This is a genomic window from Pararhizobium polonicum (assembly GCF_001687365.1).
In the GTDB taxonomy this organism is placed as follows: domain Bacteria; phylum Pseudomonadota; class Alphaproteobacteria; order Rhizobiales; family Rhizobiaceae; genus Pararhizobium; species Pararhizobium polonicum.
The window spans coordinates 57672-114900 of record NZ_LGLV01000016.1 but is presented as its reverse complement, the minus strand read 5'-3'; the positions used below and the strand labels follow the sequence as shown (position 1 = coordinate 114900).

Annotated in this window: 50 protein-coding genes, 1 pseudogene and 1 riboswitch (2 of these 52 only partly in view); of the genes and pseudogenes, 26 read left to right on the top strand and 25 right to left on the bottom strand. The window is 61.8% G+C overall.

What is annotated here, in order from left to right; translation table 11 throughout:
• A protein-coding gene (gene bcoG, locus ADU59_RS23570) for a 3-dehydrocarnitine:acetyl-CoA trimethylamine transferase BcoG (RefSeq protein WP_068957162.1) crosses the window boundary here: on the bottom strand, positions 1-128 show its 5' end (the start). The gene continues 775 nt to the left of window position 1, outside the view; the window shows 128 of its 903 coding nt (coding positions 1-128); its start codon is at positions 126-128; its stop codon lies off the left edge, out of view.
• A 112-nt stretch (positions 129-240) separates the two neighbouring features.
• Here bcoG and ADU59_RS23565 point away from each other — a divergent pair, with 112 nt between their 5' ends.
• Entirely contained in the window at positions 241-1212 is a 972-nt protein-coding gene (locus tag ADU59_RS23565) for a GlxA family transcriptional regulator (RefSeq protein ID WP_068957160.1), read from the top strand.
• Between the two features lie 83 nt (positions 1213-1295).
• Here ADU59_RS23565 and ADU59_RS23560 read toward each other — a convergent pair whose 3' ends face one another.
• A complete protein-coding gene (locus tag ADU59_RS23560) occupies positions 1296-2495 on the bottom strand; it encodes a LysR family transcriptional regulator (protein ID WP_068957158.1) in 1200 nt (399 codons plus the stop codon).
• Positions 2496-2635: 140 nt separating this feature from the next.
• On the opposite strand from ADU59_RS23560, the gene ADU59_RS23555 reads away from it, so the two are divergent.
• The 7 genes and pseudogenes from ADU59_RS23555 to mgtE form a co-directional block, all read left to right on the top strand.
• The gene (locus tag ADU59_RS23555) at positions 2636-4174 is read left to right on the top strand and encodes an aromatic amino acid lyase (protein WP_068957322.1); all 1539 of its coding nucleotides are present in this window, start codon (positions 2636-2638) and stop codon (positions 4172-4174) included.
• An 11-nt stretch (positions 4175-4185) separates the two neighbouring features.
• Entirely contained in the window at positions 4186-5565 is a 1380-nt protein-coding gene (locus ADU59_RS23550; RefSeq protein WP_068957156.1) for a dihydroorotase, read from the top strand.
• Entirely contained in the window at positions 5565-6833 is a 1269-nt protein-coding gene (locus tag ADU59_RS23545; protein WP_068957154.1) for a Zn-dependent hydrolase, read from the top strand. Before ADU59_RS23550 ends, ADU59_RS23545 begins: the two co-directional genes overlap by 1 nt.
• Positions 6833-7930 carry a thiohydantoin desulfurase gene (locus ADU59_RS23540; RefSeq protein WP_068957152.1) on the top strand — a complete coding sequence of 366 codons (1098 nt, stop codon included), beginning with the start codon at positions 6833-6835 and terminating at the stop codon, positions 7928-7930. The genes ADU59_RS23545 and ADU59_RS23540 overlap by 1 nt, the downstream gene beginning before the upstream one ends.
• A 149-nt stretch (positions 7931-8079) precedes the next feature.
• Positions 8080-9738 carry a thiourocanate hydratase gene (locus tag ADU59_RS23535; RefSeq protein ID WP_068957150.1) on the top strand — a complete coding sequence of 553 codons (1659 nt, stop codon included), beginning with the start codon at positions 8080-8082 and terminating at the stop codon, positions 9736-9738.
• A gap of 32 nt (positions 9739-9770) precedes the next feature.
• A complete protein-coding gene (locus ADU59_RS23530) occupies positions 9771-10217 on the top strand; it encodes a GNAT family N-acetyltransferase (RefSeq protein ID WP_068957148.1) in 447 nt (148 codons plus the stop codon).
• Between the two features lie 302 nt (positions 10218-10519).
• Positions 10520-11821 (top strand): annotated as a pseudogene (gene mgtE / locus ADU59_RS23525) (magnesium transporter); the annotation flags it as partial.
• 95 nt (positions 11822-11916) lie between these two features.
• Here the strand turns inward: mgtE and ADU59_RS23520 are convergent.
• From ADU59_RS23520 to ADU59_RS23500, 5 genes are all read right to left on the bottom strand, one after another.
• Positions 11917-12678 carry an SDR family NAD(P)-dependent oxidoreductase gene (locus tag ADU59_RS23520; protein WP_068957144.1) on the bottom strand — a complete coding sequence of 254 codons (762 nt, stop codon included), beginning with the start codon at positions 12676-12678 and terminating at the stop codon, positions 11917-11919.
• A 3-nt stretch (positions 12679-12681) separates the two neighbouring features.
• Entirely contained in the window at positions 12682-13506 is an 825-nt protein-coding gene (locus ADU59_RS23515; RefSeq protein WP_068957142.1) for an ABC transporter permease, read from the bottom strand.
• Positions 13506-14372: an ABC transporter permease gene (locus ADU59_RS23510; RefSeq protein WP_068957140.1), complete on the bottom strand. Its 867-nt coding sequence runs from the start codon at positions 14370-14372 to the stop codon at positions 13506-13508. Before ADU59_RS23510 ends, ADU59_RS23515 begins: the two co-directional genes overlap by 1 nt.
• Before the next feature lie 195 nt (positions 14373-14567).
• On the bottom strand, positions 14568-15728 hold the full coding sequence (locus ADU59_RS23505; RefSeq protein WP_068957138.1) for a polyamine ABC transporter substrate-binding protein: 1161 nt from the start codon (positions 15726-15728) through the stop codon (positions 14568-14570).
• Positions 15729-15770: 42 nt separating this feature from the next.
• Entirely contained in the window at positions 15771-16856 is a 1086-nt protein-coding gene (locus ADU59_RS23500) for an ABC transporter ATP-binding protein (protein WP_068957136.1), read from the bottom strand.
• A gap of 201 nt (positions 16857-17057) precedes the next feature.
• Between ADU59_RS23500 and ADU59_RS23495 the strand changes: the two genes are divergently transcribed.
• On the top strand, positions 17058-17861 hold the full coding sequence (locus ADU59_RS23495) for a helix-turn-helix transcriptional regulator (protein ID WP_068957134.1): 804 nt from the start codon (positions 17058-17060) through the stop codon (positions 17859-17861).
• A gap of 44 nt (positions 17862-17905) precedes the next feature.
• Here ADU59_RS23495 and ADU59_RS23490 read toward each other — a convergent pair whose 3' ends face one another.
• From ADU59_RS23490 to ADU59_RS23465, 6 genes are all read right to left on the bottom strand, one after another.
• Positions 17906-18379 (bottom strand): 6,7-dimethyl-8-ribityllumazine synthase, encoded by a 474-nt coding sequence (locus ADU59_RS23490; protein ID WP_068957132.1) that lies wholly within the window; start codon positions 18377-18379, stop codon positions 17906-17908.
• A gap of 92 nt (positions 18380-18471) precedes the next feature.
• Positions 18472-18636: riboswitch (FMN riboswitch) on the bottom strand.
• A gap of 124 nt (positions 18637-18760) precedes the next feature.
• Positions 18761-19822 (bottom strand): ABC transporter ATP-binding protein, encoded by a 1062-nt coding sequence (locus ADU59_RS23485; protein ID WP_068957130.1) that lies wholly within the window; start codon positions 19820-19822, stop codon positions 18761-18763.
• Positions 19823-19836: 14 nt separating this feature from the next.
• Positions 19837-20625: an ABC transporter permease gene (locus tag ADU59_RS23480; protein WP_068957129.1), complete on the bottom strand. Its 789-nt coding sequence runs from the start codon at positions 20623-20625 to the stop codon at positions 19837-19839.
• Positions 20622-21494 carry an ABC transporter permease gene (locus ADU59_RS23475; protein ID WP_068957127.1) on the bottom strand — a complete coding sequence of 291 codons (873 nt, stop codon included), beginning with the start codon at positions 21492-21494 and terminating at the stop codon, positions 20622-20624. Before ADU59_RS23475 ends, ADU59_RS23480 begins: the two co-directional genes overlap by 4 nt.
• A 72-nt stretch (positions 21495-21566) precedes the next feature.
• Positions 21567-22670: an ABC transporter substrate-binding protein gene (locus ADU59_RS23470; protein ID WP_068957125.1), complete on the bottom strand. Its 1104-nt coding sequence runs from the start codon at positions 22668-22670 to the stop codon at positions 21567-21569.
• 242 nt (positions 22671-22912) lie between these two features.
• Positions 22913-23770 carry a MurR/RpiR family transcriptional regulator gene (locus tag ADU59_RS23465; RefSeq protein ID WP_068957123.1) on the bottom strand — a complete coding sequence of 286 codons (858 nt, stop codon included), beginning with the start codon at positions 23768-23770 and terminating at the stop codon, positions 22913-22915.
• Positions 23771-24063: 293 nt separating this feature from the next.
• On the opposite strand from ADU59_RS23465, the gene ADU59_RS23460 reads away from it, so the two are divergent.
• The 8 genes from ADU59_RS23460 (at position 24064) to ADU59_RS23425 (ending at position 32371) form a co-directional block, all read left to right on the top strand.
• Entirely contained in the window at positions 24064-24831 is a 768-nt protein-coding gene (locus ADU59_RS23460) for an N-formylglutamate amidohydrolase (RefSeq protein WP_068957121.1), read from the top strand.
• A gap of 152 nt (positions 24832-24983) precedes the next feature.
• Positions 24984-26495, top strand: a complete 1512-nt coding sequence (locus ADU59_RS23455; protein WP_068957119.1) for an amino acid permease — start codon at positions 24984-24986, stop codon at positions 26493-26495.
• Positions 26496-26575: 80 nt separating this feature from the next.
• On the top strand, positions 26576-27940 hold the full coding sequence (locus tag ADU59_RS23450; protein WP_068957116.1) for a glutamine synthetase family protein: 1365 nt from the start codon (positions 26576-26578) through the stop codon (positions 27938-27940).
• 82 nt (positions 27941-28022) lie between these two features.
• Complete coding sequence (locus ADU59_RS23445; protein ID WP_068957114.1) at positions 28023-28493, top strand: helix-turn-helix domain-containing protein; 471 nt, start codon at positions 28023-28025, stop codon at positions 28491-28493.
• Positions 28486-28902 carry a type II toxin-antitoxin system VapC family toxin gene (locus ADU59_RS23440; RefSeq protein WP_068957112.1) on the top strand — a complete coding sequence of 139 codons (417 nt, stop codon included), beginning with the start codon at positions 28486-28488 and terminating at the stop codon, positions 28900-28902. Before ADU59_RS23445 ends, ADU59_RS23440 begins: the two co-directional genes overlap by 8 nt.
• Positions 28903-28921: 19 nt before the next feature.
• Positions 28922-30301 (top strand): aldehyde dehydrogenase family protein, encoded by a 1380-nt coding sequence (locus ADU59_RS23435; protein ID WP_068957110.1) that lies wholly within the window; start codon positions 28922-28924, stop codon positions 30299-30301.
• Between the two features lie 2 nt (positions 30302-30303).
• Positions 30304-31449, top strand: coding sequence for an iron-containing alcohol dehydrogenase (locus ADU59_RS23430; RefSeq protein WP_068957108.1), 1146 nt, complete (start codon positions 30304-30306; stop codon positions 31447-31449).
• A gap of 229 nt (positions 31450-31678) precedes the next feature.
• Positions 31679-32371 carry a ParA family protein gene (locus ADU59_RS23425; RefSeq protein WP_068957106.1) on the top strand — a complete coding sequence of 231 codons (693 nt, stop codon included), beginning with the start codon at positions 31679-31681 and terminating at the stop codon, positions 32369-32371.
• A gap of 66 nt (positions 32372-32437) precedes the next feature.
• Here the strand turns inward: ADU59_RS23425 and ADU59_RS23420 are convergent, their stop codons facing one another.
• Both ADU59_RS23420 and ADU59_RS23415 read right to left on the bottom strand, forming a co-directional pair.
• Positions 32438-33727, bottom strand: coding sequence for an NAD(P)/FAD-dependent oxidoreductase (locus ADU59_RS23420; protein ID WP_068957104.1), 1290 nt, complete (start codon positions 33725-33727; stop codon positions 32438-32440).
• Between the two features lie 354 nt (positions 33728-34081).
• On the bottom strand, positions 34082-35473 hold the full coding sequence (locus ADU59_RS23415; RefSeq protein ID WP_068957102.1) for a L,D-transpeptidase family protein: 1392 nt from the start codon (positions 35471-35473) through the stop codon (positions 34082-34084).
• Positions 35474-35705: 232 nt separating this feature from the next.
• Here ADU59_RS23415 and ADU59_RS23410 point away from each other — a divergent pair, with 232 nt between their 5' ends.
• A complete protein-coding gene (locus ADU59_RS23410; protein WP_099050915.1) occupies positions 35706-36560 on the top strand; it encodes a DUF4432 family protein in 855 nt (284 codons plus the stop codon).
• Positions 36561-36634: 74 nt separating this feature from the next.
• Complete coding sequence (locus ADU59_RS23405) at positions 36635-36973, top strand: protein tyrosine phosphatase family protein (protein ID WP_037209235.1); 339 nt, start codon at positions 36635-36637, stop codon at positions 36971-36973.
• Positions 36974-37032: 59 nt separating this feature from the next.
• Here the strand turns inward: ADU59_RS23405 and ADU59_RS23400 are convergent, their stop codons facing one another.
• The 3 genes from ADU59_RS23400 to ADU59_RS23390 are packed head-to-tail and all read right to left on the bottom strand — an operon-like array spanning position 37033 to position 40616.
• A complete protein-coding gene (locus ADU59_RS23400) occupies positions 37033-38679 on the bottom strand; it encodes a thiamine pyrophosphate-binding protein (RefSeq protein ID WP_068957100.1) in 1647 nt (548 codons plus the stop codon).
• A 37-nt stretch (positions 38680-38716) separates the two neighbouring features.
• A complete protein-coding gene (locus ADU59_RS23395; RefSeq protein WP_068957098.1) occupies positions 38717-39667 on the bottom strand; it encodes a DMT family transporter in 951 nt (316 codons plus the stop codon).
• 7 nt (positions 39668-39674) lie between these two features.
• Positions 39675-40616, bottom strand: coding sequence for an alpha/beta fold hydrolase (locus tag ADU59_RS23390; RefSeq protein ID WP_068957097.1), 942 nt, complete (start codon positions 40614-40616; stop codon positions 39675-39677).
• A 193-nt stretch (positions 40617-40809) separates the two neighbouring features.
• Here ADU59_RS23390 and ADU59_RS23385 point away from each other — a divergent pair, with 193 nt between their 5' ends.
• From ADU59_RS23385 to metF, 4 genes are all read left to right on the top strand, one after another.
• Positions 40810-41577, top strand: coding sequence for a ribonuclease T2 family protein (locus tag ADU59_RS23385; RefSeq protein ID WP_068957095.1), 768 nt, complete (start codon positions 40810-40812; stop codon positions 41575-41577).
• A 92-nt stretch (positions 41578-41669) separates the two neighbouring features.
• Complete coding sequence (gene ettA / locus ADU59_RS23380; RefSeq protein ID WP_068957093.1) at positions 41670-43319, top strand: energy-dependent translational throttle protein EttA; 1650 nt, start codon at positions 41670-41672, stop codon at positions 43317-43319.
• Between the two features lie 169 nt (positions 43320-43488).
• Positions 43489-44517 carry an ArsR/SmtB family transcription factor gene (locus ADU59_RS23375; RefSeq protein ID WP_068957318.1) on the top strand — a complete coding sequence of 343 codons (1029 nt, stop codon included), beginning with the start codon at positions 43489-43491 and terminating at the stop codon, positions 44515-44517.
• 1 nt (position 44518) lies between these two features.
• On the top strand, positions 44519-45445 hold the full coding sequence (gene metF / locus ADU59_RS23370; protein ID WP_068957091.1) for a methylenetetrahydrofolate reductase [NAD(P)H]: 927 nt from the start codon (positions 44519-44521) through the stop codon (positions 45443-45445).
• A 521-nt stretch (positions 45446-45966) separates the two neighbouring features.
• On the opposite strand, the gene ADU59_RS23365 is transcribed toward metF, so the two are convergent.
• Positions 45967-46908: a DMT family transporter gene (locus tag ADU59_RS23365; RefSeq protein ID WP_068957089.1), complete on the bottom strand. Its 942-nt coding sequence runs from the start codon at positions 46906-46908 to the stop codon at positions 45967-45969.
• 91 nt (positions 46909-46999) lie between these two features.
• On the opposite strand from ADU59_RS23365, the gene ADU59_RS23360 reads away from it, so the two are divergent.
• Complete coding sequence (locus ADU59_RS23360; RefSeq protein ID WP_244506490.1) at positions 47000-48391, top strand: cation:proton antiporter; 1392 nt, start codon at positions 47000-47002, stop codon at positions 48389-48391.
• Between the two features lie 2 nt (positions 48392-48393).
• Here ADU59_RS23360 and ADU59_RS23355 read toward each other — a convergent pair whose 3' ends face one another.
• The 4 genes from ADU59_RS23355 to ADU59_RS23340 form a co-directional block, all read right to left on the bottom strand.
• Positions 48394-49602 carry a lytic murein transglycosylase gene (locus ADU59_RS23355; RefSeq protein WP_068957088.1) on the bottom strand — a complete coding sequence of 403 codons (1209 nt, stop codon included), beginning with the start codon at positions 49600-49602 and terminating at the stop codon, positions 48394-48396.
• A gap of 132 nt (positions 49603-49734) precedes the next feature.
• The gene (locus tag ADU59_RS23350) at positions 49735-50535 is read right to left on the bottom strand and encodes a glycoside hydrolase family 25 protein (protein ID WP_068957086.1); all 801 of its coding nucleotides are present in this window, start codon (positions 50533-50535) and stop codon (positions 49735-49737) included.
• Between the two features lie 219 nt (positions 50536-50754).
• Positions 50755-51423 (bottom strand): class I SAM-dependent methyltransferase, encoded by a 669-nt coding sequence (locus ADU59_RS23345; protein WP_068957083.1) that lies wholly within the window; start codon positions 51421-51423, stop codon positions 50755-50757.
• Positions 51420-52670 carry a BtaA family protein gene (locus ADU59_RS23340; protein ID WP_068957081.1) on the bottom strand — a complete coding sequence of 417 codons (1251 nt, stop codon included), beginning with the start codon at positions 52668-52670 and terminating at the stop codon, positions 51420-51422. The genes ADU59_RS23345 and ADU59_RS23340 overlap by 4 nt, the downstream gene beginning before the upstream one ends.
• 248 nt (positions 52671-52918) lie before the next feature.
• Between ADU59_RS23340 and ADU59_RS23335 the strand changes: the two genes are divergently transcribed.
• Together ADU59_RS23335 and ADU59_RS23330 are read left to right on the top strand one after the other, a co-directional pair.
• Complete coding sequence (locus tag ADU59_RS23335) at positions 52919-54397, top strand: putative bifunctional diguanylate cyclase/phosphodiesterase (RefSeq protein ID WP_158515760.1); 1479 nt, start codon at positions 52919-52921, stop codon at positions 54395-54397.
• A 94-nt stretch (positions 54398-54491) separates the two neighbouring features.
• Positions 54492-55841, top strand: coding sequence for a serine hydrolase domain-containing protein (locus ADU59_RS23330; RefSeq protein ID WP_068957077.1), 1350 nt, complete (start codon positions 54492-54494; stop codon positions 55839-55841).
• 42 nt (positions 55842-55883) lie between these two features.
• On the opposite strand, the gene ADU59_RS23325 is transcribed toward ADU59_RS23330, so the two are convergent.
• Together ADU59_RS23325 and ADU59_RS23320 are read right to left on the bottom strand one after the other, a co-directional pair.
• Positions 55884-56843, bottom strand: coding sequence for a lytic transglycosylase domain-containing protein (locus tag ADU59_RS23325; protein ID WP_068957074.1), 960 nt, complete (start codon positions 56841-56843; stop codon positions 55884-55886).
• A 116-nt stretch (positions 56844-56959) separates the two neighbouring features.
• Positions 56960-57229: the 3' portion of a LysE family translocator gene (locus tag ADU59_RS23320; protein WP_068957073.1), read on the bottom strand. 366 nt of this gene lie beyond the right edge of the window; only the last 270 of its 636 coding nucleotides appear in the window; its start codon lies beyond the right edge, outside the window — the gene reads right to left on this strand; the stop codon is at positions 56960-56962.

Genomic DNA, 57229 nt, shown 5'->3' with positions numbered 1-57229 from the left:
GCGGCATCGATGGCCGAAGCGGCAATCTGTTTTGGTGATCTTGGCACATGCGGCGACTTGCCGGCGGTATCGCCGGATCCGGTCACGGCACAGGTGATGAAAACGTCGCGGTTCATGCTCAGCGGCATAAAAATCTCCCCTTGTTCTTGCCATGCATTACGAGCCAAGAACGGGCACTCTGCTTTCCATTTTCAGATGTGTATTATACATTATCGGAATTCGAGGCCGGGAGATGGACGAATGCCTGTTGCACGGGATGAAACCCAGCATATCGATCTTCTGGTGCTGCCGGAGACGAATCTGATCCTGGTGGCGTCGGTCATCGAACCCTTGCGCGCCGCAAACCGTATCGCGGGAAAAGTGCTGTACGACTGGGATATCTTCAGTCCTGACGGCCAGGCGATCGAGACCAAGAGCGGAATCCCGATCCCGGTTGCGGGTGCTTTTCGCCCGCAGAACGAGACGGCGCCGCTGTTCATCCTGTCGAGCTACAACTGGCGGGTCTATGCGACCACGCAATTGAAGATGCACCTGTCGCGCACGGCCCGGCATCGCGACGTCATGGCGGGGATCGAGGCGGGCACCTGGTTTCTGGCCGAGACCAGCCTGCTCGACAATTTCTCGGCGACCAATCACTGGGAAGATTTCGAGGATTTCGCTGCGGCCTATCCGCAGATCACCATGGTGCGCGAGCGCTTCGTCATCGACGGCAAGCGGATTACCACGGGCGGCTCGCTACCGACGCTCGACCTGATGCTGGAGCTGATTCGTCGCCAGCACAGCTATTCGCTGGCGCTCGAAGTCTCGCGCCTGTTCATCTACGAGCAGGAGCGGACGCGCGGCGATCTCCTGCAGGTTCCCGTCATCGGCAACATGCGCATTCTCGATGCGCGGGTCGGCGCCGCCGTCAAGCTGATGGAGGAGACGGTCGATGCGCCGCTGACGCTCACCCGCCTTGCCCGCCGGACGGGCGTCAGCGCCCGGCATCTGCAGGACCTGTTTCAGGAGACGATGGGGGTTGCGCCGCATGCGCATTATCTGGCGCTCAGGCTGAATGCGGCACGGCGCAAGGTCATCGAGACGCGGGCCGATTTCGCCGATATCGCCGCCGCCACCGGCTTCAATTCATCCTCGGCCTTTTCTCGCAGCTATCGCGCGCATTATCGCGAGAGCCCGAGCGAGACGCGCCGGCGGCTGAAGCTCAAGGCCTGATCCAGTTCTTCATGCGCAGATTCATGTGGCGATGAATTTGCGAGTCCCTTCAGGGGCTTGGCGGCGGTTGCCGAGACAATGATTCAATCGCCAAGAGCGGCGGTGCCAGTCGCTGGATCTGCGCGCATCATGGAAAGCATGGCTTCCGCCACCTGCCGCGACAGCGCGTTCTTCTGCCATGCCAGGGACAGGCTCTGCATGTAGCCGGGGCCGAGCCTGCGCATCGCCGGAGCATTTCGCACACGCGCGGCGGAGCTTTCCGGAAGCACGGAGAGATAGCCGTGATCCATGACCAGATTGAGGATCACGGGAATGGAATCGACTTCAGTCAATGTCAGCCTGCTGCGCTCCTGTTCGCTCAGCGTTGCCTCGATGAAATGGGCTGCCTGCTGGCGCAACCCGCTCTTGAGGCTGGGCACGGCGATGGGATTGGATAGAAGTAGGCCGCGGATATCGTCGCCATGCCTGGCAAACAGGGTTTCATGACCGGTCAATGCCAGCGGCGTGCGCGAGATGAGCGTGCCTTCGAATTCGGAGGGAAAGGTTTCCAGATCGAGCAGCACGGCATCGAAACGACGGTTCTTCAGCCCGGCGATCAGTTCGTCGGCCGTCGTGCTGGACACGAACAGCGGCTGGCGCGGGCGGGCGCGATGCCATCGCGCGGTCAGTGCCGCCAGCATGCGGGCGATCTCGCTTTCCGGGCCGAGCGGCATGACCGAACCGAAGCGCCAGGTCGCCGCCGTCCGCCGGAACCGGTCGCTGGATGCGCGCGAGAGACGCCGCCAGATGTCGAGCAGGTTTTCGGCGATCGGGATCACGGCCAAACCTTCGGCGGTGCAGGCAATGCCGGAGGGCGAACGGATCAGCAGGTCATAGCCGAGATCGCGCTCCAGGTCGCTCATCTGCCGTGTCAGCTGCGGCTGGCCGGTTCCCGAGATTTTCGATGCACCGCGAATGCTGCCGCTACGGGCAACGGTGACGAACCGGTCGAGCGCCGTCAGGCTGATCGATGGTGTCGCGTAGGCTGGCCCATCGGGCCTGAGCGACAGCAACGATTGTATCGTCTGGCTTGCGGCGTTCAGATCCGCCATCCGACTCTGCGCCTCCAGCGTCGGCACCAGATTGCCGCCCTCGCGGCGAACGAGAGGCACGGCGATGGCCGCTTCGAAACGCTTCAGCGCGGCGCTGACGCTGGCGACCGGCCGTCCGCTTGTTTTCGCCGCCCGGCGGATACCGCGTTCCTCAAGGATGGCATGAACAAGGGCGAGCGTGGCGATATCCATGGCCTGTTTTCATCTTCGGGATCGGAGCGGCGGAACGTTGCCGGAGTGTTCTGTTATTGGCATCTGATGTTTTGTTTTTGGGATATATCACAATCGGGGAGATTAGGCATAGCATGCCGGCCAACAAGGTGAGTGAAAGCATGCATGCATCGGTGAAAACCATCCTTCTGAACGGCACCCCGCTGGACTTCTCCACTCTGGAGAAAATCGGCTCCGGTTCGTTCGTGCCGGTTGTGGCCGAGCAGTCGTTCGAGCGCGTCGATGCTGCGCATAAGGTCATCGCTGATCGTATTGCCCTGGGCCTGCCGGTCTATGGCGCCAATACCGGCGTCGGCTCGATGAAGGACCGTCTGTGGACGGTCGACGACCTTTCGGAATTCAACACCGCGCTGGTCAGAGCGCATCATTTCGGCACGGGGCCGCTGTTTTCGCCGGTGATCGTGCGCAAGGCTATTGCCATTCGCGTCAATACCGCGCTCGGCGGTCATACCGGTTGCAGCGTCGATCTCGTCAAGGCGTTCCTTGGCCTTCTGGAACGCGGCGTCGTGCCGGCCGTCCATCGCCACGGTTCGATCGGCTGCGCCGATATCGGCCTGATGGGGCAGGTGGCCTCGGTCTTGACCGGGATCGGTGAGGCATTTTTCGGTGGCGCGTTGCTGCCGGCTGAGGAAGCCCTGCGCCGCGCCGGGCTCGAGCCTTTCGTGATGCTGCCGCGCGATGCGTTGGCGGCACTCAGTGTCAACGCGCCGGCTTTTGCGGCTGCCACCGACGTCATGAGGGAGGCCGCTTCGGCCGTCCGGATTTTGATGGCGACAGGCCTGATGTCGTCGCTGGCGCTCGGCGCTTCGGCCGATCCATGGCGGGTGGCAGCGACACTGGGAACGCGCGGCGAAGCGCTGGTCGGGTCCTGGCTCTATGGACAATCCGGCGTCGTCGACTGGCCGCTGCCGACAGCCATTCACGACCCGCTCAGCCTGCGCATGACCGCCCAGGTGTTCGGCGCCGTTGTCGACACGCTTCTGGTCGCCGCCGAACGGCTGGTCGATGCGACCTATCTGTCCGATGACAATCCGGTGGTGCTGGGCGGGCAGGTGCATGCGTCGGGCGCCTCGCTGCCGCTGACGACGACGCTCTATATCGAGACGGCGCAGATCGCTTTTTCCCATGTGGCGCGCAATGTGCTCAACCGCTGCATCCTGTTGTCCAACGGTGTGCGGCGAAACCTGCCGATCAATCTGGTGGCGCCGGGTGAAGTGGCGAGCGGTCTCGGTCCGCTGATGAAGCTGGTGGTGGAACTCTATATGCGCGTCCAGTCACTGGCGGTGCCTCTGTCGGCGCAGTCGATCGTCGTTGCCGGCGGGCTCGAAGAAGAGGCAACCTTCCTGCCGCTGATCGTCGAGCGCATGGAAACGCAGGTGCGCGATCTCCAGCAGATGGCGGCGATCGAGGCTCTTTTGTCGGCCCAGGCAATCGATCTTCTCGGCGATACGTCGCAAGGGGTCACGCGCATCGCCTATGACCGCGTCCGCGCCGTGAGCCCGATCTACATGAGGGACCGGCCGCTTTCCAAGGAGATCGAGGCGCTGCATGCGGAGTTTGCGTCCGAGGATTTGCTGCGGGCCATCGTCTCGGCGGCGCCGATGCCGGAGTTCGACGATTTCTTCGCGCTTGGTCATTAGAGGAGGCTGCGATGTCTGATTTCGATCTGGTTTTGAAGGGCACTGTGGTTCTGCCCGATCGCATCGTCGAAGGCGGACATGTGGCGGTGCGCGACGGCAAGATTGCTTTCGTCGGGCAGGGCGCCATGCCGGCTGCGCGTGAGCGCCACGATCTCGGGCAGGCACTCATCCTGCCCGGCGCCATCGATGCGCAGGTGCATTCGCTTTCCCAGAAGGATCAAGAGGATTTCATCTGGTCGACGCGCTCGGCAGCCGCTGGCGGCGTCACGACGATTGTCGACATGCCCTATGATGAGGGCAATCTGGTTTGCTCGACGCAGGCTGTACAGCGCAAGATCGACCATGCCGGGAAACAGGCCCGTGTCGATTTCGCGCTCTATGGCACGATCGATCCGGAAGAAGGCCCAGCGCGTATTTCTGAGATGGTCGAGGCAGGCGTCGCCGCCTTCAAGTTCTCGACCTTTGGCACCGATCCGAAACGGTTTCCCCGCATTCCGGCCGGCCTGCTGGAAGACTGCTTTGCCGCCATCGCGCCGACCGGACTGACGGCTGGTGTCCACAATGAGGACGACGAAGCGGTTCGCGCCGCGATCGACAAGGTCAAGGCGGCTGGGATCACCGATTATCGCGCCCACGGCCTGTCGCGTCCGCCGCTGACGGAACTGCTGGCCACCAACCAGATCTACGAGACGGGCGCGGCGACGGGATGCCCGGCGCATGTGGTGCATTGCTCCGTCGGGCGCGGCTATGAGATTGCGAGCGCCTACCGGGCGCAGGGATACCGCGCCACCATCGAGTGCTGCATCCATTATCTCGTCCTCGACGAGGAGAACGACGTGAAGCGGCTGGGCGGCAAGGCGAAGATCAATCCGCCGATCCGGCCGCGCGCCGAGGTGGAAAAGCTCTGGCGTCATGTGGCCGCCGGTAATGTGACGCTGGTTTCGACTGATCACGTCAGCTGGTCGGAAAACCGCAAGACCAATCCGGATATGCTGGCCAATGCCTCCGGCGTGCCGGGGCTGGAAGTCATGGTGCCGCTGTTCGTCAAGGGCGCGCTGGAACGTGGCATTCCGCTGACCCGCGCGGCCGAGCTGATGGCGCTCAATCCGGCCCGGCATTTCCGGCTCGATCACCGGAAGGGCGCGCTGGAAATCGGCAAGGATGCCGATATTGCCGTGCTGACGCCGGAGCCCTACACCTATGACGCTGCGGCAAGCGGCAACAACGTCGTCGGCTGGTCGCCCTACAACGGCATCCATCTGCCCTGGCGGGTGGCCGCCACTTATAATCGCGGCCGGCTGGTTTTCGATGGGAAGGCCGTGCTGGCTGAACCCGGCGCCGGAGAGTTCGTCCGGCCGCTTCCGAGCCTGCCATTGCGTGAGGCTTTGTGATGGCCGCGGCCGAAACCAATCTCCCGGTCGATATCAGGCGCATCGCCGACATCATCAAGGGGCTCGCCCGCATCACCGAACCGGACCGGCCCTACACACGCCGCGCTTTCACGCCACTGTTTCTGGAAGGCCGCGCCTTTCTCGAACAGCGCTTCAAGGCTGCCGGTCTCGAAACGCGGATTGATGCATCCGGAAACCTGACCGGCCGCCGCAAGGGCCGCAAATCGGGGCTTGGCACGATCATGCTCGGCTCGCATTCGGATACGGTGCCGGAAGGCGGGCGGTTCGACGGCATCGCGGGTGTGGCTGCGGCGCTTGAAGTGGCGCAGGCGCTGAGCGATGCCGGTATCCGGCTCGATCATGATCTGGAAGTCGTCGATTTCCTGGCTGAGGAAGTATCGATCTTCGGTGTTTCCTGCATCGGCAGCCGTGGCTTGGCCGGACTGATCCCGGATGGTTGGCTGAGCCGGACGCAAGGGGAGCTGACTCTGCGGCAGGGGATGATCGATGCCGGCGGCGATCCGTCGCGGCTGGCCGGGCAGAAGCGATCGGATATCAAGGCATTCCTGGAATTGCATATCGAACAGGGGCCGGTGTTGGAGACCGAGCGTTGCGACATCGGTATCGTCACGGCCATTGCCGGTATCACCCGGATCGAAATCCTGTTCGAAGGCCAGGCGGATCATGCCGGCACGACGCCGATGGGCAGGCGGCGCGATGCGCTCACGGCTGCCGCACGCATGGTCGGCGCGGTCGAGCGCCTCGGCACCGCGTTCTCGAAGGGCGAGGGGCATTTCACGGCGACGGTCGGCGAATTCTCGATCGAGCCGAATGCCGCCAATGTCGTGCCCTCGCGCGCCCGAATCCTGATCGATGCCCGTGCGGAACTGCGGCCCGACATGGAACGCTTCATCGCCGAGATCGACCAGCTTGCCGTTGATATCCAGCGCGATACCGGCGTGTCGATCGTCTCGCCGAAGCTGGTCTCCGATAATTTCCCGACGCCCGCCGATCCGCTGGTAATGCGCAATCTCGAAGAGGCGTGCGGTCGTGTCGGCGCAACACATCGCCGCATGGCGTCGGGCGCCGGTCACGACACCGCCTGGATGGCACGGATTTCGAAGGCTGCGATGATCTTCATCGCCTGCCGCGAGGGCAGGTCGCACACGCCGGACGAATGGGCTGAAAACGACGATATCGCGCTCGGTACGGCTGTATTGTTCGAGGCCGTCAAAAAACTCGACACGGATTTACAGGGAGCGCGCTGATGGGCCGGATACTGACGGAAAAAGATGTCGAGGCGGCGGTCAAGGGCGGCTCTGTCTATGCGGCCGGCGGTGGCGGCTGGGCGGATCACGGACGGATGCTCGGCTATGCGGCCGTGTCGATCGGCAAGCCGGAACTGGTGTCGATCGACGAACTGGATGCGAACGACTGGGTGGCGACTGCCGCTGCCATCGGTGCGCCGGCCTCGACCACGCCCTGGGAAATGCGCGGCGTCGATTACGTCAAAGCGGTGGAACTGCTGCAGGAGGCGCTGGGCGAAAAGATTTCGGCGCTGATGGTGGGGCAGAACGGCAAATCCTCGACGCTGAACGGCTGGCTGCCGTCGGCGATCCTTGGCACCAAGGTTCTGGATGCCGTCGGCGACATGCGGGCGCATCCGACCGGCGACATGGGGTCGATCGGCATGGCGGGCTCGCCGGAGCCGATGATCCAGACGGCGGTCGGGGGAAACCGCGACGAGAACCGCTATATCGAACTCGTCGTGCGCGGCGCCACCGCGAAAGTGTCGCCGATCCTGCGCACCGCATCCGATATGTCCGGCGGCTTCATCGCCTCCTGCCGCAACCCGCTTCGGGCGTCCTATGTCCGGAAGAATGCAGCCCTTGGCGGCATTTCGCTCGCCCTGACTCTGGGAGAGGCGATCATCGCCGCGGAAAGCAAGGGCGGCGGCGCCATCATCGATGCCATCGTCAAAACGACCAAAGGGGTGATTCTGGCCGAAGGCGTCATCACCGGCAAGTCGGTCGTCTACACCAAGGAAGCCTTCGATATTGGAACGGTGACTTTGGGGAAGGGCGATGACTCTACGGTACTCCACATCATGAACGAATACATGGCCGTAGAGAATGCCGGCGGCACGCGGCTTGCGACCTTCCCGGACGTCATCACCACGCTGTCACCCGAAGGCGAACCGCTGAGTGTCGGCCAGTTGCAGGTGGGAATGAAAATCTTCGTGCTGCATGTACCGAAGACCGTCATTCCGCTGGCGTCGAGCGTGCTGGATCCGAGCGTCTATCCGTCGGTGGAGAAGGCGATGGGGATTGAGCTGGCGAAATATGCACTTTCACCCTCCCCTTGAGGGGGAGGGTCGGCGCGAAGCGCCGGGGTGGGGTGATTTTTTGCTCACCTAACGATCACCCCACCCGCGCGTTCCGCGCGACCTCCCCCTCAAGGGGAGGTGGGAGACTGCCGCAACGCCTGTGCAACGAAGCTATCAAGGACGCCATCATGCCCAAACCCAACCCCCGTCACCCGCATTTCCCCATCCCCGGCGGCCCGGTGCTGCGTGCAAAGGGCTGGCGGCAGGAGGCTTTGTTGCGGCTTCTGGAAAACGTGCTCTCGGTCGGCGAAGACCCGGACAATCTGATCGTCTATGCCGCGCTCGGCAAGGCGGCGCGCAACTGGGCGTCTCACAGGGCGATCGTCAAGGCGCTTCTGGAGATGGATGAGGACCAGACGCTGGTGATCCAGTCGGGCAAGCCGGTGGGGCTGTTGAAGACCCATGCCAAGGCACCGCTGGTGATCATGGCCAATTGCAACATCGTCGGCCAATGGGCGAAGGCCGAGGTGTTCTACGAACTGGAGCGGCAGCGGCTGATTTGCTGGGGCGGGCTGACGGCTGGTGCCTGGCAATATATCGGCAGTCAGGGCGTCATCCAGGGCACCTACGAAATCTTCATGCGCATTGCCGAAAACCGCTTTGGCGGCGATCTGGCCGGACGGTTCATCCTGACGGCCGGGCTTGGCGGCATGGGCGGCGCACAGCCGCTGGCCGGCCGCATGGCGGGGGCGGCGATCCTCTGCATCGATATCGATCCGGAGCGCGCCGAAAAGCGCAAGGCGATTGGCTATCTTGAGCATGTGGCGCCGGACCTTGACACGGCGCTTGCCATGATCGATCAGGCAGTCAGGGAAAAGCGCGCCACCTCCATCGGGCTCGTCGGCAATGCTGCCGCACTCTATCCGGAAATTGCCAGGCGTGGCATCGTTCCGGATATTGTCACCGACCAGACCTCGGCCCATGATCTGGTCTATGGCTATGTGCCGAAGGGCATGAGCCTTGAGGAGGTCAAGCGCCTGCGCGTCGACGGGCAGGGGCAGCTGATGGCCGCCAGCCGCGCCTCGATCGTCGATCATGTCAGAGCCATGCTGGAGTTTCAGGCCAAGGGCTCGGAAGTCTTCGACAACGGCAACCTGATCCGCACGCAGGCGCGCGAGGGCGGCGTTGCCAATGCCTTCGATATCCGCATCTTCACCGAGGCCTATCTGCGGCCGCTGTTTGCCCGCGCCATCGGTCCCTTCCGCTGGATGGCGCTGTCGGGCGAGGAGAGCGATATCGCCCGTATCGATGATCTGCTGCTCACGATGTTCCCTGACAACAGGATCGTCACCAACTGGATCAAGCTCGCGCGCGAAAACGTGCCCTTCGAGGGGCTGCCCGCCCGTATTGCCTGGCTTGGCCATGGCGAACGGACGGAGCTGGCCGTCGCCGTCAACGCGCTGGTCGCCTCCGGCGAGCTCAAAGGCCCGATCGCCTTCTCCCGCGACCATCTCGACGCCGGCGCCATGGCGCATCCCAATATCATGACCGAGCGGATGAAGGACGGCTCCGACGCCATCGCCGACTGGCCGCTGCTCGACGCCATGCTGCTCTGCTCCTCCATGGCAGACCTCGTCGTCGTCCACTCCGGCGGCGGCGGTTATGCCGGCTATATGACCAGCTGCGGTGTGACCGTGGTCGCGGATGGGACGGAGGGCGGAGCGGAACGGCTCGGCCATGCGCTGACCAACGATACGTCGCTGGGGGTCATCCGCTATGCGGATGCCGGCTACGAGGAGTCGCTGGACGAGATCGGCAAGAAGGGGATTGGATACGTTGCGATTTGACGGGACTTGACCGCGGCCGGCCAAGACGTTTCATGGGCAAAACGCATCGGAGGAGGTCATCTCATTTGTCGTTCTTGCTGCAGGCTGACCCTTTTCCGCCGAACGATGTCTTGAATGCGCTGTGGGTGTCCGCTTGGGGAGCGGATGTCTTGCGGGATTTTTCCGGCATCCTGTCGCGCAGCCTTGCGCATGTCGGCGCCTATGACGGGGGCAGGTTGGTCGGCTTCGTCAACGTCGCCTGGGATGGCGGCGTTCATGCGTTCCTTCTCGACACCTGCGTCGATCCGCAATGGCGTAGGCAAGGTATCGCCACACGCCTTGTGAACGAGGCCGAGCGGCTTGCGCGTAATCGCGGAGCGCAATGGCTGCATGTTGACTATGAGCCGCATCTGGAAGGCTTTTATCGTGCCTGCGGCTTTCGTTCCACGCAGGCCGGATTGATCGATCTTCGGCGGTCCGCGGCTGTGCCAATCCGGTGAACAATTAAACATCGTCCACAATTGGTTTCGACCGCCGCGGTCCTCTTGACATTTGCTTTCGGCAGGATCATTTCCGCTTTGCAGGGCGATATTTTTTGCACTGCACACATCAACCGGAGTCATCAACCCAATGCCAAGCGACAGTAACAGTCGATTGCAAGTGCCGTCTGCGGCCTTCGTGGGGTGATCCGTTGGGTTGACCTGCCACGATCCGCTGCCGACGGCGGGAAGGCAAGTCAATGAACACCAAGTTTTTTTCGAACTGGGTCGGCCGCAAATCCGACGTCTACGATCCTCTCATCACTGTCGCCGAACGTGTCGAGCAGTTCAATCTCCTGAAAGCTGCTGATGCGGCGCGCGCGCTTGCGGCCTTGCCGCAGGAACAGGCTGTCGCCATTCTGGACCGGCCGGAGCTGCACCATGCCGCAGCCATTGTCGGACGCATGCCGGTCGAGATCGCCGGCCGGCTTCTGAACGCTGCCTCCAACGACCGGGTTGCCGACATCCTTCATGAAATGGAGGGGGACCGGCGCACGCTTGTTCTGGGGACGCTGGATGCCGATGCGCGGCTGGCGGTCCAGACGCTGATGGGCTATCCGCCGAAGACGGCCGGCAGCATCATGACGACGGAGTTCGTCAGCGTGCCATCCGGCTGGACCGTGGCGGAAACGTTGGATCACGTCCGCCGTGTCGAACGCTCGCGCGAAACGGTCTATGCCATCTATGTGCTCGATCCCGACAGCCAGGCGCTGGTGGGCCTCGTCACCCTGCGGCGGCTGATCACCGGCGAACCGGATGCGCCGATCCTCTCCGTCGCCCACAAGAGCGCGCCGGTGACGGTGGATCCGATGACCGGACAGGAAGACGTGGCACGGCTGATCAGCAAGCACGACCTTCTGGCGCTGCCGGTGGTCGATGACGCGCACCGGGTGCTCGGCATCGTCACCGTCGATGACGTCATTGACACCATGGTGGCAGAAACGACCGAGGACGTGCATCGTTTCGGCGGCATGGAGGCGCTTGGCAAGCCCTATATGAAGATCAGCTTTGCCGGCATGATCCGCAAGCGGGGCGGCTGGCTGGCTGCGCTTTTTCTCGGCGAAATGCTGACGGCGACGGCCATGCAGCATTTCGAGACGGAGCTGGAAAAGGCGATCGTCCTGACGCTGTTCATCCCGCTGATCATGAGCTCCGGCGGCAATTCCGGTTCGCAGGCAACCTCGCTGATCATTCGTGGACTGGCCCTCGGCGAGGTCCGGCTGCGCGACTGGTGGCGTGTGCTTCTGCGCGAAATTCCGACGGGGCTGACGCTGGGCGCCATTCTCGGCGTTATCGGCATCGCCCGGATCGTGGCCTGGCAATGGCTCGGCTTCTACGATTACGGGCCGCACTGGATGCTGGTGGCGCTGACGGTCGGCGTCGCATTGACGGGTATCGTCACCTTCGGCTCGGCAACGGGATCGATGTTGCCGTTCCTGTTGCAGCGTATCGGTTTCGACCCCGCCAGCGCGTCGGCACCGTTCGTTGCGACACTGGTCGATGTCACCGGTCTGGTGATCTATTTCAGCGTGGCGATCGTCATTCTGCACGGCACCTTGCTTTAGAGGCCGCCTTTCCATTCTGAATCGGAAAGTCTCTCGAACGCCTTGTTGCCGCTGGTCTTTCCGGGAAAAGCGGGCTCCACTTTTCCTGGAAAACATTAGACAACGGCTTCGCCGCCATCGACCACCAAAATCTGACCGGTCATATAGGATGACCGGTCGGAAACCAGAAACAGGATCGATTCCGCGATCTCATCGACGGTGGCCCAGCGGCCCATCGGCACCTTTTCCCGCACATAGGCCTCGATCGCTCCGCGCCCGCCCATCTGAGCGATGAAGGGGCTGTTGAAGGGGGTATCGACCCAGCCGGGGCACAGCGCGTTGACCCGGATGCCGAACTTTGCGTAGTCACCGGCCATCTGCCTGGTCATGGCGATGACGGCATGCTTGGTCGTCGTATAGGCGATCATCTCGCGGTCATAGAGCACACCGGAGGAGGAGGAGGTGTTGAGGATGACGCCGCGCCCTTGTGCCTTCATCGCCGGCATGACGAAGCGGGCGGCCATGAAATGGGCGCGCACGTTGAGGCTCCAGGAGCGATCGAACCCTTCCACCTCCACCTGCTCGAGATCGCCGGCGACCTGCGCGCCGGCGTGATTGTGCAGGATGTCGATCCGGCCGTGACGGGCAAGCACCGAAGCGATACCGGCTTCGAGCGAAATATCGTCGGTGACATCAAGGACGAGGCTTTCGGCGCTGCCGCCGGCATCGCGGATCAGCGCCACGGTTTCAGCGGCACCGTCGATGCTGCGGTCGGCGATGGCCACATGGGCACCTTCACGCGCCATGATAGCGGCGCCCGCCTGGCCGATGCCGGAGCCGGCGCCGGTCACGATGGCCACCCGGTCTTTCAGGATCATGGTCTACTCCCCGGCATGCGCTTTTGTTGTCTTGTCCCGCATCAGCACACGGGCAATCAGGATCATGAACAGCGAGGCGACCAGAACCATGGTGGCGATCGCATTGATTTCCGGCGTCACGCCACGGCGGATCGAGGCGAAGACGTAGATCGGCAGGGTCGTCTTCGAACCGGCGACGAAGAACGCAACGATGAAATCGTCGAACGAGAAGGTGAAGGCAAGCAGGAAGCCGGCGAGAACAGACGGCAGGATTTGTGGCAGGACGATCTGGCGGAAGGTGGTAAACGGTGTTGCATAGAGATCGCTGGAGGCCTCGACGATATCGCGGCCGAGGCTGGCGATGCGGGCCTTGACGATCATGGTGACCAGCGCCAGCGAAAACAGGCCGTGGGCCGCGATGATCGAGCCATAACCAAGGCCGAGTTGCGGCGGCTTGTCGCCGGGCCAGAGGCTGGCGAGCGCGGGGTTGAGGAAAGAGAACACCTCGACCAGTGCCACCAGCGTGGCGATGCCGATGACAACGCCGGGCACGACGATGGCGGCGGCAAACAGCCCGTCGAAGATGGCACGGCCCCGGGCGCTCAGGCGCTGCATGCCGAGTGCTGCCATGGTGCCGAAGACGGCGGCCAGCGTGGCACTGGTCAGCGCGATGATCAGGCTGTTCTGCAGGGCAGTGATCAGGAACGTGTTGCTGAGCGCCCTGCCGTACCACATGGTCGAGAAGCCGGTGAACTCGCTGGCGTTGCGTCCCGCGTTGAACGAGAACAGCACGACCAGCGCGATCGGTGCGTAGAGGAACAGGTAGACGAAGGTGACAAGCGCGCGCATCAGACGAGATCCACCTGTCTGGAGCCGGAAACCTTCCAGGCGATGCGCATGGCGACGCTGAGCACGATGACCACCACGACCACCAGTGTCACGGCGATCGCCGAGCCGAACGGCCAGTTGCGCGATTGCAGGAAGAGATCGACCAGCGCATTGCCGATGAAGAACACCTTGCCGCCGCCGAGCAGCTGCGGGATCAGATATTCGCCGAGTAGAAGGATGGTGACCAGCGCCACGCCGGTCATCACACCCGGAAGCGAGAGCGGCAGGGTAATGCCGAAGAAGGTCGAGACCGGCTTGGCGCCGAGATCGGCGGAGGCTTCGAGCAGGCGGCGATCGAGCTTTTCGAGGCTGACATAGATCGGCATGATCATCAGCGGCAGGTAGCCATAGACGATGCCGAGCAGCACCGCGCCGGGCGTGTTCAAAAGCCGCACATTTTCGATGCCGATCATGCCGAGTAGATTGGGGATGCCGCGTGAGCCCAGAATGTACATCCAGGCGTAGGTGCGCACCAGAAGGCTGGTCCAGAAGGGCACGACGACGAGCGAGACGAGCACCAGCCGGTATTTGGGATTGGATTTGACCGCGAGGTAATAGGCGACCGGATAGGCAACGATCAGGCAGAGGAAGGCGCCGATGGGCGCGATCATCATAGTGTTCCAGAAGGCGGCCGCCCGCGACGGCAGGTTGGCGAACTGCGCGAAGGTGAAGGCGGCCTGATAACCACCTTCCGGTGCGCGTTCGCCGAAGGAAAACACCACCATGGCCATGAACGGCAGGACAAGGAAAACGAACAGCCACAGCCCGGCCGGTGCCACAAGCGCGGCGGTGACCAGTTGCCGTTTTCTGTCTGGAGTGATGGGCATAAGGGTGGTCCTATTTTGCACTTCGTGTTTGGGGCTTGGCCCCTCACCCTAGCCCTCTCCCCGCTTGCGGGGAGAGGGGACTATCGAGTTTCAGCGGTTATATCGGCAAACCGGGGGAGCGAGAGCGTGCCGCATGTCCCTTCTCCCCGTTCACGGGGAGAAGGTGGCCGGCAGGCCGGATGAGGGGCTTTACCCTCAAGCCGACTTGAACCGCGCCATCAGTTCCGCACGGGCCGGGTCCGTCAGCGTCACGGCTGCGCCGAATTCGAGCTTGGTGAGCGACGCCTCGTCCGGATAGACGATCTTGTTCGACGTGACGTCGGCCGGCAGTAACGCCAGAACACGGCTGTCCGTCGTCGGGGCGCCATTGGCGATGTGTTCCTTGACGGCGTTTTCGGGCGTCATCAGGTAGTTGAGCAGCGCGTAGCCGGCCGGCTTGTTGGCAGCACTCTTCGGGATAGCGTAGAAATCGGTCCAGATCTCGCCGCCATCGGTGCCGAGGATATAGGCGATCTCAGGCATGTCACGGTTGAGCTGCGCGCCGTCATTGGTCCAGCACATGGTCATCCAGGCGTCGGTGGCGCGCATGCCCGGCTGGTAGTCGCTGTTGATGCCGTAGAGATGCGGCTTGACCTTGATCAGCAGTTCCTCGGCCTTGGCGAGCTCTTCCGGCTTGATCGAATTGAAGGAATAGCCGAGCGAGACGAGGGCGCTGCCGATGGTGGTCAGCTGGTAATCGTGGACCATGGCGCGACCGTCGGCCTCGGTCATGGCGACCTCGAAGAAGTCCTTCCAAGAGGTGATCTTGGTTTTGATCTTGGAGGTGTTGACGGCCATGCCGGTCGTGCCCCAGTTCTTCGGCAGGGCATAGGTGGTGCCGTCGATGGCACCTTCGGAGGTGAAGCGCGCCGATTCCGTGGCTTGCGAGAACGCGGGAACCTTCGCCATATCGAGCGGGTCGATCAGGCCGAGCTTCACATAGGTGGAGATCGTGTAGTTGGTCGGGACGAACAGGTCCCAGCCGGTGCCGCCGGCCTGGAGCTTGGCCAGCATTTCCTCGTTCGAGCCGAAGACGTTGACCTCGACGGCCACGCCGGTCGCGGCGGTGAACGCCTCGAAGGTGGCCGGGTCATGGTAGTTCGGCCAGGTGGCGAGCGACATGGTGGTGCCGAGGTCCTCGGCATAGGCGGTGGAATTGAACAGGCCCGGCTGGCGGGCGAGAACGGCGGCGGCAAGGCCAAGGCCGGTGACGCCGAGGAAATGGCGGCGGGTAACCGAGCCACGCTTCAGGCGCATCCATTCGTCGGTGAGGTTTTCGGCCGAAATCGGGGCATTTTCTCTGTACCACTTTGTCATGACTCTGTTCCCTTTTTTGTCTTGACGTGTACGGCCTTGTCCTCAGGCCGGAAAAACATGCACTTTGCCGGGATCGAAAGTGAGCGCGACCCGTTCGCCCGGTTCGACGAGGTCGCTTTCCTGCACGCTGCGCCGATCGGCGGTGACGAGGAAATCGCCAAGGCCATCGACGCTGATCTGGTATTCGGCGGTGGAGCCGAGGAAGATGCGGTGGGTGACGGTGCCGATGAGCTGGCCGCTGCCGGCGGACTGGCGGACGAGTTCGATCGCTTCAGGCCGCAATGCGACGGTTGCCGGGCCGGGCTTGAGGCCGGTTTTCCCTGGTACGGCGAGCGCCATGCCGTTGGACAGCCGCAAGGTCGCGCCGCCGGCTTCCACCGTTGCCGCGATGCGGTTGGTCTTGCCGACGAAATCGGCGACGAAGAGATCGGCGGGCCTGTCGTAGATTTCCTGCGGCTTGGCCATCTGGACGATCCGGCCGGCATTCATCACGCAGACCATGTCGCTCATCGACAGCGCCTCTTCCTGATCGTGGGTGACGAGCACGAAGGTGATGCCGAGTTCGCGCTGCAGCGTCTGCAATTCGATCTGCATGGCGGTGCGCAGCTTCTTGTCGAGGGCGGCGAGCGGCTCGTCGAGCAAAAGCACCGAGGGCTTGTTGACGATGGCGCGGGCGAGCGCCACGCGCTGCTGCTGGCCGCCGGACATTTCGTGGATGCGGCGCTTCTCGAAACCGCCGAGCCGGACCATCTCCAGCGCCTGGCGGGCGCGGGCGGAAATTTCGGCCGCGGCCAGTTTCGGCCGGGCCTGCTTCAGGCCGTAGGCGACGTTCTGTTCGACATCGAAATGGGGGAAGAGCGCGTAGTGCTGGAAGACCATGTTGACCGGGCGGCGATAGGGCGGCACGCCGTTCATCTCATGACCGTCGATCAGCACCGTGCCTTCGCTCGGCTGCTCGAAGCCGCCGATCATCCGCAGGCACGTGGTCTTGCCGCAACCGGACGGCCCGAGCAGCGCCACGAAGGCGCCCTTCGGCACGGCAAGGTTGATGTCCGAAACGGCCGTCACGCTGCCATAGCGCTTAATGACCGAACGGAACTCGATGTCGTTCGTTGGAGCGGCTGTCACGTCTCAATTCCCCGCGGTTGTTTTTCAGAAAACCGGGCGGCCTTGCGACTGTCCTGTTTCCCACCGTCTGACCAGCAGCCTATTCAAACCGGCCGTTGGCGGTATATACCCCGAAAGAGGTATTTCAAGCCAATCAATGCTGTGGAAGGTGTATACCCCGAAGGCAATTGCCGTTCTTTTTTGCAGGGCTGGACGTGACGTATGGGCATTGATCTGGAAGCATTGTTCAAGACGCTCGGGCCGATGATCGGCGGAGCGTCCACCGGGGACGACGAGGCGGGCGGTGTTTTCTGCTCGCTGATGCGGTCGCTGGTCAGCTTCGACTATGCCGTCATCTTCGCCTATCGCGAAAAGGAACGGCCGCTTGACCTCTACAGCACATTCACGCCGGAAGAGCATGTCATCTTCGTCAGCCTGTATCAGGCTGGTCCATTCCTGCTCGATCCGTTCTATCACGCGGCCCGTGAGCCGAGGCCCGGTGTCTGGCGTATGCGCGAGCTTGCGCCTGACCGCTTCTTTTCCAGCGAGTATTTTCGCAGCTACTATACGCAGACGGGGCTGGCGGAAGAGATCGGATTCTTCGTCGCACTGGAGGAGGGCATCACCGTCGTCCTGTCGCTGATGCGGCGGGAACGGTCCGGTGCCTTTACGGCGGCCGAATTCTCGCTTTTGAAAAAGGCCGAACCGGTGGTGGCTGGTCTGGTTCGCCATGCCTGGCCTGATCTGAACCGGCGCTTCGATGCGGCGCTGGCCAAGAGGGAGAGAGGCGGGCGCAAGTCCGCCCATCCGGCGGCGGACCGGGTGTGGCGCAATCTCAATCTGACGGAAAGGGAAGCCTCGATCGTCGAACTGGTCCTGCAGGGCCATTCGTCGGAATCGATTGGTTTGCGGCTGGGCATCTCCACCGGCACGGTGAAGGTTCACCGGCGCAACGTCTATCGCAAGCTCGGCATTTCCTCGCAGACGCAGCTGCTCTCGATCTATCTGAAAAATCTCGGGCAATAGGGATAGGTGCGGCATCGTCTAGCGATGCCGCACCCGCTGATCGATCAGGCGTTGACGAGAGCCAGCTGCGCCCGTGCAGACAGGATCTGCGAGCAGGCATTGGCCGCTTCAACGCCCTTGACGACGAAATGGTCGGTAAAGAAGCGGATGTGCTGTTCTGATTCCTGGAAGTGATGCGGTGTCAGCACGGTCGACAGAACCGGGATGCCGGTATCGAGCTGGACGCGCATCATGCCCTCAAGCACGGTACCGGCAACGAAATCATGGCGGTAGATGCCGCCATCGACGACGAAGGCAGAGCCGATGATGGCCGAGAAGCGGCCGGTTCTGGCAAGCGTCTGCGCGTGCAGCGGGATTTCCAGTGCGCCGGGCACATCGAAGATCTCGACGTCCGATGCGTTGCCGCCGAGCTTTTGCCATTGCGCGACAAAGGAGTTGACGCATTGATCGACGATATCGGCGTGCCAGCGGGCACGGATGATGGCGATTTTCTGGGTGGGGTGGGAAGCGAGTGTCATTCAGTCTGGCCTTTCAAGGTTGCCATTTTTCAATGATCCCCTTGGGCGAACACGCAGGCATGGCGACCCCTTGAAGGGCGGTCTCCCGGTCTGCTTGCTCTCTTTCATCCGGACTTTAACCGTCGGCTCCGGAATTCAACCGGATCTGCTGACCTTCATACCCTTATGCGGACATAGGAGTAAGAAGCGCTCGCGGGCTCCGGGAATTGCTTCCCGTTACCGCCGGTGGGGAGTTTCACCCCGCCCTGAGAACGTGCAGGACCGACTATAGAGATTGGACGCAAGGCGTCAAACGTTCGAAGCGACGTGTGCAAGGAAAAAGGCGACAGATTTTTCCAATCAATCCGCCGCCTGAAACATATTTTTCCGGAATGCCCTTGGCTATTCGCGGATGATCAGAAGATCGCTTGCGGTGAAGCGCAGCGTCGTGACTTCGCCGACCGCCGGCGGGCTGAGGCCCGGTGCGTTGAACATGTCGAAGGAGATGACGGCATCGCCGACCTTCATGCGTGTGCGGATGACCGAGCCGAGGAAGTTGCTGGAGGCGACTTCGCCGGTCAGCGCGGTGTCGCCCTTGGCCCCTTCGGCGATCGAGCCAGCTTCGGGACGCAGGGCGAGCGAGACCGTTTCGCCGGCTTTGACCGCGCCAAGCGGTTCGCGCAGTGTGATGCCCTGATCGCCGATGCTGATCCTGTTGGTCGCGGGATCGACGACCTTGGCCTCGATCAGGTTCAGCGTGCCGACGAAGGAGGCGACGAAGCGGGTCGCCGGCTTGTTGTAGATGTCGAACGGCGTGCCGATCTGATCGGCGCGGCCGCCGTTCATGACGACGATGCGGTCGGAGATCGACAGGGCTTCTTCCTGATCGTGGGTGACGAAGACGGTGGTGATGCCGAGCTGCTGCTGGATCATCCGGATTTCTTCGCGCAGCGAAACGCGGATCTTGGCGTCGAGGGCCGAAAGCGGCTCGTCGAGCAGGAGGACCTGCGGCTTCGGCGCAAGGGCGCGCGCCAGCGCCACGCGCTGCTGCTGGCCGCCGGACATCTGGTAGGGGTAGCGGTCGGCGAGGTGGTCGAGATGGATGAGGCCGAGCATTTCCTTGACGCGCGCGTCGACCGCCGATTTCTCCATGCCGGCGATCTTCAGGCCGAAGGCGACGTTGTCGTGCACCGTCATGTTGGGAAAGAGGGCATAGGCCTGGAAGACCATGCCGATATTGCGCTGGTTCGGCTTCAGCTGGTTCTGGTTGCGGCCGTTGATGACGACCGTTCCTGCCGACGGCGTTTCGAAGCCCGCGATCATTCGCAGAATTGTCGTCTTGCCGCAGCCCGATGGCCCGAGAAAGGAGACGAATTCGCCCTTTTCAATGGTCATGTTGAAATCCTTGACCACCTGGACGGGGCCAAAGCTCTTCTGAATGCCGGCGAGTTCGAGAAAGGACATGGACGTTCAATACCTCAGGGCTTGGAAGGAGCCGATTTGCTGAAACGGGAGACGAGCTGCAGAAGCGCCATGCATCCCCAGGTGATGGCAAACGCGATGATCGCGAGCGCCGGCGGCTCATAGGCGCGGTTGGCGCCGATCAGCTGCAGATAGGGACCGAAGGCCGGGCGGTTGAGCAGCGACGGCATGGTGAACTCGCCGATGACGATGGCAAAAGTGATGAACGCGCCGGACAACACGCCGCTCATGACATTGGGGAAAATGCATTTGAACATGATGGTCGGCCAGGAGGCGCCGAGGCTCTGGGCCGCTTCTGTCAAGGTGCCGACGTCTATGGTGCGCATGGCGGTATCCACGGATCGATACATATAGGGCAGCGACAGTGTCATGAACGAGAACATCAGAAGGACATCGGTTCCCCGGGTGGAGCCGGTGAACGGGATGTACGACGATGAATTGTAGAGCCGCAGGTATCCGAAGACAATGACGATGGCCGGGATGACCAGCGGCATCAGCGTGATGAACTCGACCACCGGCCGCATCTGCGGCAGGCGCAGGCGCACCCAGTAGGCTGTCGGCACGACGAGCAGGACACCGAAAACGATGGTCAGGATGGCCATCATGATCGAGTAGCTGAAGGAATCGCGAAACTGGATGTCCGAGAACACCGAGCGATAGGCATCGAAGGAATATTCGCCGCGGCGCATGCGCAGCGAGAATTCGAATGTCGCGATCAGCGGCACGATGAAATAGGAGGCGCCGAAAAGGACTGCGATCCAGGCGCCGATTTTCTGTGTCTTCATTTCTGCCACCGTTCGGCGCGCATGCGGAGCCAGATGTAGATGAGGTTGGAAATGCCGGTGATGACGATCATGCCGAGCGCCAGTGCGTAGCCGAGGTTCGGATTGTGCAGAACGTCGCCGCGGATCTGCGCGTAAAGCTGGATCGGCACGATGTTGAAGGTCGAGCCGGTCAGCGAATAGGCGGTCGCGATGGCGCCGAAAGCGTTGGCAAACAGAAGCAGCGTGGTGCCCAGGATGCTGGGAAACAGCAGCGGCAGCGCGACCTTGGTCCAGTATTGCGTATTGGTGGCGCCGAGAATCTCGGCCGCTTCACGCCATTCCTTCTTCAGGCCATCCAGCGCCGGCGTGATGATCAGCACCATCAGCGGAATCTGGAAGTACATATAGGTGAGCGTCAGGCCGACGAAGCTGAGCAGATTGAAGCCGGAGGCATAGAGGTTGATGCCGAACCAGTCGCGCAGCAGCATCGTCACCAGACCGGTGCGGCCAAGGGTGGCAAGGAACGCGAAGGCAAGGGGCACGCCGGCGAAATTGGAGGCGACGCCGGAAAAGGTCAGAAGCGACGAGCGGATCCAGGAGGGCAGTCCGCCGAGCACCACGGCCCAGGCCAGGAAAAAGCCGATGAACGCGCCGCCGATCGAGGATGCGAGGCTGATTTTGATGGAAATCCAGTAGGACGCAAGGATCTTGTCGGTGAACAGGCCGGCGACGTTGTCGAAGGTGAATTCGCCCGCCGGATTCACGAATGCGCCGGTCACGAGATAAAGCGTCGGAGCGATCAAGAACATGACTGCGAAAATCAGGAACGGCGTGATGCCGAGCCAATCGATGGCCGTCTTCTTCAAATCAATGGCCTGTTTAGCGCTCATCCGGAAACCGTTATATCAAAATTGAAAAATAGCCTTCCCGCGCGGTCGCGGGAAGGCCTTATTGCGACAGTCTTACTGTACGTTGGCGCCAACGACGGTATCCCAGCCCTTGGTGATGACTTCCTTGTAGGCTTCCTGCTGTTCGAGCGTCGGGAACACGGCCTTTTCATAGGCAGCGGCCGGCGGCAGCTTGTCGAGCAGGTCCTGCGGGATCTTGCCGTTCTTGGCGAGATCGTTGAAGCGGATCGGGTGGCAATAGCCCTTCAGCCAGCCGAGCTGACCTTCGTCGGAATACAGGTATTCCATCCAGAGCTTGGCGGCGTTCGGGTGCGGCGCATAGGCCGAGATCGCCTGAACGTAGACGCCGGCGACAACGCCCGTTTCCGGGATGACAACGTCGACCGGCGGGTTGCCGGCCAGCGTGTCGCGGTCGGACAGGGCGTTGTAATCCCAGCGCAGGATGATCGGGGTCGTGCCCTGGGCGAGCGGAGCGGACTTGCCGATGACCGGTACGAAATTGCCCTTGGCGTTCAGTTCCTTGAAGAAGGCAAGGCCAGCTTCGCCGGATTTGGCAACATCGCCACCAGCGCCCGAAAGGCCGGCTGCGAAAACGCCGGAGATGGCCTGGTTTGCCGTGCGCGGATCACCGGCAAGAGCAACCATGTTGGCGAATTCCGGCTTCAGCAGATCGGCCCAATCCTTCGGGCTTTCCTTGACCAGGTCCTTGTTCACTTCGAAGGCCATGACGCCGTAATAGTCGCCGTACCAGTAGCCTTCGGCATCCTTGGCCGTGTCGGGGATCGAATCCCAGGTGGAGACCTTGTAGGGCTGGATCAGGCCATCGGCCTTGGCGGACGGGCCGAAGGAGAGGCCGACGTCGATGACGTCAGGAGCCTGGTCGCCCTTGTTGTCCTTGTTGGCCTTGATGGCTTCGATTTCGTCGCCCGAACCGGCATCGGGGTTCAGTTCGTTGATGGTCAGACCATACTTGGCCTTGAAGCCTTCGATGACGCCGCCGTAGCCGCACCAGTCGTGGGGCAGGGCGATCGTCGTCAGGGTGCCTTCGGCCTTGGCAGCGGCAATCAGTTCGGCGCTCGGCTCGGCGGCGGCGATGGCGGTCGATGCCATGACCATGGCGGTCGAAAGCGAAAGCAGGCGGCGCATATGTGAAATCACTGGTCTTCTCCTTTTGGTTTAATCAGGCAACTTCGATGAAGCTGATACTGGGGTCCGATGAAGCTTATGTGACAGGTGTTGTCCTCTTTACGACCTGACGTTCGCTGGCGGAACACCTTCATTTTATTTTCAAAATTTACATCCGCCCGGGTGCAGGCGGTCCTGTTGCTGCTCTCGAATTGCGGTTCGCGACACCCCGCGCCGGGCGATGCCGGCGCCGCGTTCCGTACCTCTTGCTCCTCCTAAAGCGGCTTTCGAAAAAGCCTCGTTGAATCGAACAGGCCTTCGAGCATTTTCATGCGGTCATGCGTCTCGTTCCAGATGGAGCTCTGCACGGCTTCGATCAGCGCTTCGACGGCAAACAGGATGACGACCGAACTGTCCCAGGCCGAAGGCGCCTCGATCTGGATGCGGAACACGCGCCGCGCCGATTTGGCGACGGGGGAACTCCACTGGTCGGTGAACAGGATGATTTCGACGCCGCGTTCGCGGGCGATCTTCGCCAGCGTCTCCATCTCCTGCTCGTAGCGGCGGATATCGAACATGATCAGGACGTCGCCCTTCTTCATGTCGAGCACGTAATGCGGCCAGGAGCTGGAATTGGAGGCGATCTGGGTGACGCCGGAGCGGATGACCTGGAGATGGGTGAAGAAGTAATCGGCCAATGCCCGGGTGATGCGGCCGCCGACGAGATAGACGTTGCGCTTGCGGTCGGCGATCATCGCCGCCGCGCCATCGAATTCCGCCGTCTCCAGCTGGGCGAGGGTGGCGCGCATGTTGTTCATCATCGCATCGGCGAAGCGGTTGAGGATATGCGTGCCCGGCGCGTTCGCCGCCCAGCGGTCGTGCTTGCTGATCGGGTTAGAGATCGTCGCTTCGAGTTCCTGGTGCAGGCGCTGCTGAAAATCGGGAAAGCCGCGAAAGCCGATCTTCTGCACCATGCGGGCGACCGTCGGAGTCGATACGCCGGCGTTCTCGGCGACAGTCGTGATGCTGCCGAGTCCGGAAACCGGGTAATTGTCGAGAAGCGTCGCGGCCAACTGCTTTTCCGCACGCGTGAGCACGGCAAAGTGGGCATTGATCACATCCGACACCGTCATGGCGTCTGCGGTGTTTGTCAAATTTGGTCCCCTGGGCCGGTCTTTGCCAGCTTTGTGACAGAGTAAACATCGCTGTCACAATTCGAGTCAATCAGTTTTTTGAAGAGATCGTTTCAGATTCCGGTTGACACGGGTCAAAACGTGAAGAATTCTTTTCAGTATCGAACGATGACGATTGCCTCAACGGTATGCGCTTGTCGTCCGTGTCTTGCTGCCACGTCCGGTTTCAGAGGCTTCACCGGCCTTTTGCGATCCGGTGGGGTGCCAGGCAGAAAACCGGAAGGGGACCGGAGTTGACTGGACTTTTGACAGAGGCGGATGGTTCGCCCGTAGCAGTGGAAAACCCGGATGCGCTGAGCCCGGTGCTGCTGATCTGCGAGCATGCGTCGCGCCGCCTGCCTGAAAAAATGGGTTCGCTCGGTCTGTCCGCCGATGCGCTTGAAAGCCATATCGCATGGGATCCCGGTGCGCTTGCCGTGTCGCAGCTGCTTGTCAAAAGCCTCGATGCGGCTTTGATTTACCAGCGCTTTTCCCGATTGATCTATGACTGCAATCGCCCACCGGAAGCGGAAGCGGCAATGCCGCCCGTCAGCGAAATTTTCGAAATACCCGGCAATGCGGCCATTCCCGCGGCCGAACGCCTGGCCCGGACGGCGGCGCTCTATGTGCCCTTCCGCGACAGCCTTTCCGGCTTCATTGCCGCGCGCAAGGCAGGCGGCCGTCTTCCGGTGCTTGTCACGATGCACACATTCACGCCGGTCTATCACGGCAAGACGCGCGACGTCGAAGTCGGCATCCTGCACGACGAGGACAGCCGGCTGGCGGATGCGATGCTGGCTACGGCGGGGACGTCGCCCCGTTTTGCCGTCCGCAGGAACGAGCCCTATGGACCGTCCGACGGCGTCACGCATACTCTGATCGAGCATGGCCTGAAGAATGGCCTGCTCAACGTCATGATCGAGATCCGCAACGATCTCGTTTCGAATGAAATCGGTCAAAAGGTCATGGCCGATTATCTGACAGGCCTGTTGGGCGAAAGCCTGGTCGCACTGTCGCAATAAAAAGACCTGGGGAGCGGCATGTCCGCGGAGTGTTGCGCAAGAACCGGCACAAGATCGGTCTGGCCGCAACGGTATGGGCGAGCTTTGCCTTTCGATGGGATTTCCCTCGGGAGCGAAGTCCGGATTCAATCTTTGAACAGGAGAGAAGGGCTATGGACAACTCATCTTCGGGCGTCAGCTATAAAAAAGCTGACGCCGGCTATTTCGAAAAGCGCGGTCTTTCGCGTTATGCCGGGGTCTGGTCGCTATGGGCGCTCGGCGTCGGCGCCGTCATCTCGGGGCATTTCTCGGGATGGAATTTTGGTTTCTCGACCGGCGGCTGGGGTGGCATGCTGGTGGCGGGAATCATCATCGCCATCATGTATCTGGGGCTGACCTTCTCGATTGCCGAGATGAGCCCGGCGCTGCCGCATACCGGGGCGGCCTATTCGTTTGCCCGCACGGCAATGGGCCCGTGGGGCGGCTTCATCACCGGCCTTTGCGAAAATGTGGAATATGTGCTCACGCCGGCGGTCGTGGTCACCTTCATTACCGCCTATGTCAATTCGATCCTCGGTCTCGATCCGGCCTATTCGCCGCTCATATGGATCGCCTTTTACTGCGTCTTCCTCGCGCTGAACGTGTTCGGCCTGGAACTGTCGTTCAAGGTGACATTGGTGATCACGCTGATTTCGCTCGGCGTTCTCGTCTTCTTCTGGATCAGCGCCATCCCCAATATCGACTTTTCGCGGTGGGCGCTGAATATCGGCGTCGGTCCGGACGGTGCGGCTGTCGAACTTCCGGAAGGAAACGGTTCCTGGTTCCCCTTCGGCTTCTCCGGCATTCTTGCTACCCTGCCTTTCGCCGTCTGGCTGTTTCTTGCCATCGAGCAATTGCCGCTTGCGGCTGAAGAATCGGTGGATCCGAAGCGCGATATGCCGAAAGGCATCATTCTCGGCATGGTCACGCTGATGGTATCGGCTTTCATGATCGTGCTGCTCAATCCTGCCCTGCCGGGCGTCGGTGCCTTCCACCTCAGCTCCGCGCTTGAGCCGCTTCTCGATGGGTTCAAGTCGATCTATGGCGATGGCGGTGTCGTTCTTCTCGGACTGGTCGCACTGACCGGGCTGATCGCCAGCTTCCACACCATCCTTTATGCGCAGGGCCGGCAGGTGTATTCGCTGTCGCGCGCCGGCTATTTCCCGACCATTCTTTCGATCACGCATCCGAAATTCAGAACACCCTATGTTGCGATGCTGGCCGGTGCGGCGGTTGGTCTTGCGGTCATGCTGACAATCTGGTTTGCGCTCGGCGCCGAACAGGGCGGCAGCATCATCGGCAGCGTGCTGCTCAACATGGCCGTCTTCGGTGCGATGTTCTCCTACATCATGCAGGCGATTTCCTTCATTCTGTTGCGCCGGAACCTGCCGGACATCGAGCGGCCGTTCCGCTCGCCGCTTGGCGTGCCCGGAGCCGTGTTGACCATCATCATCGCGGTGGTGACGTTGCTCTACCAGATTCAGGACCCGAACTTTACCAAGGGTGTGGTCTGGGTTGCTCTGTGGTTTGCCGTCGCCATCGCCTATTTCGGGCTTGTCGGCCGCCATCGTCTCATCCTGTCTCCGGAAGAAGAGTTCGCGATGGAGCACAAGGAAAAGGCAGCTGCCGTCGCGGCGGCCGTCTGATCATCAACGGATCCGGCCGCGCACGGGGCCGGATCCTTTTCCATGAAGATTGAAGATTAAAAAATCCGAGGCGGACCAGCATGAACTACACACTCGAAGATCTGAGAAAAGATGTCGCCGAAGGCCGCATCGATACGGTCCTGGCCTGCCAGGTCGATATGCAGGGCCGCCTGATGGGCAAGCGTTTTCACGCGCAGTTTTTCGTCGACAGCGCCTGGGAGGAGACCCATAGCTGCAACTATCTGCTGGCCACCGACATGGAGATGGACACGGTCTCCGGATACAAATCGACCAGCTGGGAAGCCGGCTACGGCGACTATACGATGAAGCCCGACCTTTCGACGCTTCGCCGCATTCCCTGGCTCGAGGGCACGGCGCTGGTTCTCTGCGACATGCTCGACCATCATACCCACAAGGAAGTGCCGCACTCGCCGCGCGCCATCCTGAAAAAGCAGGTCGCCCGGCTGGAGGCGATGGGGCTGAAGGCCTTCATGGCGACCGAGCTCGAATTCTTCCTGTTCGACCAGAGCTACGATGATGCGCGCGAAAGCGGATACCGCGACCTGAAGCTCGTCAGCGGCTATAACGAGGATTACCACATCTTCCAGACCACCAAGGAAGAAGACGTGATGCGGGCAATCCGCAACGGCCTGCAGGGGGCTGGCATCCCGGTGGAAAACACCAAGGGCGAGGCCTCTGCCGGACAGGAAGAGGTCAACGTGCGCTATGCCGACGCGCTGACCATGGCCGACCGGCACGCGATCATCAAGAACGGCTGCAAGGAAATCGCCTGGTCGCGCGGCAAGGCAATCACGTTCCTCGCCAAGTGGAACTACGACGCGGCCGGTTCGTCGTCGCATATCCATCAGTCGCTCTGGAGCGTTGACGGCAAGACCCCGAAATTCTTCGACAAGGACGCTGAATACGGCATGTCGGAGCTGATGCGGCATTACGTGGCCGGCCTTTTGGCCCATGCCGGCGAGATCACCTATTTCCTCGCGCCCTATATCAATTCCTACAAACGCTTCGTGGCCGGCACCTTCGCGCCGACCAAGGCGATCTGGAGCAAGGACAACCGCACCGCCGGCTACCGCCTGTGCGGCGAGGGCAGCAAGGCGATCCGCATCGAATGCCGCGTCGGTGGCTCCGATCTCAATCCCTATCTCGCAATGGCAGCGCTGATCGCTGCCGGTATTGCCGGTATCGAGGGCAAGCTGGAACTGGAAGCCCCGTTCGTCGGCGACGCCTATGGCGGCAAGAACATCCGCGAGATCCCGCGCACGCTACGCGATGCTACCGCGGCATTGAGAGGGTCGAAGATGCTCATCGACGCTTTCGGGGAGGATGTGATCGAGCATTATACCCGTGCTGCCGAATGGGAGCAGGAGGAATACGATCGCCGCATCACGGATTGGGAGGTGGCAAGGGGATTTGAGCGGGCGTGAGATAATCACAACATGTTGCGATTAATTTGACGGTGTTGTCTTCGCATGAGATACTGATGCCGACCCAAGGAGGGCGGTTTGAATGTCTGGCATCGACACGAAATGGTTTCATCATCAGCTTGACCTGCGCAACCAGTCGGTACGGGGGCTTGCGCGCTTTCTGGATGTTGATGCGAGCGCCGTCTCCCGCATGCTGAAAGGCGAACGAAAGATGAGCGCGGAAGAACAGGATAAGGTTGCTGCTTTTCTGGGGGTCGAACTTGAAGAGGTGGCTTCACGACGCCGTGGTGAAACACACGGTTTTGCGGAAGGAAAACAGGAGGCATATGTGCCAGAAGATGTTTCGTTGGCGGCTGAGCCGCCGATGAAAATGTTTACTGAGGATGACGTCATCTACAAGGACGGCAAGCGCTGGATGGAGAAGGCCGATGGCCGACTGGTTGAGCTTCACCCGATTTTCGGCTGCATGGCGGGCACGATGACCATACCGGACGATTTGGATTTGACTGCGCCGATTGATGTCGAGTGGAGCGACAAACTGTATAATGAGTGAAGGCTTTCTACTCGATACCTGCGCGGTCATCTGGACGGCCAACAGGAAACTGATGTCGCAGTCATCTATGGATGCCTTTGAAGTCCTTTCGGTTGGAGGCGGCGTTCTCGCTGTGTCGGCCATGTCTGCGTGGGAAATTGGTATGTTGATATCACGCGGGAGGCTGCCGGCTACGAAAGATGCACTGGTTTGGTTCGAAGATTTCGTAACGGCCAGCAATGTCGTGGTCCTTGCTGCTACACCTGCCGTATTGATTGCCGCAGCCTGCCTTCCCGAGCCGTTGCACCGGGCCCCAATGGATCGCATCATCATTGCGACCGCCCGGGAACACGATCTGACCATCATAACCCGTGACCGTGCGATCCTTGCCTATGGCGCCGCCGGTCACGTCAAGACACTTGCCTGCTAGGCCTTTGGAGTAAAACGGAATGACCATGATCCAATGCATTTCTCCGGTGAACGGGGAAGTTTACGCGGAGCGTCCCGCAGTTGATGCAGCCACGGCTTCCGCCGCCGTCGCCCGTGCCCGTGCGGCGCAGAAGGGCTGGGCGAAGCTTGCCATCGAAGACCGCGTCAAGCTGGTGATGGCGGGTGTCGCGCGCCTCAACGAGATGGTCGATGAGGTCGTGCCGGAGCTGGCCTGGCAGATGGGGCGCCCCATCCGTTACGGCGGTGAGTTCCGCGGTTTCAACGAACGCTCCAACTATGTGGCGGCGATTGCCGCCGATGCGCTGGCGCCGATCATCGTCGAAGACAGCGCCAGTTTCGAACGCCGTATCGAGCGTGTTGCCCATGGCGTCGTCTTCGTCATCGCGCCCTGGAACTACCCCTATATGACGGCGATCAATACGGTCGCGCCGGCGCTGATGGCGGGCAATGCCGTCATCCTCAAGCATGCCAGCCAGACGATCCTCGTCGGCGAGCGCATGGTGCGCGCCTTCGTCGAGGCCGGCGTGCCGGAAGACGTGTTCCAGAACATCTTCCTCGATCATGGCACGACCTCGGCGCTGATCGCGGCCAAGAGCTTCGATTTCGTCAATTTCACCGGCTCCGTCGAAGGCGGCCGGTCGATCGAGCGGGCTGCTGCCGGCACCTTCACCGGGCTTGGCCTTGAACTCGGAGGCAAGGATCCGGGCTATGTCATGGAAGACGCCGATCTCGATGCCGCCGTCGACACGCTGATGGATGGCGCGATGTTCAATTCCGGGCAGTGCTGCTGCGGCATCGAGCGTATCTATGTCAACGAGAATCTCTACGACGATTTCGTCGAGAAGGCCGTCGCTTTCGCCTCCGCCTACAAGCTCGGCAATCCGCTGGAGCAGGAAACCTCGCTCGGCCCGATGGCGCACAAGCGTTTTGCCGCCGAAGTGCGCGCGCAGACCGCTGAGGCCGTTGCCAAGGGGGCGAGGGCGCTGGTCGATCCGAAGCTGTTTCCGGCCGATGACGGCGGCGCCTATCTTGCTCCGCAGGTCCTCGTTGATGTCGATCACTCCATGAAGGTCATGACGGAAGAAAGCTTCGGCCCGGTCGTCGGCATCATGAAGGTCAAGAACGACGCGGAAGCATTGGCCTTGATGAACGATTGCAAATACGGCCTGACCACCTCGCTGTGGACCAAGGATGCCGAACGCGCCGCCCGGATCGGGCAGGACCTTGAGACCGGCACCGTGTTCATGAACCGCGCCGATTATCTCGATCCGGCGCTCTGCTGGACCGGCGTCAAGGAAACCGGCCGTGGCGGCTCGCTCTCGGTCATCGGCTTCCAGAACCTGACCCGCCCGAAATCCTACCACCTGAAGAAAGCCTGATCATGACCATCACTGCCAACTGGAGCTATCCGACATCCATCAAGTTCGGTGCCGGCCGCATCAAGGAACTTGCCGACCATTGCAAGGCGCTCGGCATCAGGAGCCCGCTGCTGATCACCGACCGTGGCCTCGCGCCGATGCCGATCACCCAGAACGCGCTCGATATCCTTGATGCCGCCGGTCTCGGCCGCGCGCTGTTTGCCGATGTCGACAGCAACCCGACCGACGTCAACCTCGATGCCGGCGTCAAGGCGTTCAAGGCGGGTGGCCATGACGGGGTCATCGCCTTTGGCGGCGGCTCCGGTCTGGATCTCGGCAAGGCCGTCGCCTTCATGGCCGGCCAGACCCGTCCGGTCTGGGATTTCGAGGATGTCGGCGACTGGTGGACCCGTGCAAGTGTCGAAGGCATCGCACCGATCATCGCCGTGCCGACGACGGCCGGCACCGGCTCGGAAGTCGGCCGCGCCTCGGTGATCACCAACTCGGAAACGCATACCAAGAAGGTGATCTTTCACCCGAAGTTCCTGCCTGCAGTCACCATCTGCGACCCGGAACTGACCGTCGGCATGCCGAAGATCATTACCGCCGGGACCGGCATGGATGCCTTCGCGCATTGCCTGGAAGCCTATTCCTCACCGTTCTACCATCCGATGTCGGCCGGCATCGCGCTGGAAGGCCTGCGTCTCGTCAAGGACTATCTGCCGCGCGCCTATAAGGACGGCACGGATATCGAAGCGCGCGCGCATATGATGTCGGCCGCCGCAATGGGTGCGGTTGCGTTCCAGAAGGGGCTCGGCGCCATCCATTCGCTGTCGCATCCGGTCGGCGCGATCTACAACACCCATCACGGCATGACCAATGCCGTCGTCATGCCGCCGGTGCTGCGCTTCAATCGTCCGGCGATCGAAGGCAAGATCGGTCTGGCGGCGGCCTATCTCGGGATATCAGGCGGTTTCGACGGGTTCTACGATTATGTGCTGAAACTGCGGGAAGAGCTGGGCGTGCCGGACAAGCTGTCGGCGCTTGGCGTCGGTACGGACCGCATTGATGAAATGGCGGCGATGGCGATCGTCGACCCGACGGCGGGCGGCAATCCGGTCGAGTTGACGCTCGAGGCTGCCAAGCAGCTGTTCCGCGACAGCATTTAACACTTTCGGTTCGGCCGAACCGATGTTTAGGAGCCCGGAACGCTTTGGTTTTCCGGGCTTTTTTATGTCTGTGATCTTTTCCACATGCCGACCGGTTCATTTTCGCGAGGGGTGTCTTCAGTCTTTGTTAACCACGATCTGAAAGATTTGATTAACCGAAGCGCGTAGGATTTTGCGTCTTGCGGGAGCCATGCCGGGGCTCGGACTTCTTTTTTGGACAGGGACAGACATGCCAGTCATTACATTCGCAAACACCAAGGGCGGCGCGGGCAAGACGACCGCCGCCTTGATTCTGGCGACGGAGCTTGCCCGTAACGGCGCACGCGTCACCATTCTCGATGCCGACCCGCAGCACTGGATTTCCCACTGGCACGATATCTCCGGCAAGGTCGCGAATGTCGAGGTGATCTCCTATGTGACGATGGCATCGATCCAGGGGCACATCAGCGAAAACAGAGCGAAGACAGACTATTTCATCATCGATCTCGCGGGCGCGCGCAACACGCTGATGGCGACGGCCATTGGCCTGTCCGATCATGTGATGATCCCGATCCAGGGCTGTGCGATGGATGCCAAGGGCGGCGCCCAGGTTCTCGAACTGCTCGGCTATCTTGAAGACAAGGCAGGCATCCGCATCAACCACTCCGTCGTGCTGACGCGCGTCAACTCGCTGGTGACGACGCGTGCGCTGCAGATGGTCAAGCAGCTGCTTGCCGAGCGCTCCGTTCCGGTGCTGGATACGCCGATCATCGAGCGTGCGGCCTTCCGCGATATCTTCGACTGTGGCGGCACCTTGCAGACGATGGACCCGAACCGGGTCAGCAATCTCGATAAGGCGTGCGAGAATGCCCGTGCTTTCGGCGATGAAGTGCGCAGGCTGGTGCCGCTGAGGCTCACGCGCAGCATGCGCCGCGCCGCCTGAGACCAGGGTATCAGATATTTCAGCGCCGCGCGTTTTCGTGCGGCGTTTCCGCGTTTGGAGAAGTGTTTAAAACCTGCGGTCTATGAAGTGCTTGGCCTGGGCGCCGGCGTGATAGAATGCCGATTTGAGGGTGCGCCATGGATCCGGCGTCAGCGGTGTTTCGACAAGCGGCAGGGCGTTGGGCTCGCCCGTGACATGGTTGGCCAGAGCGCGGCCGAAGACGGTGCCCGGCGCGATGCCGCGGCCATTGTAGCCGCTGACTGAAAACACATTCGGGGCCATCACGTGCATCTGCGGCAGGTTGTTGGTCGTCATGCCGATGCGGCCATCCCACCAGTATTCGAAGCGGAAATCGCCGATCGCGGGGAAAAGCTTGCGCAGCGAGCGCTCTGCAAAGGCCCGATGTGTGCCTTCAGCCAGTGCATCGAGACGGCCGACGCTGCCGAAGATCAGCCGGTTCTGCTGGTCCATGCGGAAGGAGGTCATCACCAGGCCCGTGTCCCAGCAGCCCTGCCGTTCGGGCAGGATAGTCCGAGCAATGTTGTCGGAGAGCGGGTTGGTGGCGAACTGGAAGTAGGGCAGGATCGTCAGTTCCTGGGTATAGGCCGTCCAGGGCGTCCGGCTGAGCATGTCGCCATAGGCATTGGTCGCGACGATCACGGATTTGGCCTTGATCGTGCCGCCGCCGGCCGTCAGCACCCACAGGTCGCCTTTGCGTTCGGCGGCGCGCAGCGGGGTTTCTGTATGGATCCGGGCTCCGGCGGCAAGGGCTGCGCGGGCAAGGCCGCGAGCATAGGCAAGCGGTTGGATCGTGCCGGCCCGCCGGTCGAGCAGGGCGCCTGCAAAGCCCGGGGTGCCGGTCAGCGATTGGGCTCGCTCGGCATCGATCACTTCAACCGGAGCTCCAAGCGCCTTCCATTGCCGTTCGCGGTCCTGAATGTCCTTGAGGCCCTCGGGGCCGACGGCGAGATGCAGCGTGCCGTTGCGGACGGCCTCGCAAGCAATGCTGTGTTTCTCGACAAGCTGGTAGACCAGCGAGGGACCATCGCCGAGTTCGCCCAGCAACCGCTTGCCAGCCTCGGCGCCGAGCGTCGCAACCAGGTCCTCGGGCTTGGTCCACATGCCGGCATTGACGAGGCCGACATTGCGGCCGGAGCCGCCAAAGCCGATCATCCTGGCTTCGGCGACAGCCACAGTCGCGCCCTTTTCGGCAAGATGCAGTGCCGCCGAGAGGCCGGTGAAGCCGCCGCCGATGACGGCCACGTCGACGCTGATATCGGTGGAGAGAGGCCGGGTGTCGGGGGCCGTGGGTGCCGTTGCATGCCAGAGGTTGGGAAGGGTGCGTTCGGCGGCCATTACGGCTTTCCTCGTCTGTCGGAATTGGTCTTCACGTTGTCCGACAGATAGAGCATCACGGCAATGTTTTTTCATGACAATATCTGATGAGGTCATGAAGGCCGGCGATGTGCGCGTCCGCACAAACGGAAAGGCCGTGGCGCGCTTCCAAGCTCAACGCCACGACCCTGATTTCCATCTTCGCAAAAGAGTAGCCGAATATTCACGTTTCCGAACTGCAGACGCGCCCGGGGAAATGGTTTCGTCCTGAAAACGCCGGCTGCGATGTGACCACAGGTCCGGCATTTTCATTTTACAGGCTTTCAGCGTTCATCACTCCTCCAATTGGGGGAGAACCCTCTGCTTTTTGCTGTTTCAGTCGACGAATTCGACGGTCGTGCCGACACTGACCATCTTGGCCAGTTCCGTCGCATCCCAGTTGGTCAGGCGCACGCAGCCGTGGCTCTGGGTCTTTCCGATCTTCGAGGGCTCGGGCGTCCCGTGGATGCCGTAGGTCGGCTTGGACAGCGCGATCCAGACCGTGCCGACCGGGCCATTGGGGCCCGGCTGTAGCGTCAGGATCTTGTCGTTTTCACCCTGCTTGAAGTTGATCTTCGGATTGTAGGTGTAGCCGGGGTCAAAGGCGATCCGGTCGACCTGCACCGTGCCGGAGGGCGACGGCGTGTCGGACGAGCCAATCGTTGCCGGGTAGGCCGCAATCAGCGTCCCGGATGCGTCATAGGCAAAGACCTGCTTGCGATACTTGTCGGCAACGATGCGCGTCACCTTGCCCTTCTTCATTTCACCGGGGTTGACCACCTTGATGATGGTGCCCGGAACGGTGAAATCAACGCCGGGGTTGAGCTCGCGCAGATAGGTTTCGTCCATGTGGAACTTCTCGCCGAGCATCTCCGCCGTCGAGGTGAAGGAGAGGTGCGGCAGGACTGCCTTGTGGGCGTAATCTTCCGGGATGGAGGCGACATAGGGGCCAGCGGCATCGGCGGCAGTGATCGTGTAGGTGGTGATCGGCAGCCCGCCCGAGAAACGCAGGCGTTCGAGAATGTCGTCGGTGTTGTTCGGATTCAGCGTCTCGCCAGTCGCCTGCTGCCAGGCTTCGATCGCCTTGGTGACGTTCGAGCCGGTCTTGCCATCGATCACGCCCGGAGAGAATCCCTCGCGGTCGAGGAATACCTGCAGCGCGGTGATTTCGGCGCTCGATTTCCTGGTGATCTGGGCTGCCGCCGGCAGGGTCTGGCGCTGTGGTGCGGAATCTTCCGGCGGCAGCGCCGCCATGTCGTTCTCATCCTGCAGCGTCGGCAGGCTGGCCGGCAATTCCTGCCGCTCGACGTCCGGCGGCGCGGCATTGCGAAAATCCTGGCGGAAATCCTGGATCGAGCCGGTGACGTCGCCGGGCCGGGTATAGCGGCGCTCGGTGAACGAGGGATCGGAATAGCGGTAGTCCTGATTCACATAGACGTCGGGGTTCACTTCGCGGCGGCGCATGTTGTCGCGCTGGCGGCCGGTTCCCATCACCGTTGCCACGACATTGCCCCAGGCATCGACCAGCACGGTGCGGCCACGGCGGTCGCGCATCATCTGCACGTCGCCGGATTCGGGGATGTAGTCGAGGATTTCACCTTGTGGCGTGACCAGAACCGCATCGGCGGGCAGGCGGCCAAGGCCGTCCTGCGCCTGGGCGGCGGAGGCAAAGGCGAACAGGCTGGCGGCGGCAAAAAGGGCAAAGCCGGTTTTGAAAACGAACGTCACGGTGAAACCTGTTGTCTGGCAGTTGGACTCGGGGCGTACAAATCAAATGGGACGGTAATATGAAAAAACTGAATTCATTATGAACAATTTCCTAAAATCCATCGAAATCGGTGGTTTGCCGGTTTCAGGCTGGTGAAGCGCGGCTTTCTTTGCGGTAGTTTCGGCGGATGGATTTCCGCCGATTCCTGCGGGCGGGGAGGGCTGGCGGGCGGGAAGGGCTGGAGGACGCGCAATGCCGATCAGGACATCCGGTGGCAGCCGCCAAGGTGACTTTCCGATTTTTCTCGACCGGCAATCGGCGCTGGATATCGGGGCCTTCGTCGTCGATGATGTCGATATCTCACCGGGCACGGCCATCCCTTCGGACGGCGACCGGCGTATCGACCATGCGTTGCAAGGGTTTTTCTTCACCTGCGGCCCGGATCACATCCGTCATCCGGAACCGATCGAAGGGGACGGCGAGGGGCGGATGTTTCCGTTGCATGGTTCGCTTTGCGGAACGCCGGTCGGGCGAACGGACATGTCCGGGCCGGGCGAGCCGCCCGGATGTTTCGCCGAAACCGAGGTGCAGCTCGCGCAGGGTGGAACGGCGCTGGTATCGCGGCGCTGGACGATCAGTGCGGATGCCGCCGAGGTCGTGCTTTCGGACCGGATCACGAACACCGGTGACGCGCCGTTTGCGCCGATGCTGATGTATCACATGAACATCGGCGGCTGGCTGCTTGGCGACGAAACGCATGTCACCGGCACCATGTTTGGCGAGGAGAGGCGGGGGTGGCGGTTCGGCGAGGGGGAAAGCGCGCATTTCTGCATGCCGGCCGCACCGACGGCCAAGGACGGCTGGGCGTGGGTGGTCCTCGGGCCATTCGATGCTCTGTCCGGCCGCTCGCTGATCGTGCGGTTTTCAACCGCGACCCTGCCGTTCCTGCAGATGTGGCGATGCCAGCGGGGTTCCGCCGATGTCATCAGCATCGAGCCGGTTTCGCACCGGATCGCCAGGCGGACCGAGCTTGCCGCAGCGGGCGAAATGCCGCTGCTTTCGCCGGGCGAGACGATTGACTATGCGCTGGCCTTCCAGATCCGCTGAGCCGCCTTTCCAATTGACGGGTTACGCCGCCGGTCTTACATCAGTGCGGACATTCTTTTGAGGAAGGCTTTTCCATGGACATTCGCCAGATCAACGATGAATATTCGGTTACCGGACAGATTTCCGTCGAGGACCTCGATGCGATCAAGGCGCTGGGTTTCAAGTCCATCGTCTGCCACCGTCCGGATTTCGAACAGCCGGACCAGCCGCAGTTCGAAACCATCGCTGCCCGCGCCAAGGAACTGGGCCTCGATATCACCCATATCCCGGTCGGACCGATGGGTGTGACGGCGGATGCCGTGCGCGAAATGGTCGATGCGCTGGATACGTTCGAGCGCCCGATGCTCGGCTATTGCCGCTCCGGTGCCCGCTCGACCAATGTCTACCAGCAGACCCAGCACATTCGCGGCTGAGGCAATTTCCGAACGGCGTGCATTCTTCCGATTGCGCGTCGTTTGCTCCCTGATGGAATTTAGCCGGCTCTGATCTGGCTGAGTGTTCGCGTCGGCGTGATCGCTTCCGGATCCAGCCTGATCTCGATGATCGACGGCTTGCCGCTCTGCCGGGCCCGCTCGAAGGCGCCGGCAAACTCCTCGGTCTTTTCCACCAATTCCCCATGGCCGCCATAGGCGCGGGCAAAGGCTGCGAAATCCGGATTGGTCAGGTCGGTTCCGCTCACCCGGCCGGGATATTCCCGTTCCTGATGCATGCGGATCGTTCCGTAGATGCCGTTGTTGATGACCAATGTGATGATCGGCAGGTTGTAGCGCACGGCGGTGGCGAATTCCTGCCCGTGCATCATGAAGCAGCCGTCGCCGGCAAAGCAGATCACCTCGCGGTCAGGGAACAGGTGTTTGGCCGCGACTGCGGCGGGCAGGCCGTAGCCCATCGAGCCGGACGTCGGTGCGGCTTGCGTGTTGAATCGCTGGAAGCGGTGGAACCGGTGCAGCCAGGTCGCATAGTTGCCGGCGCCGTTGGTGAAGATCGTGTCTTCCTTGGTATTGGCCTCGATGAAACGCATGATCGGTCCCATCTGGACGTCGCCGGGACCGGTTTCCGGCGGGGTCGACCAGGTCAGATAGGCCTGATGCAGTCTTGCGGTGCGTTCGCTCTGCGCGGTTGCTGGTGATGGGCTCAAACCGTCCAGCGCGGCCACGAAATCGGTGGGTGCGGCGGCGATTGCCAGATCCGGGCGGTAGACCCGGCCGAGTTCGCCCGGATCGGGATGGACATGCACCAGTGTCTGGCGCGGGTAGGGGACGTCGAGAAGCGTGTAGCCGGACGACGGCATTTCCGAAAAGCGGCCGCCGATCAGGAGGACCAGATCCGCCTCACGGATCTCCCTTGCCAGCGCCGGGTTGATGCCGATGCCGACGTCTCCGGCATAATTCGGGTGCCGGTGATCAAACAGCATCTGGCGGCGGAAGGAGCAGCCGACCGGCAGGCCGAAGCGCTCGGCAAAGGACTGGAACTGCCCGACCGCCTGCTCGCTCCAGCGCGTGCCGCCGAGAATGGCGATGGGACGTTCCGCTTTGGCAAGCAGGGCTTCCAGCGCTTTTAATTGACCAGGGCCGGGATGGCTTTCCACCGGTTGATAGGGCTTTGCCGAGACCGCTTCCGTCTTCTGCGTCAGCATGTCCTCCGGCAAGGTCAGCACCACCGGGCCGGGACGGCCGGATGTGGCGACCGAAAAGGCGCGGGTGACGAATTCCGGAATGCGGGCAGGATCGTCGATCTCGCCGACCCATTTGGCGATTTCGGTGAAGGCGCGGCGGTATTCGATTTCCTGAAAGGCTTCGCGCTCGCGGGCGTCGCGCTGGACCTGGCCTATGAACAGGATCATCGGGATCGAATCCTGCCGGGCGATGTGCAGGCCGGCAGACGCGTTCATGGCGCCGGGACCGCGCGTCACCATGCAGATGCCGGGCTCGCCGGTCAGCCGGCCCCAGGCATCGGCCATCATCGCAGCCCCGCCTTCCTGACGGCAGACCACCACGTCGATATCCGTGTCGTAAAGCGCATCGAGCACGGCAAGATAGCTCTCGCCGGGCACGCAGGACACCCGTTTGACGCCGTTTGCCTTCAGCGCCGCGACGATCAATTCTCCGCCTGTCTTCATATCCGCTCCTCCCAAAGCCTCTCGAAAACGATATCCGTCAGATGGCCGGCGATACCGGCGCGATACTGGCCGTCTTGTTGATCCTGCGTTCGCGCCAGATGATGTAGAGACCGGACGCGATGATGATCGCGATGCCCAGCCATTTCAGTGCGTCCGGCAGGTGGCCGAACACCAGCCAGCCGAAGACCGTCGCCGAGACGATCTCCAGATATTGCAGCGGCGCCAGGACCGAGGCGGGGGCGGCGCGATAGGCATAGACGCCGAGCACGCCGGCAACCGTCGCCGCGACGCCGACGCCCAGCAGATAGAGACCGGCGATCGCATCCGGCATGACGGGATCGAAGATCTCCGAGCCGGTGCCGTCACCGATATACAGCAGGATGCCGCAGAAGAGGGCTCCCCAGATGCCGGCGTGAAACTGCATCGACCATGGGTCTTCGTTCTGGGCGACCAGGCGGGTGACCAGCAGGAACACGGCGAGACCGAAGGCCGAGACAACTGGCAGAAGCGCAATCCAGCCGACCTCCTGCAGGCTCGGCTGGATGACCAGCAGCGCACCGAGGAAACCGACAGCGCAGGCCGTATAGCGCCGCCAGCCGATGGTTTCCTTCAGGAAAATGCTGCCGAGGATGGTCAGGATGATCGGCTCGACGAAGAAGATGGCGATGGCATCGGCCACTTCCATGGCTTTCAGCGTGGTGATGAAGGTCAGCATGGTGACAACCAGAAGGCCGCCGCGCAGCATGTGCAGCCCGGTTTTCTTCCAGCTGAGATCAAACAGTGTGCCCCGGACAATCACGATCGGCAGGATGAAGATCACCTGCAGGACGAAGCGGACGGCGGTGATCTCGGCCGATGGAATGGTGGTGATCGCCAGCTTGGCGAAAATATCGATCAGCGGCGAGATCAGCACCGCGACGACCATCAGGCCCAGTCCGAAGGAAACGTCGTTGCGGCCTGTCGCCGCTTTTGCGGGAGTATCGGTCATGGCATGTCTACGCTTGGTTTCGCCGTTCCGAAACAGCGAGGCACCAGTTGGCAAAATCACGCATGGCGCCGTCGCGCTCCGTTTCGTTCAGGGTTTCGTGGCGCATCGTTGGGTAGACGACCGTCGTCACGCGCGTCAGCCCGACCTTTTCCATGCGCTGCGCCAGCCAGCGGATTTCCCGTCCGCCATTGGTAGCCGGATCCTGTCCGCCGCCGACAAGATGGATGGGCAGGGTTTCCGGCAGCCGCCGCAGCCGGTCGGGCCGTGCACCGGCAAAAGTGAGCTTGAACAGGTCGATCCACAACGAAACGCTGGCATCGAAACCGCAGAGCGGATCATCGATATATTTGGCGACCTCGACCGGATCGTGCGACAGCCAGTCGAACGGTGTCCTGTGACCGGGGATCGACTTGCCCCAGGTGGCGAATGTCAGCTTCGGCAGAATGCCGCTCGGCACATCGGAGCCCTTCAGCATCTTTTCGATGGCAAGGATGGTCTGCGCTGCGCGGCCGGCCGGACCCGGATTGAAATTCGAGTTCCAGACCGCCAGTCCATCGTAGAGGCCCGGATCGTTCTCGGCCGCATTGAGGGCGATCAGGCCGCCCATCGAATGGCCGAACAGGATGATGGGAAGGTCTGGATGGTTGCCGGCGGCCATGTCGCGTATCGCCCTGACATCGCCAAGGACCTTATCGACCCCTTGCGATTGCGCGTAGCGGCCAAGCGGGGCATCGGCAGCCTTGGTCGCACCGTGGCCGCGATGGTCATGCGCATAGACGTGGAAACCGCTGGCGGCCATCACCTCGGCGAAGCGGGCATAGCGGCCGGAATGTTCGGCAAGTCCATGACTGACGATCAGCACGCCCTTTTCAGGTGCAGAGGCAGGCTGGCGTCGCCAGGCAAGGGTGGCTCCGCTCGGGCTTTGCAATGTTTCGACCTTGGCGAACACCTCTTCATCCTCCCCAGGCGAATTTCTGCGCTTCACCACTATCAACTTGATTTGCCTGCCAAACGCAATTGCCGCTTGGTGACCGTTTGGCATCAGGTCAGGAAATATTTCCCCGGCATCGATTCCAGGTTGCATTTTTCCCGTTTTAATCCTTATATGTTCATGGTTTGTTTTCTTCTTGGGGAGGCTCGTCATGCCGGGAAATGTGAGGACTGTCTTCGTGCCGCTTTTCCATTGTCTGGCGACCGCCCTGCTTGCCGCGATGGCGGCACCACCGGCATTTGCAGAGGAGGAGGCTGCCTCGTCCAATGGAAAGACCGCGTATATTCTCGCGGTCAGCTGGCAGCCCGGATTTTGCGAGATGCGGCCGGACCGCAAGGAATGTGCCGGGCAGACCGCCGACCGTTACGATGCGACGCATTTTTCGCTGCATGGCCTCTGGCCGGTCAAGAAGAGCTATTGTGGCGTGGCGGCGGATATCCGGGCGCGCGACAAGACAGGCGACTGGCTTGGGTTGCCGCAGCTGGCGCTGGCCGAGGAGACTGCGGCGAGGTTGCAGGTCGCCATGCCGGGAGCGCAATCGGGTCTCGACCGGCATCAATGGCTGCGCAGCGGTACCTGTCATGGCGGTACGGCGCAGGACTATTTTTCCCTTCAGCTCCGGTTGCTCGATGAACTCAACGGTTCGGCCGTGCAGGCACTGTTTGCCGGACGGCTCGGGCGCGATGTGACGGAAAGCGAGGTGAAGCGGGCTTTCGATGCGAGCTTCGGCGCAGGGGCCGGCAACCGTGTGCGGATGCGGTGCCAGACGGCGGGTGCGCGCAGCATCGTTACCGGGCTGACGATCGGTCTTTCGGGCGACATCTCCGAGGATGCGGGCCTTGCGCCGTTGATCCTTGCCGCCGGCAATACCGATTTCAAATGTGCAAAAGGGATCGTCGATGCGGCCGGCATTCCGTGAATGGCGCGGTCAAAGCCGGTTTCTTCATTGCTCCGCCGGGATAATTCGCCTACATAGCGGGCAAAATCCCATTCCGTCGGAGCAGTCTCTCTATGGCACGTCAATTCATTTATCATATGTCCGGACTGAACAAGTCCTACGGCACCAAGAAGGTGCTGGAGAACGTCAACCTGTCGTTCTATCCGGATGCCAAGATCGGTATCCTCGGCCCGAACGGCGCCGGTAAGTCGACCGTGCTGCGCATCATGGCCGGCCTCGACAAGGAATACACCGGTGAAGCCTGGGTCGCTCAGGGTGCGACTGTCGGCTACCTGGCGCAGGAACCGCATCTCGACCCGACCAAGACGGCGATGGAAAACGTCATGGAGGGGGTGGCCGACAAGACCGCCATCCTCGAGCGCTACAACGAACTGATGATGAACTATTCCGACGAGACGGCGGAAGAGGGTTCCAAGCTTCAGGACATCATCGACGGCCAGAACCTGTGGGATCTGGAAAGCCAGGTCGAGATGGCGATGGAAGCCCTGCGCTGCCCGCCCGGCGATGCCGATGTGACCAGCCTTTCGGGCGGTGAGCGCCGCCGTCTGGCGCTGTGCAAGCTTTTGCTCTCCAAGCCGGACCTGCTCCTGCTCGACGAACCGACCAACCATCTCGATGCCGAAACCATCGGCTGGCTGGAAAACCATCTGCGCCAGTATCCCGGCGCCGTGATGATGATCACCCACGATCGCTACTTCCTCGACAACGTCACGGGCTGGATCCTCGAGCTCGACCGTGGCCGCAGCATTCCCTACGAAGGCAACTATTCGGCTTACCTGCTCGCCAAGGCCAAGCGCATGCAGCAGGAAAACCGTGAAGACGCCTCGCGCCAGAAGGCGATCAGCCGCGAACAGGAATGGATCGCGTCCAGCCCGAAGGCCCGTCAGTCGAAGTCCAAGGCCCGTATCAAGGCCTATGACGAGCTGGTGGATGCAGCCGACAAGATGCGTCTTGGCGATGCGCAGATCATCATTCCGATCGGCGAGCGTCTCGGTCAGGTGGTTATCGAAGCCGAGAACATCACCAAGGGTTACGGCGACCGCGTGCTGATCGACGACCTGTCGATCAAGCTGCCGCCGGGCGGCATCGTCGGCGTCATCGGTCCGAACGGCGCCGGCAAGACGACGTTGTTCCGCATGATCACCGGCCAGGAAAAGCCCGATAGCGGCAGCTTCCGTGTCGGCGATTCCGTCAAGCTCGGTTATGTCGACCAGAGCCGTGATGCGCTGGATGGCAACAAGACCGTCTGGGAAGAAATTTCCGGCGGTGCCGAAGTCATCAAGCTCGGTAAGCTGGAAATGAATTCGCGCGCCTATTGCGGCGCCTTCAACTTCAAGGGCACCGACCAGCAGCAGAAGGTCGGCAATCTGTCCGGCGGTCAGCGCAACCGCGTCCATCTGGCCAAGATGCTGAAGGCCGGCGGCAACGTGTTGCTGCTCGACGAACCGACCAACGACCTCGATACCGAAACGCTGGCGGCGCTCGAAATCGCGCTGGAAAACTTTGCCGGCTGCGCCGTTATCATCAGCCACGACCGCATGTTCCTTGACCGCTTGGCGACACACATCCTCGCCTTCGAAGGCGACAGCCATGTCGAATGGTTCGAAGGCAACTTCGAGGACTATGAGAAGGACAAGATCCGCCGCCTCGGCCCGGAATCGGTCAACCCGAGCCGCGTCAGCTACAAGCGCCTGACGCGCTAAGCGGGAGCGGACGTCATTGTCCGCCAAGCAACCATCAACGAAAAAGGCGGTCCGCTCGGGCCGCCTTTTTCGTTTGATATCTCCTGTGAACAACGCCCACGCCACATTTCAACTTGCAGCATGTCTGAAAATCACATAAACATATCTTTATGTGTTGATGAGGTGGGTGATGGCGCGAGAACAAGGGTTGGGGCTGGATGCTTTGGTCGACGTCTTGAAGGCGGCGGGCGAGCCGACGCGCATGCGTCTTCTGGCTCTTCTGGCGGCCGGCGACCTGACTGTCACCGATCTTACCGAAATTCTCGGCCAATCGCAGCCCCGGATTTCCCGCCACCTCAAACTGCTGGCCGAAGTCGCGCTGATCGATCGGTATCAGGAAGGTGCCTGGGCCTATTTTCGCTTGCGGGGCGAGGGCGCCGGTGTGGCTCTGGTGCGCGATCTGCTCTCGGCCTCCGATGTCGCCGACGCGGTGCTGGCGCGTGACGGCGAACGGCTCTTGGCTCTCAAGCAGGCCCGTTCGGAAAAGGCGCAGGCCTATTTCAGCCGCAACGCCTCCGAGTGGGATGAGCTGCGCCGCCTGCATGTCAGCGAGGCGGATGTCGAAGCGGCGCTGAAAAAGGTCGTCGGCACGGAGCCTGTCGATGGCCTGCTCGATCTTGGCACCGGCACCGGCCGCATCCTGCAGCTTTTCGAAGGAATTTACCGCCGTGGCGTCGGCGTCGATGCCAGCCGCGACATGCTGGCCGTTGCCCGCGCCAATCTTGACCGCGCCGGCATCACCAAGGCGTCGATCCGGCATGGCGACATCTTCAACCTGCCGCTCGACGGCCGCCAGTTCGATCTCGTCACCATTCATCAGGTCCTGCACTTTCTGCTGCAGCCGGAAGCCGCGATTGCCGAGGCTGCGCGCATGCTGGCGCCCGGCGGCCGGCTGGCGATCATCGATCTGGCGCCGCATACGCTGGAATATCTGCGCGACGAGCATGCGCATATGCGTCTGGGCTTCTCGCGCCAGACGATGGCCGACTGGCTGGAGAAGGCAGGGCTGACCGTTGAGGAGACTGTCGATCTGACCCCGGACACGGATCGTGACCGGCAGCTGACGGTGACCATCTGGCTTGCCCGCGATCAGCGGCAGGCCGCCACCGCCGATACACCAGAGGGCAAGCGTGCTCTCGCCTATGCCGGGAGGACATGACATGCCGATACACACCCTTTACCCGGCCGAGCGCGGAAACCTGCGGCTCTCGTTTGAGTATTTCCCGCCGAAGAACGACGACATGGAAGTGCAGCTGTTCCAGACCGTTGCCGATCTGTCGGCCTTCAATCCTGCCTTCGTGACGATGACCTATGGCGCCGGAGGCTCCACCAAGGCGCGTTCGCTGACGGCCGTGCGGCGGATGATCCATGACGAGCACATCGCCAACACCGCCGCGCACCTGACCTGCGTCGGGGCGACGAGGGCGGAAGTCGATGCGATCGTTTCGGAATTCATCGACAATGGCGTGCGTCATTTCGTGGCGCTGCGCGGTGATCCGCAGGGCGGCATCGGTGCGCGCTACGCGCCGTTTCCGGACGGCTATGAAAATGCGGCGGCGCTTGTCGCCGCCATCCGCTCAGCCGGCGATTTCGATATTTCCGTATCGGCCTATCCGGAAAAGCATCCGGAGAGCCCGGATGTCGATGCCGATATCGACATGCTGAAACGCAAGGTCGACAATGGCGCGACGCGGGCACTGACCCAGTTCTTTTTCGACAACAATGATTTCGAGCGTTATCTTGAGCGCGTCCGCCGCGCGGGCATCCATATTCCTGTCGTTCCCGGAATCATGCCGATCAACAATCTGGCATCGATCCGCAAGTTTGCCGGGCTCTGCGGTGCAAAGGTGCCGGACGCGATCGTTACGCGGCTGATCCATCTCGACGAAAGCCCGGAAGAGCGGTTCAAGGAGGCGACCCATATTGCCGCCGAGCAGATCGTCGATCTGGCAAGGCGCGGTCTTCGCGATTTTCATATCTATACGATGAACCGGTCGCCGCTGGTGGCGGCGGTGTGCGATCTCGTCGGCTTCGAACGGCTGGCGCCAGCCGCCACACAGTCCCGTTCGGCCGGAGCTGCGGCCTGAGCAGGCCCCAATAGGCAGTTTCCCATCAAAAAGCCCCTGAGACCGATAGTCCCAGGGGCTTTTTATCTGGCAGCTTCGAGTTTGCGATGCTCCGTGGAGCGCTTCACCGTGGCTGGATCATGCTGCAATGGGTTTACGGTATTAAAGTCCCTTTTTACCGACTGGACTGTTCGCCCGATGCCTTCAGATAAAAAGCATGGTTGCTACGAATACGAACGCTGCACTTATCATGAGGACATTCAACGAATGTGTAATTCCCATAACCGGCCCTCCTTGCGTTAACTCTTCGAGGATAGGGTTAAAATGTCACGCTTGAAAGGAAAAGTTATGCTGCGCTGCGATAAGGCTGATCGCAAAATGGGTTATGCACAGGCTTAACATGATGATTGAAAACAGATTTTTGTGCAGCCACAATTTTTTCACAATGTCGGCCGCCTGGTTAATGTAACGCACTGAAATGCGCCGTGAGTGGCCGATTGGAGACAGTCAGGGCGGCCGGAGGGCGGCTTTGATTCCGTTTGTTAACCCTGTTTCGCCCGCCCGGGCAGCAGGCGTCCATCGAGCACGACGAGGCCGACGGCAATCAGCAGCATGCCGGCGATATCCGTCGTTTCGAGGGTTTCCCCCAGGAACAGGAAGCCGAGGAGAATGGCGCTGGGCGGCACCAGCAGGGTAACCAGCGAGGTGTTGGTGGCGCCGGCGCGGCTCATGATCCGGAAGAACAGGATATAGCCGTAGGCGGTGGACAGCAGCGCCAATGCCAAAACGGCAAGGATTGACGTCATCGGCGGCATCGGCAATTGCCACGGCGTATCGATGGTCAGGGAGAGCGGCAGCATGATCAGCGTCGATGCGGTCAGCTGACCGGCTGCGGTCACCGGTGCCGCCAGTCCGCGAAAGCGTTTGCCGTAGGTCGCGGCAAAACCATAGCTGACGGCTGCGGCGACCGGAAAGAGCAGGGCCCAGAGCGGAATGTTGCTGCCTGCCTGTGTCAGGCCGGGCAGGGCGCTGGGACCAATCAGCACTGCGGTTCCGGCAAGGCCCAGCAGGCAGCCGGCGATCTTGGCAAGGCTCAGCTTTTCGTCCTGCGTCAGCGCATTGGCGATCAAGACGGTCCAGACCGGCGTCGTCGCATTCAGAATGGCGGCGAGACCCGCGCCGATCTGCGTCTGGCCGAGGAAGATGAAGGTGTGCGGGATGGCGTTGTTGATCAGGCCGAGGAGCAGGAATTGCGGCCAGCGGGCTTTGAGCTCGCGGTAGATGTCGTAGCGGCCGAATATATAGAGGTGCAGCGCGAGGGCAGCGAGCGCCACCCGCAGAAGAACCAGGGTGAAGGCAGGAACATGCTGGATGGCGATGCGTGCGAAGAAGAACGAGCCGCCCCAGATCAGCCCGAGAAGGGCGAGAAGTCCCCAGGTGGCAAGCGTCATGCGGTTCTGTAAACCGTCCGTTTTTGCATGCATCGACTTGACCTTCCCCTGCCTCATTCGGAACATACCGAGGGTTAAGGCTTGGGGCAGGATTTATCCACCCGATTCTTGAATACGCACAGACATGAAGGATGAATTCCTGGAGCCTTTGACGACACAATCCATCGCCGCCGCGCATGAAGGCCAGGGGCTGATCCCCATCGCGATCGTGGTGGCGGTTGCGGCCCTTCTGGGGCTGGGGTTCCTGCGCCTGCGCCAGCCGCCGCTGGTCGGGTTCATTCTGGCGGGTGTGGCTTTAGGGCCGACCGGGTTCGGCTTTATCTCCAACAATGCCAATGTGACGCTGCTGGCTGAAATGGGCGTTGTCGTCCTCCTGTTCTTCATCGGCATGGAGCTGTCGATCAAGGCCTTCGTGCTGAGCCTGCGTCAGGCGCTGATGGTTGCGAGCGGGCAGGTGGTCGCGGCAATCGCCGCTGCCGGCCTGATCGCGCTGATCACCGGGGCAAGTCCGGCGGAAGGGCTGATCCTCGGCTTCGTCATCGCCATGTCCTCCACCGTCGTCGCCATGAAGATGCTTGAAGATATGGGGGAACTGCGCAGCGAAACCGGACGTATCGCCGTCGGGGTGCTGATCGCCCAGGATATCGCCGTCGTGCCGATGCTGATCCTGGTCTCAAGCCTTGGCGGCGAGGAACTGCATATCGGCACCATCGCGGTCAAGATGGTCATCGCCATCGCCATTCTCGCCGCGCTGCTGTGGTGGTTCGGCCGCCACGGCAAGCTGCGCATACCCTATAGCGAGGCGGTCGAGGACAAGGTGGAGATCCTGGCGCTGGGCGCGCTCGCCGTCTGTTTCGGCGCGGCTGCTATTTCCGGTCTCGCCGGCATGTCGCCCGCCTATGGGGCATTCCTCTCCGGCATCGTGATCGGCAATTCCACCCTGCGCAGCCGCGTCATCCCGGTGATCGAGCCGATCCAGAGCGTATTGCTCGTCGTCTTCTTCCTGTCGATCGGCCTTTTGATCGATCTCACCTTCATCGGCGAGAATTTCTGGTCTGTGCTGAGCGCGGCGCTGATCGTCATTGCGGCGAAGACACTGCTGAACATCTTCCTGCTGCGCAAGACAGGCTCATCGCCGCAGATTGCCCTGATCGCGGGTCTGTCGATGGCGCAGATCGGCGAGTTTTCCTTCGTGCTGGCGGCAGCGGGCTTGAGCGCCGGCGTCCTCCAGTTCGATACCTACAAGGTGGCGATTGCCGTGACGGCCGTCTCGCTGCTGGTTTCGCCACTCTGGGTCAGCATGATGCACCGTCTGGAGAATATCGCCTCCGAGCACCTGTTGACCTATCGCAAGGCGTTCGCGGTCGCCTATGCGCGCGAATTGAATGAGGTATCGAAGCGGGGGGCGGCTCTGGCCGGGGCGCGCTGGTCGTTGAAACTGCGCTACCGGGCCTTCCGGCTTGCCCGCCACCACAGGCGGCGGGCACGGATACAAAACAGGCGCCGGAGCGATTAAGATTAAAGAGCGTTGAGGACCGTTGGTGTCGCCCAGCCATCGGCGGGCAGGCCAAGCCGCAGCTGCTCCTTCTGAAGGGCGGCGCGGGTGCCGGAGCCGAGGATGCCGTCGATCTTGCCGACATCGTGGCCCCGGGCCTGCAGCTTGGTCTGCAGTGCCTTCATGTCTTCGTCGCTCAGGCCCGGTTCGGGATGATGGGTGTCATAGGGCGGTGCTCCGGCAAGCCGGGTGGCGAAATAAGCGGCCGAGGTCGTATAGATGAACGACTGGTTCCATTCGAGATAGACGTTGAAGTTCGGATAGGTCAGGAAGGCGACGCCGTGACGCCCCTGCGGGATGACGAGAGACGATGCGAGTTGCGGGAAGGCGGTGTTGCCGTCGCGCGGCTTGACGCCAAGCGCGAACCAGTCACCGGCGGTCATGCCGTCCTGCAGGCCGGTCTTCTCCCAGGGCAGGTTTTCCGGCAGGTCCACTTCCTGGATCCAGGGCTGACCGGCGACAAAGCCGAGGCTCTTGAGGAATTTGGCCGCCGTCAGGATCGCATCCGGCGCGCTCTGCTTGAGGTTGACGTGGCCATCGCCGTCGCCGTCCACGCCCTGCGCGATAATGTCCTTCGGCAGCATCTGGACCTGGCCGATTTCGCCGGCCCAGGCGCCGGTCGTGGTTGCCGGGTCGAGGTCGCCGTGCTGGACCATTTCGATGGCGGCGATCAGCTGCGGGCGGAACATTTCCGGCCGGCGGCAGTCGTGCGCCAGCGTTACCAGCGCATTGCGGGTATTGAAATCACCCTGAACAGCCCCGAAATCCGTCTCCATCGCCCAGAAGGCGGTGATCACCGGTGCCGGAACGCCGAATTCCTTCTCGGCCCGCGCGAAGACCGCGGCATATTCCTTCATTTTCTTGGCGCCGATATCCAGCCGCGCCTTGCTGACGGTGCGCTGCGAGAATTCGGTGAAGCTCTGCTTGAAGACGCCCTGAGCGCGGTCGCGGCTCAGTACCTTTTCGGAAATTTCTGCGCCGGCCAGCGCCCGATCGACGGCTTCCGCCGGAATGCCCTTGGCGATTGCCTCGGCCTTGACGCCTTGCAGGAATGTCGCAAGGTCGCCACCGCAGGGGGCTGCGGGCGTTGCTGCTTGCTGCGCGAGGGCAGTCGAGGTCAAAAGGGTGAGAAAACCGATCGAAAGAACGGAGCGCAGTGTGCTGCGTGTCATCGCAAGTCCTTGTTGTCAGGCCGGAACCGGCCGAATGCAGCCCGAAAACGGGCCGCCGTTGTTTTGCGGAAAATATGGCAGGGGCTGTCGCACGGCAATGGGGCGGAATGAAGAATTTCCGCCGTTCCGGCCTCAGTTTTGCGGCGTCGGGCGGGGCTTCGAGACGGCTGCCACCCAGTTGTTCCAGTTCTTCGGCGAACCGGCGAACACGTTGATGTCGGTGTTGCCTTCGATGCCGGGTATCACGCCTGTGCTGGTATATTGCCAGAAGGCCCAGCGGCGCTCGGGGTAGATTTCCGTCGGGTGCTTGGCCACCGAGCGGACCCAGAAGTGGTAGTCGTTGAACTGGCCGACAAGATTGTCGCGATGGAAATCGACCGAGGTATAGATGATCGGCCGCTTGCCGTAATGGGCTTCCAGCCGGTCCATGAAGCGCTTCATCTCGGATTGGACGGTCAAGGGTGACGGCCGGTAGGTGCAGGTCTTGGATTCGCCGTTCCATTCCACATCGAGCACCGGCGGCAGGTAGACCGCGCTCTTCGGTACGTTGGCGATGAACCAGTCGGCCTGCTCGTCGGCCGTCGAGCAGAAATAGTAGAAATGGTAGGGCGCATAGGGCAGGCCTGCGGCTCGGGCCTGCTGCCAGTATTCGTTGAACTTGGCGTCGACCCTGTCCTTGCCTTCCGTTGCCTTGATGAAGGCGAAGGAGACGCCGGATCCCTTGACCTTGTTCCAGTCGACATTGCCCTGCCACTTCGAAACGTCGATGCCGTGGATATTGTGATGCTGCGGTGTGCGCGCGCCAAAATCCTGCGGATCCTTGTCATGGAATCGGGGTGGGATCGATGCGGTGGAAACGAGATCGTAATCGGTGGAGGTGCAGCCGGAAAGAAGCGTCACAATAGGCAAAAGAGCCAGGAATAGCCGGCGCATGGGGTACCCGTTCTGAATCGATCGACGATGCTGCCTCACACGATGATATCCGCTGATGTGAATCCCCCGGGAGGCGTGAACCTCATATTCATCATATCATCGTAAAAATTGAGTTAGTTTCAAGCAGCAATTGTCGAAACTGCACCGCAGACCCAAAGTCGTGGGCCTGAAATCTATCCAACTATAGCGTGGGGAGCGTTACGCGGGGCTTGCGCCGGCTTATTTTTCTTCGCGGCGGTAGGTGAAGAGCCATGCATAGCCGCGGCCGATCGGCCGGAACGCAAGCGCATCACCGGATTTCTCCGCTTTGGCCTTGAGCACGGCCGTCATCGTCTTGCGCGGCGTGACGTGAAACCGTTTCAGCCATGCCTGCAACCCGCGCCGAAACAGGCCGGGCAGCCGCTCCTGCTGGCCGAAGTCCGCGATGTGCAGCGAGCCGTCCGGATTGAGCGCGGCGACCGCTGAGTCGATCGCCTTTTCCCATTCCGGGATCATCGACAGGGCATAGGAGATGACGATGCGGTCGAAGCCGGTTTCGCCGAATTCCGAAGGCTGGAAATCGGTCGCGTCGGCGACGCGCAGAACCGTTTTGCTGCGGCCCGGTTTTCCGAGCTTGGCTTCGGCCGAGACGAGCATTTCCGCCGAGATATCGAGCCCGAACAGCCGCGCCTGCGGAAAACGGCGGCCGATCAGGGCCAGATTGCGGCCGGTGCCGCAGCCGATTTCCAGCACGCTGCCGCCGGCCGGAACGTCGAGATCGCGGATTAATGTATCGCGGCCGAACAGATAATATTTGCGGGTCAGGTCGTAGACATGCCGTTGGGTGCGGTACATCCGGTCCATCCGGTCGGCATGGCTGCTGCCTGCTTCGGTCCCGATGGCGCTCATGCTGCCTTCCTGTAGATATGGAAGCCGCCGTAGATGGCAGACCGGTCCTTGAGGTTCAGAGCCTGCGACTGCTCGGCATCATAGTGCCATTGGCCGAGCAGGGCCTGCGAGACGCGGCCTTCCAGAATGCTGGCTTCGGCGGCGGTGCGGAAAATGACGACGGCGCCTTCGGCCGAGGTGCGGGTGATTTCGCTCCACAGGTCGTTCAGCTGCCGGTCGTTCATCCAGTCCTGCGCGTCGAGCAGGACATAACGATCGACGGAACCGGCGGGCTTCTTCGCCAGCAGCTCGGTGAAGCTGGCATGGTGCACGTGCACGCGCTCGGCATTGTTGCGGATCGTTTCATGGCGTCCGGCCTGCAGATAGTCGGGCAGCTCGCCCTCATGCGGCATCGGGTAGCGGCGGGCGAAGGCCTGCCAGGCAAAATAGTTTTCCTTCAGCGGGAAATGGCAGCAGAGCTTCTCGAGCCGCTGGCGCAGCACGCCGGCCAGCGACTTTTCCGCGCTGAGGCTCGCCAGTTCATCGAACTGCTGCGGCGGAATGCCGAGGCCGAACAGCGAGCTTTTGCGGCTGGTGATCCAGCGGATGGCCGGGCGGTCGAACAAAGGCGCCAGCCGCTCGTCGAAGAACTGGCGCTGCTCGCGCATCGAGCGGGCATTGGCAAGCTCGCTCGGATCGACGCCATGCAGCCGCGCCAGCAGATGGCCGAGACCGATGAAACGGCCGAGCAGGCCGGTGCGATAGATATTCTTGCCTAAGACCCGGATGCGGCGCTGGCCGGTCAGCCCGCGCCGGTTCCAGTATTTGCGCGTGTCGCTGTCGAGCTTCGGTTCGATGAAGAGATCGTAGGCCCGGACGTTGCTGGCGAGATCATGGCGGGCGAGAAAGCGGATGATGTCGGCATGGCCGGGCAGGTGGCGGAATGCGGCAAGCTTCAGCCGGTTGAGCGCCACGTGATGCGGGTTGAGATCGACCACGTCGATGCGTTCGGGGGCTGCGGAGAGATAGGCGAGCATGTTGCAGCCACCGGAGCCGATGGTGACGATGTGATGCTCGGGGCGGATCTGCATGGCAGCCATGTCGACGGTGGGATCTTCCCAGATCTGCGGATAGACGAGGCCGGTAAAGAGCAGTCCGAAAAGACGCTCCGACAGGCCTTCCAGGGTCAGCGCCTTGTGCTGGATCAGAGCGGTTTTCAGCTTGCGATTTCTTTTGCCGTAGCCTGCATCGGGTGCGAGATCGGTCATGTCAGCCTGCCATCCGTTAAAGATGGGGAGCTTCTAAGACGAGTCCGCTACACTTTGATGACGGATGGCTTATACAATTTCTCATCCATAAGAATTGATTAAGTTTGTACATGTTAGATGACCCTATTCATTTTCGGGGCGCTAACATGAAGTTAAAGGCTTTTCTGCCGAAGCCGGAGCAGCGGTATGCTGCGGCCGGCGCGGCAATCGGGGCATTATTCCCGGTCGTATGCATTTTTTATGACAGAGTGAGCGACGGTGTCCACGGACTGTGGGGCAGCGGTACACCGACATTTGCATCCCTCTCCGTGGTGCTGATGCCGCTGATCTGCGGCGTGCTTTTCTATCAGGGGGGACGCGCGCGAAGCCGGCTGATGCAGGAGCTGGAATTGCGCCGGAAGACGGAGGAAGACCTTTCGCGCGCCTTGCACACCGATCAGTTGACCGGCATTGCCAATCGTTTTGCGCTCGAATGCGATCTGCGCGAACGCTTGTCCGCCACCGGACCGGTACCGGCCGCCCGCACGGCGCTTCTGATGCTCGATCTCGATCGCTTCAAGTTCGTCAACGATTCGATGGGGCACGATGCCGGCGACGAATTGCTGATTGCGCTTGCTCAAAGGCTGATTCAGGCCATGTCCGGGTTTGCCACGGTCTACCGTCTGGGGGGCGACGAATTCGTCATCGTTGTTGCCGGCGCGCCGTCGGACGGCAAGCTCGACGATATCTGCGCCACGATCAAGAGCCTGCTTGCCGAGCCCTTTCAGCTGTCCTCGGCGCAATTCTGGACCGGCGGCAGCATTGGCGTCGCCTATATCGAGCCGGACGACCGGTCGATGTCGGCCGTGCTCAAACGCGCCGACCTGGCGCTCTACAAGGCCAAGGAAATCGCCGGCAACAGCCATATGGTCTACGAGCCCGATATGGCGGAGGAGGCAACGCGCAAGGGCGAGATCGAATATGATCTCTCCCGCGCCCTGGCCGCCGGTGAGTTCTTTCTGGAATACCAGCCGATCGTCGGGATCGAAAGCCGTGCGATCCGCTCGTTCGAGGCGCTGATCCGCTGGCGCCATCCCGAAAAGGGTGTCATCCCGCCGGACCGCTTCATCAGCGCGGCCGAAAAGACCGGCCTGATCCTGCCGATCGGCAATTGGGTTCTGCGCACCGCCTGCCTGGAGGCGGCGCGGTGGCCGGCACCAACAGGCATCGCGGTCAATGTCGCCGGCGACCAGTTCAAGGACCGGGCTTTCGTGCCGCATGTCAAGGCGTGTCTGGCCGAAGCCGGGCTTGCCCCCGGCCGGCTCACCATCGAGGTGACCGAATCGATCTTCCACATCGATGCCGCGATCATCAGCGACAGCCTGATGGAGCTTCGTGCCCATGGCGTGCGGATCGCGCTGGACGATTTCGGCATCGGTTTTTCGTCGATCAACAATCTCAGGCGGTTTCCGCTCGACCAACTCAAGGTCGACCGTTCCTTCACAAAGTCGATGCTCGGCAACCAGCGCGACGCCGAAATCGTCGACATCATTCTGCAGCTCGGAAACACGTTCCAGGTGTCGACCACCATCGAGGGCATCGAAACCGAAGGACAGATGGAGTTCGTGCGGGCACTTGGAGCTTCGGAAGCGCAGGGTTTTCTGATATCCAGACCTGTCTCGGCGGAAGATGCATTTGCCATCCTCCAGAGAGAGCCGGAAAAGCTTGCGGTGCGATCAGCGGGTTAGAAACATATCTCGCACCAAAGTGATTGCCACAAAGCCTTCCTAAATGCGTGGAATCCTGTTTTTCTGGCGGTAGCGAAGCAGGAACGGGGTGCGTATGCGGAAAAAATGGTTATGGCTTGCGGGCTCCGTGTCGGCCGCCATAGCGGCTGTCGCCGGCTGGCTTGTCGTTTTGCCGCCTGAACTGCTGCGTGTCGGCGACGGCTATGCCGCCAAGATCGTCTGCTCCAATGTCTTTATCGCCGGCCGGGACGCCAATGCGGTGCTCGCGAACGATGTTCAGGCGCCGGGGCATCCACTTTTGCGTCTGGTGCGCATATCGGTCGATGAAAACCGCAAGACCGTCACTGCCCGCATGTTCGGTTTTGCCGCGCCAGGCCACGCCATCTATCGCGAAGGGCTCGGATGCACCAATGTTACCCAGGGCGAGTTCGCAGCCTTTCCCGGCAACAGGCAGCTTCGCCGCAGGGCACCGCAATCGGACGACGCGAAACCCTGGCCCGACGGCAGCGGCACCACCGTCAATCCGGCCGTCCAGACGTTGCTGACCGATACGCAGCTGGCCGGTCCCGGCATGCGCGCGATCGTCGTCGTCAAGGATGGCAAGATCGTTGCTGAAAGCTACGGCGAGGGGTTCAACAGCGCGACGCCGTTGCTCGGCTGGTCGATGACCAAATCGGTGACGGCCGCGCTGATCGGCCTGCGCATCAGGGATGGGCAGATGGCGCTCGATCGCACCGAGCTTCTGCCGCAATGGCGAAACGATCCACGCAGCCAGATCAAGCTTGCCGACCTGATGGCGATGCAGAGCGGGCTTCAGTTCAACGAGGACTATGGCGACGTGACCGACGTCACCCGTATGTTGTACCTTGAGGGCGACATGGCCAGTTTCTCGGCGTCCAAGCCGCTCGAGGCAAAGCCCGGCGAGCGTTTCAGCTATTCCAGCGGCACGACGACGATCCTGTCGCGGTTGTGGATGGATACGTTCGACAGCGTCCGCGAAGCGCTGACATTTCCGCGCGCTGCCCTGTTCCGGCCGCTGGGCATGACCAGCGCGGTGCTGGAGCCGGATGCGCATGGTACCTTCGTCGGCTCGTCCTACATGTATGCGACGGCGCGGGACTGGGCCCGGTTCGGCCTGTTCCTGCTGCAGAACGGCAGCTGGAACGGCGAGCAACTGTTGCCACAGGATTTCGTCGCCTTCATGCGCACGCCGACCAAGGCCTCGAGCGGCCGTTACGGGGCGGGGCAGGTCTGGACGAAATTCGGCAGTGATGGCGGTCCGCCACTGCCCGAAGATGCCTATTGGCTGCAGGGCCATGATGGGCAGAGCGTGATGCTGGTGCCATCGCTCGGGCTTGCTGTCGTGCGCCTGGGGCTGACCCCGTCAAGAGCCGGCTACGACGTTCGCGTGCTGGAGGCCAAAATCATTGAGGCGGTCCATTGACCGCCTCGAATGTGAACATCTGATGGAAAGAGCCGCCCGGGCTTATTTCATGCCCAGCGTTTCGAGCAGGCCCTTGCGCTTGGCGTGATAATAGTAACCGCTGGCATAGAGCTTGACGGCGCCGTCATTCTGGTTGTCGGCCACCATCCAGGCGCCTGCCAGGTATTTCGTCGCATATTTCAGATTGGTTTCGGCATCGAAAAGGCCTTCCGCCGGACCTTCGTAGCCAAGGCCCTTGGCCGTGTTGTAGCGGATCTGCATCAGGCCGTAGTTACCGGCATGATAGGCGCGCGGATTGTAGGTGCTTTCGCGCTTGACGACGCGGTGAACCAGCTCTTCCGGAATATTGTTGAGCTTGGCGTAATAGGCGATCAGCCGGTCGAGTTCCGGACGCGAGCTGGTCGGCTTCTCGACCATTCCCAAGGACGCGGGGATGGATTTTGCCATGGCATAGGCGCTGGCACCGATCGAAGGTTTCGGCATCGGCACGATCATGTGATTGGCGACCAGATTCTCGAGGCCGACGGGTTCGCCGGTGTCGAAATCCGATTCCATCGCGGCCATCATCATGCCTTCGGGAATTTGCGGGATGCGGCCGGCCTTTGTCGATGCCGCGGCATTGGCCGTTTCGGGGAAGGCGGCGGGTATCGCAGCTTCAGCGGCCGCGGAAGTCCGGGGTGCCACGAGTGCATTGACAGCCGTTGCAGGTGCCGTTTCGCGATTGGCGGTGGCGACCTGTGTCGTTGCGGTTTCGCCGGGCTTCATCATCGCCGTTTCAGCTGAAAGCGCTGCTTCCGTCTTGGCTGCAACGCCATCCGGGGTCGGCAGAGCGTAAGCCGTCATTTCCGTTCCCGGCTTCGGCAGCGGGGTCACCGTCTGCACGGCCATCAACTGTTCCATCGGCGTCCGCTCGACACTCGAACAACCGCCCACAAGCGACGCCGATATCAGAGCGCAGGCCGTAACTGCCGGTTTTGAAACGGAAAAACGGTATTTCGCCATGCTGTCGCTTTCGTGCTGTCAGGCCCCACAGCCCCTGCAAATCAGCAGCCAGAAGCCGCCATACGCAAATCTTCATTAACCTATGGGGCAGGGAACCGCAAGCGCGGGACGCCTTTTCAGGCGCCGGCGCGTCGCAGGCCCGCTGTCAGAAGGCCCGCGCCGATCAGCAGGGAGCCGCCCGTGCGGTTGACGATGGCCTGAACTTTGGGTTTTCGAATCGTCTTGCGCGCGGCCGATGCCATCAGCGCGTAGGTCGTTGCGTTGAGGGTGGCGAGCACCAGGAACGTCGTTTCGAAGATCAGCATCTGGTTGAACAGCGGGCGGCTGAGGTCGAGAAATTGCGGCAGGAAGGCAACGAAGAAGACGATACTTTTCGGGTTCAACGC

Excerpts from the sequence above, each read along its gene's own strand:
- ADU59_RS23340 (WP_068957081.1), bottom strand. The coding sequence starts at position 52,670 with ATGACCGATCTCGCACCCGATGCAGGCTACGGCAAAAGAAATCGCAAG.
- ADU59_RS23425 (WP_068957106.1), top strand. The coding sequence starts at position 31,679 with ATGCCAGTCATTACATTCGCAAACACCAAGGGCGGCGCGGGCAAGACG.
- ADU59_RS23520 (WP_068957144.1), bottom strand. The coding sequence starts at position 12,678 with ATGATCCTGAAAGACCGGGTGGCCATCGTGACCGGCGCCGGCTCCGGC.
- ADU59_RS23350 (WP_068957086.1), bottom strand. The coding sequence starts at position 50,535 with ATGCGCCGGCTATTCCTGGCTCTTTTGCCTATTGTGACGCTTCTTTCC.
- ADU59_RS23490 (WP_068957132.1), bottom strand. The coding sequence starts at position 18,379 with ATGACACTCGCTTCCCACCCCACCCAGAAAATCGCCATCATCCGTGCC.
- ADU59_RS23475 (WP_068957127.1), bottom strand. The coding sequence starts at position 21,494 with ATGAGCGCTAAACAGGCCATTGATTTGAAGAAGACGGCCATCGATTGG.
- ADU59_RS23545 (WP_068957154.1), top strand. The coding sequence starts at position 5,565 with ATGGCCGCGGCCGAAACCAATCTCCCGGTCGATATCAGGCGCATCGCC.
- ADU59_RS23365 (WP_068957089.1), bottom strand. The coding sequence starts at position 46,908 with ATGCATGCAAAAACGGACGGTTTACAGAACCGCATGACGCTTGCCACC.
- ADU59_RS23395 (WP_068957098.1), bottom strand. The coding sequence starts at position 39,667 with ATGACCGATACTCCCGCAAAAGCGGCGACAGGCCGCAACGACGTTTCC.
- ADU59_RS23530 (WP_068957148.1), top strand. The coding sequence starts at position 9,771 with ATGGGCAAAACGCATCGGAGGAGGTCATCTCATTTGTCGTTCTTGCTG.
- ADU59_RS23375 (WP_068957318.1), top strand. The coding sequence starts at position 43,489 with ATGGCGCGAGAACAAGGGTTGGGGCTGGATGCTTTGGTCGACGTCTTG.
- ADU59_RS23510 (WP_068957140.1), bottom strand. The coding sequence starts at position 14,372 with ATGCCCATCACTCCAGACAGAAAACGGCAACTGGTCACCGCCGCGCTT.
- ADU59_RS23455 (WP_068957119.1), top strand. The coding sequence starts at position 24,984 with ATGGACAACTCATCTTCGGGCGTCAGCTATAAAAAAGCTGACGCCGGC.
- ADU59_RS23440 (WP_068957112.1), top strand. The coding sequence starts at position 28,486 with ATGAGTGAAGGCTTTCTACTCGATACCTGCGCGGTCATCTGGACGGCC.
- ADU59_RS23565 (WP_068957160.1), top strand. The coding sequence starts at position 241 with ATGCCTGTTGCACGGGATGAAACCCAGCATATCGATCTTCTGGTGCTG.
- ADU59_RS23430 (WP_068957108.1), top strand. The coding sequence starts at position 30,304 with ATGACCATCACTGCCAACTGGAGCTATCCGACATCCATCAAGTTCGGT.
- ADU59_RS23450 (WP_068957116.1), top strand. The coding sequence starts at position 26,576 with ATGAACTACACACTCGAAGATCTGAGAAAAGATGTCGCCGAAGGCCGC.
- ADU59_RS23445 (WP_068957114.1), top strand. The coding sequence starts at position 28,023 with ATGTCTGGCATCGACACGAAATGGTTTCATCATCAGCTTGACCTGCGC.
- ADU59_RS23515 (WP_068957142.1), bottom strand. The coding sequence starts at position 13,506 with ATGCGCGCGCTTGTCACCTTCGTCTACCTGTTCCTCTACGCACCGATC.
- ADU59_RS23555 (WP_068957322.1), top strand. The coding sequence starts at position 2,636 with ATGCATGCATCGGTGAAAACCATCCTTCTGAACGGCACCCCGCTGGAC.
- ADU59_RS23505 (WP_068957138.1), bottom strand. The coding sequence starts at position 15,728 with ATGACAAAGTGGTACAGAGAAAATGCCCCGATTTCGGCCGAAAACCTC.
- ADU59_RS23420 (WP_068957104.1), bottom strand. The coding sequence starts at position 33,727 with ATGGCCGCCGAACGCACCCTTCCCAACCTCTGGCATGCAACGGCACCC.
- ettA (WP_068957093.1), top strand. The coding sequence starts at position 41,670 with ATGGCACGTCAATTCATTTATCATATGTCCGGACTGAACAAGTCCTAC.
- ADU59_RS23330 (WP_068957077.1), top strand. The coding sequence starts at position 54,492 with ATGCGGAAAAAATGGTTATGGCTTGCGGGCTCCGTGTCGGCCGCCATA.
- ADU59_RS23355 (WP_068957088.1), bottom strand. The coding sequence starts at position 49,602 with ATGACACGCAGCACACTGCGCTCCGTTCTTTCGATCGGTTTTCTCACC.
- ADU59_RS23405 (WP_037209235.1), top strand. The coding sequence starts at position 36,635 with ATGGACATTCGCCAGATCAACGATGAATATTCGGTTACCGGACAGATT.
- ADU59_RS23435 (WP_068957110.1), top strand. The coding sequence starts at position 28,922 with ATGACCATGATCCAATGCATTTCTCCGGTGAACGGGGAAGTTTACGCG.
- ADU59_RS23465 (WP_068957123.1), bottom strand. The coding sequence starts at position 23,770 with ATGACGGTGTCGGATGTGATCAATGCCCACTTTGCCGTGCTCACGCGT.
- ADU59_RS23495 (WP_068957134.1), top strand. The coding sequence starts at position 17,058 with ATGGGCATTGATCTGGAAGCATTGTTCAAGACGCTCGGGCCGATGATC.
- ADU59_RS23385 (WP_068957095.1), top strand. The coding sequence starts at position 40,810 with ATGCCGGGAAATGTGAGGACTGTCTTCGTGCCGCTTTTCCATTGTCTG.
- ADU59_RS23540 (WP_068957152.1), top strand. The coding sequence starts at position 6,833 with ATGGGCCGGATACTGACGGAAAAAGATGTCGAGGCGGCGGTCAAGGGC.
- ADU59_RS23400 (WP_068957100.1), bottom strand. The coding sequence starts at position 38,679 with ATGAAGACAGGCGGAGAATTGATCGTCGCGGCGCTGAAGGCAAACGGC.
- ADU59_RS23360 (WP_244506490.1), top strand. The coding sequence starts at position 47,000 with ATGAAGGATGAATTCCTGGAGCCTTTGACGACACAATCCATCGCCGCC.
- ADU59_RS23535 (WP_068957150.1), top strand. The coding sequence starts at position 8,080 with ATGCCCAAACCCAACCCCCGTCACCCGCATTTCCCCATCCCCGGCGGC.
- metF (WP_068957091.1), top strand. The coding sequence starts at position 44,519 with ATGCCGATACACACCCTTTACCCGGCCGAGCGCGGAAACCTGCGGCTC.
- ADU59_RS23325 (WP_068957074.1), bottom strand. The coding sequence starts at position 56,843 with ATGGCGAAATACCGTTTTTCCGTTTCAAAACCGGCAGTTACGGCCTGC.
- ADU59_RS23560 (WP_068957158.1), bottom strand. The coding sequence starts at position 2,495 with ATGGATATCGCCACGCTCGCCCTTGTTCATGCCATCCTTGAGGAACGC.
- ADU59_RS23345 (WP_068957083.1), bottom strand. The coding sequence starts at position 51,423 with ATGAGCGCCATCGGGACCGAAGCAGGCAGCAGCCATGCCGACCGGATG.
- ADU59_RS23410 (WP_099050915.1), top strand. The coding sequence starts at position 35,706 with ATGCCGATCAGGACATCCGGTGGCAGCCGCCAAGGTGACTTTCCGATT.
- ADU59_RS23550 (WP_068957156.1), top strand. The coding sequence starts at position 4,186 with ATGTCTGATTTCGATCTGGTTTTGAAGGGCACTGTGGTTCTGCCCGAT.
- ADU59_RS23485 (WP_068957130.1), bottom strand. The coding sequence starts at position 19,822 with ATGTCCTTTCTCGAACTCGCCGGCATTCAGAAGAGCTTTGGCCCCGTC.
- ADU59_RS23480 (WP_068957129.1), bottom strand. The coding sequence starts at position 20,625 with ATGAAGACACAGAAAATCGGCGCCTGGATCGCAGTCCTTTTCGGCGCC.